This is a genomic window from Pedobacter sp. HDW13 (genome assembly GCF_011303555.1).
GTDB lineage: Bacteria > Bacteroidota > Bacteroidia > Sphingobacteriales > Sphingobacteriaceae > Pedobacter.
Window position 1 is genome coordinate 1,960,833 of sequence record NZ_CP049868.1, and the last position, 57,671, is coordinate 2,018,503.

The following is a 57,671-nucleotide window of genomic DNA, read 5'->3' on the forward strand; positions in this document are numbered from 1 at the left end:
GCTCTTTAACTACCGGATTATTTTCATCCATGCTAAAATAAGCCACATTACAGCGGGCATCTTTCGCTATGCGTACGCAATAACCGTTATCAGCATTTAGCACGGCCCAGCCCTTACGTCTAACCGCCCCGATAACAACTGCTTTTACGCGGGTTAAATCGTCGAGGTTATGGATATCAGAAATCCCCAGGTGGTCTTCCTGAATATTGGTTACCACGCCGATATCGCAGGCATTAAAACCTAATCCGGCTCTTAAAATTCCTCCACGGGCTGTTTCTAGTACTGCAAATTCTACCGTCGGGTCCTTTAAAATAAATTCAGCACTCACCGGCCCAGTGGTATCGCCTTTCATTAACATGGTATTGTGTACGTACACCCCATCACTGGTGGTAAAACCTACACGTTTACCATTACTGCGGATAATATGTGCAATTAAACGCGTAGTAGTGGTTTTTCCGTTTGTTCCGGTTACAGCGATAATTGGAATCTGTGATAGCTTTCCTTGCGGGTAAAGCATATCTATAACCGATGCAGCCACGTTTCGGGGTAAACCTTCGCTAGGCGCCAGGTGCATCCTGAATCCAGGTGCAGCATTTACTTCCAAAACAACACCTCCGTTTTCGGTTAATGGCTGGGTGAGGTTTTGCGCCATAATGTCTATCCCGCAAATATCAAGTCCAATTACCCTCGAAATCCTTTCGCAGATAAAAATATTTTGTGGATGTACAATGTCGGTTACATCGATAGATGTTCCCCCGGTACTCAAATTCGCTGTAGATTTTAAGTAAACAATCTCTCCTTTTTCAGGGATGGTTGCTAAAGTATATTCTTTCTTGGCCAATAAATCCAGTGTGTCACGATCAACCGCAATTTCGGTTAGCACATTCTCATGCCCGTAACCGCGGCGTGGATCTTCATTCTCCTTATCAATCAGTTCCTGAATAGTATGAATTCCGTTCCCCCTCACATGTGCCGGATCGCGTTGCGCAGCGGCGATTACTTTATGGTCGATTACCAATACACGAAAATCGTATCCGGTAACGAATTTTTCAATAATTACCCTTCTGGAATAAGTTTTGGCATATTCGAAAGCTGCTATCGCGGCTTCCATGGTTTTCACATTAATAGTTGCTCCCTTACCATGGTTACCATCCAAAGGTTTAAATACCAGTGGGAAACCCACTTTCTTAACCGAAGCTTCTAAATCATCGATATTTGAGATGGTTACCCCAGCTGCTACTGGAATGGCGGCTTCGGTAAGCAAGCGCTTGGTTTCCTCCTTGTTACTGGCAATATCTACGGCTATACTGCTGGTTTTTTCAGTCATGGTTGCCCTGAAACGTACCTGGTTTTTACCATAACCCAATTGCACCAACGAACTTTTATTCAGCCTAATCCACGGAATGCTTCTACTCACGGCCTCTTCTACAATAGAAGCGGTACTTGGACCCAGCGCCTCAAGCTCCCTGATCTCTTTCATCCGGCGGATATCATGCTCCAAATCGTACTCTTTGTTGTCGATAAGTGCTTCAGCAATCCGTACTGCTGCTTCAGCAGCATACACGCCCACTTTTTCTTCCAAATAGCTGAACACCACATTGTAAATTCCTTCGGTTTTGGTCATACGAGTTCTGCCAAAGCCAGTATCCATCCCCGCAAGGGTTTGAATTTCCAAAGCAATATGTTCAATTACGTGTCCCATCCAGGTGCCCTCTTTCACACGGGTAAAAAAGCCTCCCTCTACACCTTTAGAACAACGGTGGGTAAACATGCTGGGTAGCAATTTCTCAATCCTTTCGCTAAATCCTTCGATCACATTGGTTGGCTTCTGCTCCATATCCTCCAAATCCAAACGCATCTGAATTAGCTTTTTCCGGTTAATCGACCAAATGTTTGGCCCTCTTAATACTTGTATGTTTGATATCTTCATGTAATATTTTGCTCGCTTTTAATGTTAAACCAGGCTTTGGGGTGGCCAAATTTCTTCTCAATTTACAACATAAAATGCTGACTGTAAATTATGCATTTATTCTCAGAATAGCGCCTGCCTTTGGTTAAATCAATTTTAAAGGGTATTTGTTTTATTTTTAGGTACATGACTGTTAATTTTATGTTATATTATTTCAACCATTGTTAATAACTTAAATAATATTGACAAAAAAAGTCGCGTTTTTTATCATAAGCCTATATATTTGGATTTTTTGATATCAAATACACAAAAAATGGTTCCGGAAGGTAAACTCATCATTATTGGCGGTGCAATAAACACAGGCAGCTTTGCCGAAACTCAATTCGGATTGCCCGATAACATGAACTTTTTTGAGCGTGGAATTTTAAAGCGGATTACAACCGAATCTGCAAGAGATACCGAATCACGTTTCGAAATTATCACAACGGCATCATTAATGCCCGAAAAAGTAGGCGAAGAATACATAAAAGCTTACGCACAATTAGATGTACACAATGTTGGGGTATTAAATATCACCAACCGTGAAGAAGCCAACGCCGACGAAAACTACGAACGTATTAAAGCGGCAGAGGTAATTATTTTTACCGGCGGCGATCAGCTTCGCCTTTCATCTATTTTTGGTGGCACTAAAATTCATCAGCTCCTGCTCGAAAAATACAGAACCGAGCCAGTAGTTATTGCAGGTACATCGGCCGGAGCAGCAGCCAGTTCAAAAAACATGATTTACCAGGGCAGCAGTAAAGATGCCTTATTAAAAGGTGAGGTTAAAATTACCGGCGGACTTGGCTTTATTGATGATGTAATTGTAGACACACACTTTGTACAACGGGGCAGAATTGGCCGTTTATTATATGCAGCAGCTAGTAATCCGGGTATTTTAGGCATTGGCCTTGGCGAAGACACCGGTCTTTTCATTTCGGATGGCCACGTGATGGAAGCCATAGGCTCTGGTATGGTAATTTTAGTAGATGGCCGTACCATGGCCGACACCAATTTAACAGATGTTGAAATGGGACAACCGGTATCAATCAAGAACATGGTGGTGCATGTAATGTGCGATGGCGACGTTTACGACCTGAACGATCATAGTTTGGTTATCCAGCATCCAAAAGTAGCCCCGATAGCATAATTCAGTTGGCAATAATTGTTAACTTGATACAAAATCGTACTACTTGATCCTAACAAAATGAAACTAATTATACACGGAGGCTTTTTTAGCGAATCATCCACCAACCAGGAAACCAAAAAAGCGAAGCAAGATGCCCTCGCAGAAATTGTAAGCCTTGGCCATGCTTATTTGCAGCACCATACTGCTTTAGAAACCGTAGTTTACACCGTTGCCTTACTCGAAGATAACGAGCTTTTTAACGCGGGAATCGGTTCGCAAATTCAAAGCGATGGAAAGGTACGGTTAAGTTCGGCCTTAATGGATGGTAAAACTGAAAAATTTAGCGGTGTAATTAATGTTGAAGATATTAAAAATCCGATCAAAATTGCGCAAAACCTACTGACATATGATGACCGTGTTTTAAGCGGACAGGGTGCACAGGATTTTGCACGCAAAAACGGATTCGAATACTTTGATCCTATTACGGCTCAGCGCCAGGCAGAATACGAAGCCAAATTAAACCAAAAAAAAAACAAAGGTACCGTTGGCTGCGTAGCCCTCGATGCAGATGGAAATATAGCCGCAGGTACTTCTACAGGAGGCAAAGGCTTCGAAATTCCCTGCCGTGTAAGCGATTCGGCTACAGTGGCGGGCAATTTTGCCAATGCCCATGCAGGTATTTCATGTACCGGTGTAGGCGAGGATATTGTAAGTGGCGCACTGGCCGCCAAAATTGTAACACGGGTTACTGATGGCTTTTCTTTAAAAAATGCTGCCGATAAATCTTTCGCCGAACTTAAAGCTTTTGATGGCTTTGCAGGCATTGTAGGCATATCTGCAGCCGGAGAAGTGTACCACTGCGATTCTCATCCATACATGGTTTGGGCATCTTTCGATGTTAATTTACAGGTATTTAGCTGAAATTAAATTTAAAGTATTATTTTTGTTGCATGACCAGGATTGTATTGGCTTTAATTGGCCTTTTTGCATCAGTACAACTACGAGCTCAAAATATCGACAAACCGGAAATTCAGGAACCAAACGGAGGTAACGCAATCAATATTGCCGTATCTAAATTTGAACTGGAAGATGGCAACTCTTTTTTTGAGGAAGCAGAAGATTTAGAGCGAAAAGGCGACTACAATGAAGCGCTAACCTTATTTGGCAAAGCAGCCTTCGAATACAATGCGGTAAAAAATTTTAACCGTTATGGCCAGGCTGTGATCAAAATGAGCACCATGCACTACCAGCTGGGCCGCTTTTCTGATGCCGAGCAAATCCTGCTAAATGTTGCCTTAAAGAATTACTCTAAAACCGGCAATAGGGCGGGAGTAATGAATACCTACAGCCTATTGGGCAAAGTTTATCTCGCCAATACCAAATACACCCAATCCATGTGGTTCTATACCCAACAGGGCATATTGGCTAAACAATTAAAAAGCAACAACTCCTACATCGAATCGATGCTGGGTATTGTGCAGGTTAAAATTAAAAAGAAAGATTTTAGCCTGGCCCTCCGCGACTTAAAATCGGCAGAGTGGTTTGCCAACTCTGTTAAAACAACCCAATATAAAGGCCAGATTAAAGACGCCAGGGATGTTATTGCCAGTAAAACTGCTGGAAAAAAAGGTTAACCACAGTTCCCTCAATTCTGATTATTTTAATCATCACAATCAACTTAGCCACTCCATTTTCGGCAAAACCGCCCGGAAACAGGCTAAAAAACGTGCTTCAAAAATAGAATTCGCGTCTAAACTGACCATTTATCGTCTGCAAATGGTCAAATTTCAATACTCAAATAAAACAAAAAATAAGCGTTAACGTTCTCCTATAGTTATTGTTAAATAAAAAGCTTTTAGCTAGATTTGATTAAGTTTTAACAAGAGACGGTAATAATGCTGTCTCTTTTTTGTTTTTTTGCTAAAATGGTATCATATTGGCTATATAGAATTGGAAATGGATTTTAAATCATTTAAAGAGATGTTAAGAAGAATATTTTTTGTAATTTTTACTGCAGCAGTACTTGCTTGTCATGCTGCACCTAAAACTCAGCCAATGGTTGAGGGTGTTACGAATGTGAAACCAGATGAGCAACAACAACTCGTTATTAAAGAAGTTGTTAATTTAATTGAGAGCTACAATTACAAAAAAATTCAGGTCAACGATTCTATATCTTCGCTTATTTTAGATAAGTATATCAAATCTTTAGACCCGGGAAGAAACTATTTCCTGGCTACCGATATCAAAGAATTTGAAAAATACAGATATACGCTTGATGATGACTTTAAAAACGGTGATTTAAGCGGTCCGTTTTACATCTATAACGTTTACGCAAAAAGATTAAATGAATACTTTACTTATTCTTTGGCGCAGATTAAAACCAAATTCGATTTTAACCAAACCGATAGCTACGTTTATGATCGCGAGAAAATGCCTTGGGCTACTACCTCAGCTGCTTTAAACGATACCTGGAAAAAACGTGTTAAATACGAACTGGTTAACTTAAACCTGGCCGGCACAACAGATACTAAAAACGTAGAAACTTTAACCAAACGTTACCAGAATTTACAATCGCAAACCTCGAAAACCAATAATCAGGATGTTTTCCAGATCCTGATGGATGCTTTTACCGAGTCTATAGATCCACATACTAATTATTTTGTGCCGGCAAGGGCTACAGAATTTAATGAGGAAATGTCGCGCTCGTTCGAAGGTATTGGTGCCCGTTTACAATTGGAAAACGAGGTAGTTAAAATTTCAGAAATTATTCCTGGTGGACCAGCCTTTAAAGGCAAACAATTAAGCGCTGGCGACAGGATTATTGCTGTAGCACAAGGCGATGGCGAGTTTGTTGATGTCATTGGCTGGAGACTTGACGTAACTGTAACCAAAATTAAAGGCCCTAAAGGAACCAAAGTACGTTTGAAAGTAATTCCTGTAGGAAAAGAAATGTCGTCTAAGCCAGTAATTATTGAGCTTGTAAGAGAGAAAATAATTCTTGAAGACCAATCGGCTAAGAAAAAAGTTAAAACCATTAACTCAAACGGTAAAGATTATAAAATTGGTATCATCTCATTGCCTGCATTCTATGCAGATTTTAAAGCCGCAAATGCAGGTGATAAAAACTACAAAAGCACCACCCGTGATGTAAGAAAATTGGTTGATTCTTTAAAAAACATCGATAAAGTGAATGCTATTGTATTGGATTTACGTGGAAACGGTGGTGGTTCTTTGGTTGAAGCCATTTCGTTAACCGGTTTATTTATCGATAAAGGCCCTGTTGTTCAGGTGAAAGATTTACGTGGTAAAATAGAAGTAGATGAGGATGAGAATAGCGGTGTAGCCTGGAATGGTCCATTTGGCGTAATGGTAGATCGTTTAAGCGCCTCTGCATCTGAAATTTTTGCCGGAGCGATTCAGGATTATGGTCGCGGTATTGTAATGGGCAGCCAAACCTATGGTAAAGGTACTGTTCAATCATCAATCGACTTAAACAAATTGGTAAACCCAAGCATGTTGCAAAGGGTAGCCGGATTAATAGCTAAAGATAAAACTGTTGGTACTTCTCCAAGTTCAGCCAACCCTGCCGATATTAACTTAGGCCAGATTAATTTAACCATGGCTAAGTTTTACCGAGTTGCGGGCAGCAGTACACAGCATAAAGGAGTAACACCTGATGTGGTTTTCCCTTCTGTGTACCCAATGGATAAAATTGGAGAAGATACTGAGCCATCTGCCCTGCCATGGGATGTGATTGCAAGCTCTAACTTTAAACCAGTAGCCAATTTAGCTGCTGTTAAGGCGCAACTGATTAAAAACAGTGAGCAACGCATTGCCAGTTCGTTAGATTTTAAATACCTGAAACAAGATATTGCCGAGCTGAAAAAACGTGATGCTGAAACTTCAGTAACCTTGAACGAAGCTAAGCTTAAAGCAGAGCGCGATGCACAGGAAGCTAAATCGCTTGCCAGACAAAACGAATTAAGAGCATTGAGAGGCTTGCCAGCAATTAAAAAAGGGGATAAAATTACGAAACAAGATGCTTTCGATTTTATTGAAGATGAATCATTAAAAGTAATGGGCGATTTTATGCAACAATCGGGTAATTATGTAATGAACCTAGGTATCCCTGCTGCAGAAAAAATAAATAAATAAGTAGTAATACTTAATCATAAAAAAGCCTATCAGATGTAAAATTCTGATAGGCTTTTTTTATTGAAATAAAATTGAAAAATCAGGATAAAACCTGGATATCTAAAGTGTTTTCACTTGTTAACTTTGAGTTTTAAGCCTTTTTAGCATTATTTTGCGATTGTTGCATCGCCATCATTTCTTTCATGGTTTTATTCATGCCTTCAGTGCTTCCATCTAAAAAGATCACATTACCTTCGCTATACTCAGCAAATTGTTTAATTGCCTCTGTCCACATGGTGAATAAAATTACCGAGGTATCTAAATTGGCTTGTTGCATTTCGTGTGCTGCATTGGTCATACCCTTTGCTACCTCTTCTCTAAACAAGGCAATACCCTGACCACGTAACTGGGCAGCTTCGCGTTCGGCAGTAGCAGCAATTTTAATGGCGTTACCATCTGCTTCAGCAGCCTTGGTTTTAGTAATCAATAAAGCCTGACCCTCGTTTTCTGCGGCTGCTTTTAAGTTATTAGATGCCACTACGCGGCTCATTGAGCGCATAATTTCTTCATCAAAAGTAATATCATTTAACTGAAGATCCTGGAGGTGATACCCCCAGCCATCTAAAACCTGGTCAATCTGCTCTTTAACATGTAGTACAATTTCATTACGCTGCGCCAATACATTGGCTTGCTTTTGTGTAGCCACGTAAGCCCTTATCGAACCTTCAATGGTTCTAATCAATGCTTGCATTAAGTTTGTAGCATCAACGAATTTAAAAGCCACATTTTTGATGGTCTCTTCGTCCTGGTTAATTACCGAATACAAAAGCATGGCTTTAAAGTATACATTAGCCTGATCTTGCGTAACTGCCTGGAAAGATAATTCTACAGAGCGGTTCTGGATTGAGATACGGGAGTAAATCTGTTCAATTAATGGAATTTTAAAGTTTAGTCCTGGTCTTAGCAGTCTTTGATATTTACCAAAAACGGTTACAACCGCTATTGTTCCCTGTTTAACGGTTACAAATGAGCTTAACAGGATAATTACCCCGAGCGCTATGAGAATGTAAAGTGTGTATTGCATAATTAGATTTTTTTATGAAGTTATAAAAATTCATACAAACTCCATCAGGCATTTTGTAGCTTTAAGTTTTCTAACTAACTTATTAACAATGAAAATTAAACTAATCTTTGCTGCTGCCGGCTCTTTACTGTTTGCTGCGTGCCAAAATAAACAACATCAAGATGCGGATGTTGTGACTAACCGCTCTGAATTTTTTGATAAAGCTGGGATGGACACTACGGTAAAACCCGGGGATAATTTTTTCTTATATGCCAATGGCAAATGGATAAAAAACACCGAAATCCCAAAAACAGAAACCGGTTGGGGCTCATTTTATACGCTATATAACGACAACCTTAAAAATCTGAATAAGATTCTCGAAAATGCTTCGACAGCAGGTGCGACAAAAGGGAGTGTAGAACAAAAAGTGGGCGATTTTTACGCCAGTGGTATGGATACATTGACCATAGAAAAATTAGGTATTGATCCCATAAAACCACTTTTGGCTAAAATAGATGGCATTAAAAATGATAAAGATTTAATCAGTTTTATTGCTGATGGCTATAAAAAAGGGGAAGGAGATTTATTGGGATTTAGTGTAGATCCGGACGATAAATTAAGTACAAAAAACGCATTATCATTTTCACAAGCCGGCTTAACCTTGCCTGATCGGAGTTATTACTTAGAACAAGATGAAAAGGCAAAGAAAATCAGAGCTGAGTACACCAAATACATCACAAAAATTTTTAGCCTGGCAGGCGATTCGGTAAATGCAGCCAAATACGCTGAAAATATTTTAAAACTTGAAACAAGCATTGCCCAATCGCATTCTACCCCGGTTCAATTACGTGATCCACAGAAAAACTATAATAAAATGACAGTGGCTGATTTTCAGAAACAGACCCCAAACATCGAATGGACATCTGTTTTGAGCAAATTGGGCACTAAAACTGATACTGTTATTGTTCGACAGCCAAAATACTATCAGGCTTTATCAGCACTGGTAAAAAGTCAGCCAATAGAAATCTGGAAGGAAAAGCTAAAATTTGATGCTTTAAGCAGATCTGCAAATTCATTTACCAAGAAGTTCAGAGATGCTAAATTCGACTTCTTCTCTAAAACACTTTATGGACAGCAAGCCCCTACCGAAAGGTGGAAAGCCATTGTAAATGCTACAGATCGAAGTCTGGGCGAGCTTTTGGGCCAATTATACGCCGAGAAATATTTCAAGCCTGAAGCCAAAGAACGCATGTTAACTTTGGTAAACAATTTACAAAAAGTGTATGCAGAAAGAATCCAGAAAGTAGACTGGATGACAGTGGAAACCAAAAAGAAGGCATTAGAAAAATTAAACGCATTTATTAAAAAAATCGGCTATCCAGATAAGTGGAAAAAATATGACGATGTTGAAGTTTCGAAAAATACTTATTATGCAAATCTCCAATCGGCAAATAAACATGCTTATAAAGAAATGATCGATAAGCTGGGTAAAAATGTCGATAAAACAGAATGGGGCATGACACCGCCAACTGTTAATGCCTATTACAATCCATCTTTTAATGAAATTGTTTTCCCTGCGGGCATCCTACAGTTTCCTTTCTTTGATTTTGCTGCAGATGACGCCATTAATTACGGTGCAATTGGTGCGGTAATCGGACACGAGATGACACATGGCTTTGATGATCAGGGCCGCCAGTACGATGCTGCAGGTAACTTAAAAGAATGGTGGACCAAAGCCGATGCGGATCAATTTAAAGTTAAAGCAGGTAAAGTAGAAGCCTTTTATAACAATTTCACTTTGCTTGATAACCAACATGTAAACGGATCGCTAACGCTAGGCGAAAACCTGGCTGATATTGGCGGACTAAATATTGCATATGATGCATTTAAACTAACCGAACAAGCAAAAGGCGATAAAAAAATTGATGGCTTTACACCCGATCAACGTTTCTTTTTAAGTTTTGCCCAGGTATGGAGAATTAAAGATCGCGACGAAAGTATGCGCGTACGCTTAAAAACCGATCCGCATAGTCCGGAAATGTTCCGTGTAAATGGCCCTGTTTACAACATGGAGGCCTTCTATAAAGCATTTAATATTCCTGCCACGGCAAAAATGTATGTTGCGCCCGCAAACAGATTAGGTGTGTGGTAAGTAAAGATTTTAGTTAAGAAAGTAAAAAGTCCATTTCAATTCAAGAAATGGACTTTTTTATTGGGTTAAAACAAAAAGGTTTATTTTTTTGTCTTATCTAAAAAAAATCATGAACGTAAAACGAACTTTTGGGACCATATTAACCATTTTGGGTATTATCGGCTTAATTTACGCTGGATATGGCTTTGTTAACCACAGTCAAAACAGCAGAGGCTTGCTGGTTTATGGAATAATCGGATTGATTTTCTTTGTATCCGGAATTGGATTGGTAAAGAATACAAAGGATGAGAGTTAGGTTACCCCTTCCTTCTAAATTTTCTCGATAAAACAAATAAGAGAATTGCCGCACCTACAGCAAGTGCTAAATAAATGCCCTCTTTAAAATTATCGGTTTGGTTTACCTGCAAAATAATAGCAAGCATATTATTGTTTCTTTTTTTGTTTAATGATTTGATATTGACTAAAAGCCACTAAACAACCCGCCAGAATAATAACTCCGGCCGACAACAAGTTCTTCGGGTTTTGGTTAATATAATATGCAGCAGCCAGTACCAGCATCGCAGCTGCAATGCCAATAATGTAATGAAGTATTAGTCCCTTTTTCATACAGCAAATATTCTGAAATAAACTGAGATTGATGTCGGAGAAAATTAATCTTTTAAACTGATTTTATTATTCTCGAATTTTAGCTGATGACCAATAAAATCAATATCTGTTAATTCCTTAATCCGCTTAAAAGCCCTATGGTTATCATCAATGGTTAAGCGGTTAACTTTATCCTGCTGAACAGATACCACATCAGCGTACAGAAAATCGCCCTTTGCGTTAATCTTAAGCTGAAGTAGAGGCGCAATTCCGTTATTACCTTTTAAGCTGAACATGCCATAAGTACAGAAATTACCCAAACTGTAGGCGATAAATTTGTTTTTATACACCTCAACTGCCCGGGTTACATGCGGACCATGTCCCAAAACCACATCGGCACCAGCATCAATTACCGCATGTGCAAAAGCATAAACATTGCCTCTGTTTTCTTTGTAAAAGATTTCATTTTTGCGTGGCACATGTTCAAAACGGGCACCTTCGCCACCACCGTGAAAAGACACAATTACAATATCGGCCATAGTTTTTAAGCGCGATACCAGTGCCTTAGCACTATCAATCTTATTTATAGATACCGTATTTTCGTTCGGGGCAAAAGCACAAAACGCATATTTAACACTGTCTTTTTCAAAAATTTGGAAGGGCTTGTTTACCTGTCCGGCGTAATGAATCTGTAAGGAATCTAAAATCCGTGCAGTATTTTTTCTTCCCCTTGCATCAAAATCGCCTACATGGTTATTGGCAATGCTCAGTACATTAAACCCTGCTTTTTTATAGATCGCGGCATAACGTTCGGGCATCCTGAAAGCGTAACAGCTATTTGGGTTAATGCCATTGCATTTATTAGAGTTCCCCGAATTCAGGAAACAACCTTCCAGGTTTCCAAAAACAATATCGCCTTTAAGCAAACTATCTACAGCCTGAAAGCTATTTACAGCATCATCGGAAGGAAGGTTCATTTTTGAAGGGAAAGCCGACCCCAGCATAATATCGCCAACAGCAGTGATTGAAATCGTATCTTTTAACTTTCTAATCACCGTATCTTGTTTGACTGCAGGCGTAGTAATAACCTGAGCATTGTTGCTGGTACAACTGATTAAAATTATAAGAACAAAGGGAAAAATTAAGATTGTGTTAATGAGCTTCATTAGGTCTTTATTGTAGTCGTCATCTCGACTGGAACCTAGAGATCTAATCTCAACTGGTTTCCCGAATACGTTTCACCCGATAGCTATCGGGTTCGCTCGAAATGACGGCTTGGGTTGTAGTAAACAAAAAATCCTCCAAAATTTCTTCGGGAGGACTGTATATTTTAAGCTTTGAGAATTATAAACTGATAACTGTAAACTGCGATCTGATTATTCTACCGTAAATTCCTTCTTAAACGATTCCAGTACACGCCCGCCCTTGTAAAAATAACGGCTGTAATAAGGCTCGTTCAGGTTACTGATTACTACTCCACGAGAACTTGATGCATGTGCAAACCTGTTATCGCCCAGGTAAATACCAACATGTGAAATACTTCTGCTTTTGATCTTAAAGAAAACCAGATCACCTTCTTTTAAATCTTCTTTAGATAAGGGATCAACCATGCTAAAAATATCGCGAGAATTTCTTCTGATAGTAGTGTTGAAAACTTTATCGTAAATCGCTTTAGTAAAAGCAGAGCAATCAATGCCTCTTTTAGTATTTCCGCCATAACTATATGGCGTTCCGATCCATTCGTATATAAATTTGTATAGCTTTAAATTCGAAGTCGCATCTACTGCAACACCCATTACTTGCGAGAAATACTGCGATGCAAGATTATCAGGGTCATTTAATTCTTTACCAGATTCTTTTGTTTTAGTTTGCGCAAATGCTGCTGAGAACGTGCAAATAGCGATTAGAGTAGAAAACAAAAATTTTTTAATCATGTTATACAGTTATGTTTGGGTATTCACTTACACATTAACGTACACCACATGGGCTTATTGTTGGTTGCCAAAAGTATTAATTATACAAATGTTATCCAAATGTTAGATGTTAAAAAGTAAAAGTTATTAACATTTCTGTTTTAATACGCTCCTTTTTAAGTTAAATAATTGCTAGAAAATCATCTTTTGTCACAAAAATTTTTCTTTTCTAAAGCCTGGCTTAAAAGCAAAAAGTGGCAATATTTTAAATTATGTAAATAATGGCATACGCAAAATTAAATTTTAGAATAATTTAATTACAGATTACGATAAAGGGCGTTGTTTTAATTATAAAAAATCAGCTATAAATCTTTCTAAAAACAGAAAAGGCGATTCCCAATCATATTCAATTGTAAAACAAGTGTTAAATGTAATTTTATGGCCGGGAATATGATGTTTTTACACTCGAAAGTGCCAAAAATTACAATAAAAAAATTAGATTTGCTGTCGCAAAAAAACAAATACCCTAAAATGAGTGCAGTAGAAATAAATAAAGATACCTGGTTAAAGTGGTTTGAGTCGATGTTGCTGATGCGCAAGTTCGAAGAAAAAACTGGCCAGTTATATGGACAACAAAAAATACGTGGCTTTTGTCATTTATACATTGGACAAGAAGCTGTAGTTGCAGGTGCAATATCTGCGATGCAAAAAGGCGATTCGATGATTACAACTTACCGTGATCATGCTCATGCTTTGGCTTTAGGCGTTAGTGCAGATAGCATTATGGCCGAAATGTATGGTAAAGCTACCGGCTGTTCTAAAGGTAAAGGTGGTTCAATGCACATGTTCAGTAAAGAGCATAACTTTTATGGTGGCCACGCCATTGTTGGAGGTCAGATTCCACTAGGTGCTGGTGTTGCTTTTGCAGAAAAATATAAAGGAACAGATAATGTTAACATTTGTTACATGGGCGATGGCGCTGTACGTCAGGGTGCATTAAACGAAACGTTTAACATGGCCATGTTGTGGAAACTACCTGTAGTTTTTGTTTGCGAAAACAATGGTTACGCAATGGGTACTTCGGTACAACGTACTACCAACATGACCGATATTTATAAAATTGGTTTAGGTTTCGATATGCCTTGTGCTCCTGTTGACGGAATGGATCCTGTTGCAGTTCACAATGCAATGGACGAAGCCATTCAACGTGCGCGTAAAGGTGAAGGACCAACTTTCTTAGAAATGAGAACTTACCGTTACCGTGGGCATTCAATGTCAGATCCGGCAAAATACCGTACTAAAGAAGAGTTAGAAGATTATAAAGCAAAAGATCCTGTTGAGTTTGCAAGAGAAACTATTTTGAAAGAAAAGTATGCAGACCAGGCCTGGATTGAAGAAGTAGAAGCTAAAGTTAAAGCTACGGTAGATCAGGCAGTGAAATTTGCTGAAGAATCTCCTTGGCCAGAGGCATCTGAGTTATACAAAGATGTATATGTAACTGAGAACTACCCTTACGTAATGGACTAATATTAATAAGATTTCAATTAATTAGATATAATGGCTGATGTAATTAAAATGCCCAAAATGAGCGACACCATGACCGAAGGGGTTTTGGCGAAGTGGCATAAAAAAGTGGGCGATAAAGTGAAAAGCGGCGATGTTTTGGCAGAAGTAGAAACTGACAAGGCAACAATGGATATGGAATCTTATTGGGATGGCACCCTTTTATACGTCGGTGTAGAAGAAGGTCAGGCTGTTCCTGTTGATGCCATCATGGCCGTTATTGGTAAAGAAGGTGAAGATTATAAAGCAGCTTTAGCTGCTGAGCAAAGTGCCGAAGCCCCTAAAGCAGAAAGCGAAGCTCCAAAAGCTGAAGCACCAAAAGAAGAAGCCGCTCCTGCTCAGGGTGGTGGATTAAGCGAAGAAGAATTAGCAGCAAAAGGTGTAACGGTAATCCGTATGCCTTTGTTAAGCGATACCATGACTGAAGGCGTAATTGCTGAATGGCATAAAAAAGTTGGTGATAAAGTAAAAGATGATGATGTTTTAGCTGATGTAGAAACCGATAAGGCAACTATGGAGGTTATGGGTTATGCAACCGGTACTTTATTACACATCGGTGTTGAAAAAGGTTCGGCAGCAAAAGTTAACGGCATTATTGCTATTGTTGGCCCTGAAGGTACTGATGTTAGCGGTATTTTAGCTGGCGGTACTACTGCGCCAAAAGCTGCCGCTGAAGCTCCGAAAGAAGAAAAACTAGCAACAACTGCTGCTGCTAGTTCATCTGCACCAGTTGCCGAAAGTTCATCATCTGATAGCCGCGTTAAAGCATCTCCGTTAGCGAAGAAAATCGCTAAAGATAAAGGAATCGATTTATCGCAGGTTTCGGGTAGTGCTGAAGGTGGCCGTATCATTAAAAAAGATATCGAAAACTTCAAACCATCGGCTGCTCCTCAGGCAGAAGCTCCGAAGGCAGGAAGTGCACCAGTTGCAGCGCCAGTAATTCCAACTTTTGTTGGTGAAGTTAAATTTACTGAAGCACCTGTTTCGCAAATGCGTAAAGTTATTGCAAAACGTTTAGCTGAAAGCTTATTTACTGCTCCACACTTCTATTTAACAATAAGCATTGACATGGATAACGCAATGGCTGCACGTACGGCAATCAATGCAGTTGCTCCAGTTAAAGTTTCTTTCAACGATATCGTTATTAAAGCGGTAGCTGTTGCATTGAAAAAACACCCAGCTGTTAACTCATCATGGGGTGGCGATAAAATCCGTTTCAACGAGCACACCAACATTGGTGTAGCTATGGCTGTTGAAGATGGTTTATTGGTACCTGTTGTGCGTTTTGCAGATGGTAAATCTTTATCACATATCTCTGCAGAAGTTAAAGATTTTGGTGCTAAAGCTAAAAAATTACAACCGGCGGATTGGGAAGGTTCTACTTTCACCGTTTCGAACTTAGGTATGTTTGGTATTGATGAGTTTACCTCAATTATCAACTCTCCTGATGGTGCAATTTTATCAGTTGGTGCTATCCAAGCCGTTCCTGTTGTTAAAAATGGTGCTGTTGTTCCAGGCAACGTAATGAAGTTAACTTTAGGTTGCGATCACCGTGTGGTTGATGGTGCAACCGGAGCAGCTTTCTTACAAACTTTAAAAGGTTTATTGGAAGAGCCAATCAGATTATTAGCATAATCAGTTTTCAAAACTGAAAAAATAAATTAAAGCCATCCCTAACCGGGGTGGCTTTTTTGCTTTAGGCCTGATCTATAAAATGACGTTTAATTTATTATTTTTGGTTAAACACTAACTTAAACCATATGAAGAGAATACTTCTTTTTACAGCCTGCATTGCTTCCTTATCGGCCTGCAAGCAAGGAACCAAATCTGATGCCAACGCAGAAAACAAGGCATTTGCCAACATGTGCGAACAATATTATCAGGATGGTTTAAAACTTAATCCAATCAGCGCAACTTATATTGGAGACGAACGTTATGATGACCTCCTGCCAAACGATGGCTCGCAAGCTTACATTAAAGCATACAAAGCGTTTAACGAACGTTATCTGGATAGCCTGGGTAAATACGACAGGGCAAACCTTAATGCCAATGATAAACTCTCCTTCGATTATCTGAAAGACCAGCTAAGTATCAGTTTAGAAGGTTTAAAATACCATTCAGAATATCTTCCGTTTAACCAAATGTTTGCTTTGCCTTTAACCATTGGTCAACTGGGTTCGGGTACAGGTGCACAACCTTTTAAAACGGTAAAAAATTACGAAAACTGGCTAAAACGTGCCTCAGCCTTCTCGGTTTGGGCAGATACAGCTATTGCCAACTTTAAAAAAGGCGAGGCTGAAGGAATTGTTTTGCCTAAGGCCCTGGTGGTTAAAATGATTCCGCAGATGCAGAGCATGGTAGTAAACAGTCCTGAGAAAAGTTTATTTTATGGCCCCATCAATTCATTGCCTGCTGATTTTTCTGCTGCTGATAAGCAAAAATTAACCGAAGCATATCGTAATGCTATAACCACCGTTATTGTCCCTACGTATAAAAAATTAGCCGATTTTCTTCAAAATGAATACCTGCCAAAAGCGAGGACAAGTTCTGGATGGTCTGCCATGCCAGGCGGTTTAGAGTGGTACACCTATTTGGTAAAACAACAAACCACCACCAATAAAACACCCGAAGAGATCTATCAGACCGGCTTAAAAGAGGTAGCCCGGATAAAAGGACAAATGGATAGCATCAAGAATCTGGTTGGCTTTAAGGGCGATTTAAAGGCCTTTTTCGAATACATGAAAACAGATAAAAAATTCATGCCCTACAAAACGCCAAAAGAGGTATTGGCAGCTTTTGAAGACATTCATCAGCGCATGAAACCCAATTTGAAAAAGATGTTTGATGTGGAGCCTAAAACACCGTTCGAAATCCGTCAAACAGAGGCTTTCAGGGCAGCGTCGGCCAGTGCTGAGTACAATCAGGGCTCGGCAGATGGAAAACGTCCGGGAATCTTTTATGTTCCGATTTTAGATGCCAAAACATTCAATACTACTTCAGGTATGGAATCACTGTTTCTGCACGAAGCCATTCCTGGTCACCATTATCAGATCTCTTTAACTCAGGAAAATAAATCCTTACCTAATTTCCGCCGTTTTGGAGGCCACAATGCTTATGTAGAAGGCTGGGCACTCTATTGCGAATCGTTAGGAAAAGAATTGGGCTTATATCAGGATCCTTATCAACATATGGGAGCGTTAGGTGACGAAATGCACCGCGCCATTCGCTTAGTGGTTGATGTGGCTATTCACACCAAAAACATGACCCGTGAGCAAGCCATTAAATATATGACCGACAATGAAGCCATTAGTACCGAAGGGGCAACTGCAGAAATTGAACGCTATATGGGTATCCCGGCACAGGCATTGGGTTACAAAACCGGAGCAATGAAAATAAGGGAATTAAGAACCAAATATGAAAAGGAGCTTGGGTCAAAATTCAAATTATCAGCTTTTCATACTGCAGTTTTAAAAGATGGCTCTTTCCCACTTTCCGTTTTCGAAGCTAAGATGGATGCCTGGGCAGAAAGCCAGAAATAAATTATTAGCCTAGGGTTTAAACCCTAGGCTAAATATTGCGATGGGTTTAAAGCCATCGCAATAAAACAAAATTCTAAACCCTTTCGTACTTACTTTGTTAATTAGTAAAACACCCTAGCCATGGATAAAGAAAAATTAATACAGGAAGCCTATTTAGTTGCACATAAAATAGAAGAAAACGGAAACTTCCCTAATAATCCGGTTCTTCCTTTAATGGTTTACAAAGGAACCTTGAGGCTCCATCCGGATGACAATGAAGAAGTAATTAAAAAAGTTTTTGCGCAGAACGGATACACCAATGCCTGGGTTGATGGTATTTTTGATTATCACCATTACCATAGCAATACACACGAAGTAATGGGCGTATTTTGTGGTAAGGCCGATGTACAGTTTGGTGGAGACCACGGCGTTTGTATTGAACTCGATAAAAGCGATGTGGTGATTATTCCGGCAGGTGTTGCACATAAAAAACTCAACTCAACCGACGATTTTACTGTTGTGGGTGCCTATCCAAATGGAGCCGATTATAACATGAAATATGGCAGGGCCGATGAGCGCCCAGAGGCTGATGAAGATATTGCGAAAGTAAAAAATCCGGATAGCGACCCGATTAACGGCAGCAAAGGGCATTTATTTGAGTGCTGGTACAATCAAAATTGCGAAAATGTGTAAAACTCTTTCGTTTTAACCGTCTAAAATTCTTTAATTTTCGGGTTTTAAATACACTATCCCTGATATAAATGAATTTTCGATATATATGTTCCGCATTAGCCCTCTCCGTAACTTTACTAACTGCCTGCTCAAGCAAAAAATCTGAAGAGAAGAAGGCCGCCGAAAAAAAAATACGCACAAAAGACGACGACAAAGCCGATAGCCTGTTATTAGTTTACAATCCACAAAAAGGGGACAAGTGGATTGCTGATTTTGTAGATAACCTGCACAGAAAATTCGGTTTCAACGGCAATATGCTGGTGGCTAAAGATGGTAAAATCCTTTACGAAAAAGCCGTTGGCTGGGCCGATTACCTGCACCGCGATAGCTTAACCATTAACTCAGAATTTGAGCTGGCTTCTATTACTAAAACGTTTACAGGTACCGCAATCATGCAATTGGTAGAGGCCGGTAAACTTTCGTTAAACGATGATGTTAAAAAATTCTACCCCAACTTTCCTTATGATGGCATCACAGTAAAACTCCTGCTTTCGCATCGCAGCGGCATGATGAACTATGTGTATTTCATTGATGATATCTGGCGCAAAGAAAAACGTAACATGAAAAAAGGTGTAACCAACCAGGAAGTAATGAATGTAATTGCCGAAAGGAAACCTAATCCATACACCAAACCCGATAACCGTTTCCACTATAACAACTCCAACTTTATGGTACTGGGTGCCATTATTGAAAAAGTTACCGGTCAGCGCTATTCGCAATACATGATGGAACATGTATTTAAACCTGCAGGCTTAAAACATACCCATGTCTATAGCACTACTGAATACGAAAAAATACCAGTTGATGTGGTTGGCCATGACCGCAATAGCTTTAGATATTCTGTGGCGCAAAACTTTTTGGACGGTCCGGTTGGAGATAAAGGCATTTACAGCACGGTACACGATTTGGTATTATTTGATAAATACCTGAAAAATGGAAGATTACTCACCAAAAAGAGTCTCGATTCGGCCTATGTAGGTCGCAATAAACCTATAAACGGTCACTTTAACTACGGTTATGGCTGGAGAATGTTCGACGGTGAAAATATGGATAAAGTGGTTTATCACACGGGATGGTGGCACGGTTTTCGCCACATTTACGTTAGAGATTTAAATAAGAATATTGTTATTATATTTTTAGGTAATTTAACTAATGGTAGTTTAATGCATTTGGATGAGCTATACAAGCATTTTAATATGCCTGTTATACGTAAAGGAGCTTACCATGGTAATGGAAGTTTACCGGGCTCTGATGAAGATTAAGGGGGATTAATTTCTCTTCGAGGATATACATTTTACACAATTAACGTTTAATACAAAAAACACAAAGCTATGTTCGATAAATTATTCGCGGCGCAACAAAAAGCCGAAGAAATTAAAAAGCGTTTAGATACCATATCGGTATATGGTGAAGTTGAGAACGGTGCCATTAAAATTACCGCAACAGCAAATAAAGCCATCACAGGCATTGCTATCGACGAGGATTTTTTGAAGAACGCAGATAAAGAAGAGTTAGAAGAACTGCTTCTTACGGCCATTAACAAAGCCTTAATCAGTGCGGAACAGGTGAGTGCAGCAGAAATGCAGGCATCGGCACAAGATATGCTGGGCGGCTTAGGTGGCATGTTCGGACAATAAGAAATTAAGCCATTCGTACCAGATACTTGCAACAACAATTATGAAATACACATATTACGGCCAATCGTGTTTTTTGCTCGAAACGGCAAGCAAAAAACTCTTATTCGATCCTTTTATTTCGCACAATCCACTGGCCAAAAACATCGATATTAAGGCTATTGAAGCCGATTACATATTGGTAAGCCATGGTCACGGCGATCATGTAGCCGATCTGGTTGCTTTAGCAAAACAAACCCAGGCAACTGTAATTGCTATGCCTGAAGTAACCGACTGGGCGACCAAACAAGGCGTAGAAAAAGTACACGGAATGAACTTTGGCAAGTTTACTTTTGATTGGGGAACAGTGCGCATGGTACCTGCTACACATTCTTCAGGCCTGCCCGATGGAAGTTATGGCGGTAACCCTGCAGGCTTTGTTTTAGAAGCAGATGGTAAACAAATCTATTTTGCCGGCGATACCGGCCTAACCATTGAAATGAAGGTTTTAGCCGACATTTACAATTTAGATTATGCCATTTTACCAATTGGCGGCAACTATACCATGGATGTAGATGATGCATTGGTTGCTACCAAATATTTCGATTGCGACAAGGTAATTGGGGTACATTACAATACCTTTCCGGTAATTGAGATTGATACAGCTGTAGCTTTGGATAAGTTTAAACGCGAAAATAAAACCTTATTGTTGCCAGAGATTGGTGAAACGATAATATTGTAATTCTCAAAAAAGCATAAATCTATAGATTCAAAATTAAGAGAGGCTAAATGGTCTCTCTTTTTTATTATAAACAGATAGAGAGACCCTGAAATAAATTCAGGGTGACGGTTCTAAAATAGGGTAAGCCTCAACAAAAAAGGGTCCCAATACGCACCGGGACCCTTTCAAATTATAAAACCTAAACCTAGTTCTTTTTAGCAGCTGCTTTGTTTGCTTTATAACGCATATCAGCTGTACCATCTTTTTTAGTTGGGCCAGCAACCTTAGTTACTGCTTTTGCTTTATTTTCTTTAAAACGCATATCAGGCGTACCATCTGCTTTTACTTTAGCAGCTGTAGTAGTGGTTTTAGTTTCTACTTTTTTAGCCTCTTGCTTAACGCCTGCTTTAACAGGAGCTACAGTAGTTTTTACTTCTTTTTTAACTACAGTTTTAGCTTTAGCTGGTGCTGTAGTGGCAGGGGTTTGAGCAAATGCTGTTGTTAAACCAAATGCTGCGATTGCGATTAAACTCAATAACTTTTTCATACTCTTTGATTTTGTTTTTTTAGTGGTTAGAAGCGTCTTCGTTTTATTCCGAGGTTTCGCCCTTTCGATTTTTGTTTTACTCGTTTATTTTGTTGATATAAAGTTCATTATTCGGAATGAAGATTTAATGAAGATAACGAATATTTTTATTTTCTAATACCCGATACCACTTAAAGTAAAATTTATATTGATGTTGTATTTTGTACGCGTAGGCTTATTCAGTAATGTACCCGGAATCCACTTTGGAAAAGTTTTTACAATCCTCAACGCCTCTTCACCTAAGCTTTTATTTAGAGAACGCGTTAGTGTTATATCTTCCAAATCGCCCAACTCATTTACGATAAAAGAGAGAAAAACTCGCTCCTGAGCCCTTTCCTTCAGAGCTAATTCAGGGTATTTTAAGCCCTTTGCAATGAATTGATATAATTTATTCATGCCTCCAGGAAAGCTAGGTTCTTTTTGCAGTTTATTCATCGACGTTGGCTTTCCTTCGATATCAAAATATGAGCTATCTGTTAAATTGCTTTTTTCATTATAAATTTCTTTTATTGCCAGGTTGCCATTACTATAAAAAAACTTCCTTTCGCCAACATATTTATTATCAATATAATTTGTTTCTGAATAAATTGAAGAATTTGGCCAATAAAAAACAGAAGGCCCATTCAATTCATCATTCAAATACATTTCAGAACTTAATGCAACACCCGTAGAATCGTAGCTAAGCCATGCACCAGATTTATTGTTATTAATATAAATTCCTTTTATAAATGGTTTGCCATTTTTATACCCCAGGTAATATCCGTTTAGCACCGTTAATAGCGAATCTGAAAAAGTTTCTCTTTTCGTAATTACGAAATTTTTGTCAGATGTTATTCTTATCCAAGTCGTACTATCTTTTTTAAATATTTTATATGTTGAGGTTGCTTTACTAATCCTTTTTGTGGGGATGCCATTAAAGTTATAAGTAATTAAAGTATCACTTTTTTGAGCCATGCATCCAAACGAAATAAAGCAGGCAAAGAGCGTAATGAGCATTTTCATACTAGTGTGCCGCCAGCCAGTTATCACCTTCGCCAATCTCCACTACAATAGGTACCGTAAGTTTAATGGCATTGGTCATTTTATCCTGGATAATAGCTTTCATGGCTTCCTTTTCCGTTTTCAACACATCAAAAACCAACTCATCATGCACTTGCATGGTCATGGTCGATTTTAAATTTTGTGCCTTCATCTCTTTGTGGATATTGATCATGGCAATCTTGATCATATCGGCTGCAGAACCTTGAATAGGCGCGTTAATGGCATTTCGCTCCGCAAATCCTCTTACAGTTTGGTTAGCAGAGTTAATGTCTCTCAAGTAGCGCCTTCTGCCCATTATCGTTTCAACAAAACCATTTTCGCGCGCAAAGTTCATGGTATCGCTCATATATTGTTTAATACCCGGATATTGCGTAAAATACTGCTCAATAATTTCGGCGGCTTCTTTACGCGGAATGCCCAGGTTTTGCGACAAACCAAATGCCGATTGACCGTAAATGATACCAAAGTTTACCGCCTTCGCATTTCTACGCTGAGTGCCATCTACTTCTTCGATGCTTACGCCATACACTTTTGCAGCGGTAGCGGTATGAATATCGATGCCTTTATTAAATGCATCGAGCATATTTTGTTCCTTGCTGATTTCGGCAATAATGCGCAATTCGATTTGCGAATAATCGGCAGATAGCAGAATATGGTTTTCATCGCGGGCAATAAAAGCCTTGCGCACTTCCCGTCCACGTTCGGTGCGGATCGGAATATTCTGTAAGTTCGGGTTGTTGGAACTTAAGCGTCCGGTTGCTGCTACAGCCTGGTTGTAAGAAGTGTGAACCCTGCCGGTTTTCGGGTTAACCATTAGTGGCAAGGCATCAACATAAGTTGATTTAAGCTTCTGCAACTGGCGGAAATCCAGAATATCCTGTACAATATCGCTTTTACTTGCTAAAGCTGTTAAAACATCTTCTCCGGTTTGATATTGCCCGGTTTTGGTTTTCTTGGCTTTGGGATCAAGCTGAAGTTTATCAAATAAAACCTCGCCCAGCTGTTTTGGCGATGCAAGGTTAAATTTAATCCCTGCTTTATCATAAACATTCTGTTCAAATTTAATAATGTCGGTTTCGAGTTCTTTAGAATAAGCCTTTAAGGTTTCAATATCGATGCGAACACCTTCTTTTTCGATATCGGCCAATACATACACCAAAGGATTTTCAATTTCTTCAGCCAGTTTAGCGGCGTTCAGTTCGGTTAATTTCGGTTCGAATACATGCGCCAGTTGCAAAGTAACATCAGCATCTTCTGCGGCATAATCAACCACATCAATTACGGCCACATCGCGCATATTAAGCTGCCCTTTTCCCTTTGGTCCAATCAGCTTAGTAATGGATATAGGCGAATAGCCCAGGTAATTTTCAGATAATACATCCATCCCATGACGGGTATCCGGATCAATTAAATAGTGCGCCAGCATGGTATCAAAAAGTTTTCCTTTTACCTCCAGGCCATACCATTTCAATACCAAAATATCGTATTTGGTATTTTGGCCAATTTTTTCAATATTTTCATCTTCCAGCACAACCCTAAACTCATCTACTATGGCTTGTGCTTCTTCGCGTACAGCTGAAACCGGAATATAGTAACCTGTACCTGGCTTTACCGAAAAAGAAAGCCCCACAAGCTCGGCCATATTGGCATCGGTACCAGTTGTTTCGGTATCGAATGAAATCCGTTTCTCGGCCAGCAACAGCTTAATTAATTCAGCACGTTGCTCGGCAGTATCAACCAGCTGATAATCGTGCGTTGTATTTTCTATACTCTTAGCGGGCAGTTTTTCTGCAGGTTCTTCTTCAAGGGTATTGGTATATTGAATTACCTCTCCAGACTGGTTGCCAAATAAATCAGTTTGCGTACCTTCCTGAAACTTGGCCGTAGTAACCGAAAACTCATCACCAAAAACCCTTCGACCCAGCGTTCTGAATTCTAACTCCGTAAACAAAGGATCTAATAAATCGCGGCTTGGATCGCAAAGTTCTAAACTGACTTCATCCAACTCAACCGGAACATCCAATAAAATGGTAGCCAGTTTTTTCGAAATCAGACCTTGTTCGGCAAAGTTCTCTACATTTTCGCGTTGTTTGCCTTTTAACTCGTGCGAGTTGGCAATAATATTTTCCATTGTACCATATTGCTTAATTAAAAGCTTGGCGGTTTTTTCTCCAATTCCGGGAATGCCAGGGATGTTATCCACGGCATCGCCCCACAGGCCCAAAATATCAATAACCTGATCTACCCGTTCTATTTCCCATTTAGCCAGAATTTCTTTTACACCCAGTATTTCCATATCGTTGCCCATACGTGCAGGCTTGTAAATGAAAATATTTTCGGATACCAATTGTCCAAAATCCTTATCAGGTGTCATACAGTATACCTGGTAACCTTTTTTCTCCGCTTTTTTGGCCAGTGTACCGATAATATCGTCGGCCTCATAACCATCGGAGGTAATTACAGGGATATTAAAACCAGTAATTAATTTAACTACATAGGGCATTGCAGCGGCCAAATCTTCGGGCATGGCCTGGCGCTGGGCTTTATAAGCTTCGAAAGTGGTATGCCTTTCGGTAGGGGCTTCGGTATCAAAAACCACCGCAATATGTGTTGGTTTCTCTTTCTTTAAAACATCGAGCAAAGTATTGGTAAAGCCCATTACTGCCGAGGTATTGATTCCTGTTGAAGTAAAGCGAGGGTTTTTACTTAATGCAAAATGCGCCCTGTACATAAGCGCCATACCGTCTAGAAGAAAGAGTTTTTTCATATTATGATTACACTGATTTTGTGATTGCACCGATAAACTGATTTACCGGATCGTAAAAGATCAAAGTTAACAATCTATAGAACTAATAATATGAAATTTTATGAACTGTATCTCAAAACCGGTAAAATTGCGTTATTTTTAAAAAACCGAATGGATATGAAAAAAGCCCTAACGCTGATTATACTTATTTTTACTACTACATACGCAATCCATGCCCAGGATTTTATCGTTAAAAACAACGATGACGTAATTCGTGGCACGATTAAAGGCACCGATTATTTTTCGGTTTTTATCAGTGCCAACGATGAAGCCGATGTAATATTACCAGCCAAAGACATCAAGAATTTTTTCTGGAACGGCAATAGTTTCGTAAGCAAAGGTTTTGCAAACGGACGTAATTTCGAATACCGTTTTGTAAAAGTAATTGAAATGGGTACGGTTAACCTCTATTCATTTGGCGGTGGTACGCTTGTTCCGACGGTAAAAGAAAAGAAGGTAAAATTCAGACCCTCAATTGGTATTGGCACTGGTACCGGAGGCTTTGGTGGCATGGGTATGGGCGGTGGAATCAGTATCGGAGGCGGTAACAATTCTGCTCCCGAAAGATCTGCAGGAGCTCCTGCAGTGCGTTACTTCATCGAAAAACCTGGCGCAGGCCCGTTACAAGAAGTACCCATGAAAGCCATTACAGATGATGCTAAAAAAATTGAGGTTAAAAATATCCTGTTACAAAAAATTGGCGACCAGCCTGCCCTAAAAGCTAAAGTAGAAACTAGTGCCGAGTTTAACAGCAGGGATGTAATAGAATGGGTAAAAGAATATAATGCAGTCAAGAAATAACAGCAACCTATTCAGAAATTATCTTTTCATAAATCTCTAAACTGATGGGATTATCATTTTTAATCTCGCAATTCCATAAAGTTTCCTGATAAATAAAGTCAAGCTTTTTCACTAGTTTTTTACTGTTATTATTCTCTGTTTCAACCAACGCTACAATCTTCGCCAGGTTTAACACTTTCGATGCATAACCAAACACTGCAGAGGCTGCTTCCTTTATTATGCCCAGACCCCAATATTCAGGCAATAACCAGAAACCTATTTCGGCCTTTTGATCAGATTTGCTTAAATCATTAAATCCGATGGCGCCCAATAAACTCAGCGTTGTTTTATCACAGATTGCCCACCACATACCCGTTTCATTTTCCTGAATCTCACGAAACCAGATGAGTTGATTGTTGGTTTCCTCAAGGGTAGAATAATTTACACCATAATAACGGATTACTTCGGGGTGCGATAATCCTTCAAAAACAAATGGCAGGTCATCAGCAGAAAATTGCCTCAGTAAAAACCTGTCGGTATGTAATGTAGCCGGTGCAAACATTACCTGGCACAGCAGTTTAACAAATGATCGTTAACCATTCCGGTTGCCTGCATGTGTGCATAACAAATGGTCGTACCGAAAAATTTAAACCCACGCTTTTTCATGTCTTTGCTAATACGGTCAGACAATTCAGTACGCGGAGGTACATCGCTCATTTTTTCGATGGAATTTAAAATCGGTTTTCCATCTGGCACAAAATTCCACATGTATTTAGAAAAACTACCAAATTCTTTCTGGATTTCGATAAACAACCTGGAATTGGTTATGGCCCCGTTCACTTTTAAGCGATTTCGGATAATGCCTTCGTTATTCATCAACCTTTCTACATCTTTTTCAGTAAAAGCAGCAACTTTTTCTACCTCAAAACCGGCAAAAGCCTTGCGGTAATTTTCGCGCCTGCGAAGGATGGTAATCCAGCTTAAACCCGCCTGTGCGCCTTCCAGTATCAGAAACTCAAATAGAGTCTTGTCGTCGTAAACAGGTTTACCCCACTCTTCATCATGGTATTTAATGTACAGTGGATCGGAACCGGCCCAGCTGCAGCGTATTATTGAATCCAGAGTCTTAAGTCCAGAGTCTTGAGTCATATTAGGCGAATTTTGAAGGTTAAATTGTCAATAAATTAATTCTCATTCCTTATCGTCCCCTCTGATCCGATAGCTATCGGATTTGTTTCAGGATCTACTTAATTTGCTTTCAGGAGAGATGCTGAAACGAGTTCAGCATGACGATTTTCTACCTGTTCTTCTATTAAACTCCCAGCTCCGAACTCAGCTCATCCCAATACTCCACAGCTCTTCTATAATGCGGAATTACAATACTTCCTCCTACCAAATTAGCGATCATGAAAATTTCGTTCATTTCGTCGTTGTTAACGCCAGCGTCGAAACATTTTCCGAGATGATATTTGATACAATCATCGCAACGCAGCACCATCGAAGCTACCAGGCCCAGCATTTCTTTGGTTTTCACATCCAGCGCACCATCAGCATAGGAAGTGGTATCGAGTGCAAAGAACCGTTTAATGTTGGTATTTGCGGTTTCCATAATCCTATCGTTCATTTTTTCGCGATAGCCATTAAATTCTTCTACTAACTTTCCCATGTATCCAAATTATTGAATGTTGATTTTTTTAATGAGTGAATGAGCATTAATGTTAAATTCAATCCGTTTAATCCAGATTGATTTCCTCCAGTGGATTCCAGAATACCTTTTTAAAGTTGACCACCTTATCGTTCTTAACTTCAACCCCTTCTTTTTTTAGCAGTTCTTCCATCAATTCGGGCGGTTTAAAATGGAATTTTCCTGTAAGCAGTCCACTGCTGTTTACAACCCGGTGGGCAGGTACTTGTGGATGGGCAGTGCCCGCATAAAGCATTGCGTGCCCAACCATCCGCGACGATTTTGCCGCGCCCAAACTTTTAGCAATGGCTCCATAGGATGTCACCCTTCCTTTCGGAATGAGCCTTACAACCTCATAAACCTGTTCGTAAAAGTTAGTATCCATTATTCAAAAGAAAACTGAATATAATTAATATTCTTATCGTGCAATAAATATTTCTTCTCGTAATACGTTTTAATCGACAATACCTCATCAACCAAATCAGAAGTATAGAGGTGATCGGTGTTTTTGTGCACAACCAAACCCAGTTCTGCTACTTTTTCGCAGGTATAAGCATATAGCTGATCGTTATCCGTTTTTAAGTTTACGCAACCTCCTGGTTTTAACACTTGTTTATAACGGTTTAAAAAAACCGGAAAGGTGAGCCGTTTTTTCTCGCGGCTATCCTGCGGTTGTGGATCGGGAAAAGTAATCCAGATTTCATCTACTTCACCTTCATTAAAATAATCGAGCAGGTTTTCGATCTGTATTCTCAAAAAAGCCACATTATCAATCCCATCTTCAATCGCCGTTTTCGCTCCACGCCAAATACGATTACCTTTATAGTCAACGCCAATAAAATTCTTTTCAGGGAATAATTGAGCCAGGTTTACCGAATACTCCCCTTTCCGCAAGCCAGTTCTAACACAACCGGATTATTGTTTTTAAAATGTGTTGCAGCCCATTTACCTTTTAAGGCTTTTCCTTCATCTAATTGATATACGTTTGCAAATGTTTCTATTTCTGCAAAACGTCTAAGTTTATCTTTACCCAAGTTTTCTTTTTTGAGACAAATTTACAATTAAATCATTTAGCAAATTGTTTTTTCGGATCATAACTCGTCTCTTTCAAATAATCAATCGTATTTTTGCAGGCTATTAAAGAAACAGATTTTGGAAAAAAGTGCTAAAATATACGTTGCAGGACATAGGGGCATGGTAGGTTCAGCTATTCACCGCAAGTTGCAAAAAGAAGGCTATACCAATATTATAACCAGAACTTCTGCTGAATTGGATTTACGTAACCAGCAGGCTGTAACCGATTTTTTTGCCGAAGAAAAACCTGATTATGTATTTCTAGCAGCGGCTAAAGTAGGGGCATTGTAGCCAACAATACTTACCGAGCCGACTTCCTTTACGAAAATCTGGCTATCCAGAATAACGTAATCCACAACGCTTATGTTAATGGTGTTAAAAAATTAATGTTCCTGGGTTCAAGCTGCATTTACCCTAAAATGGCTCCGCAACCTTTAAAAGAAGATTACCTTTTAACCGGTACTTTAGAGCACACCAACGAACCTTACGCCATTGCTAAAATTGCAGGCATTAAAATGTGCGACGCTTACCGCGATCAGTACGGCTGTAATTTTATTTCGGTAATGCCTACCAACCTTTATGGCTATAACGACAACTACCATCCACAAAACTCGCACGTTTTACCGGCATTAATCCGCAAGGTACACGAAGCAAAGGCAAACAACGAAAAAGAAGTGGTAGTGTGGGGCTCGGGCACACCTATGCGCGAATTTTTATTCGCGGATGACCTCGCAGATGCCTGTTATTTCTTAATGCAAAACTACAGCGAACCAAATCTGATCAATATTGGCACCGGTCACGATTTAACTATTAAAGACCTGGCTTTGCTCATAAAAGAAGTATTGGGTTACGAGGGCGAGCTTGTATTTGATGCCAGCAAACCAGATGGCACACCACGCAAATTAATGGACGTAAGTAAACTTCATAATCTGGGGTGGAAACATAAAATCGAACTTAAAGAAGGTATTGCCCTGGCTTATCAGGATTTCGAAAGCAGATATTAAATTAATGATTTGAATGAGAGAAGGGCTAAATGACAGAATGCTTTAATCCACTTCCATTCACTCACTTATTCTCTCACTCATTAATTTCATATAGTTATATTTTATATATTTGATATTATAAATAAATTTTAACTATATGACTTTAGTTCAGCTTGAATATGTTGTTGCAGTAGATACTTACAGAAGTTTTGTTACCGCTGCCGATAAATGCTTTGTAACCCAACCCACACTTAGCATGCAGGTACAAAAGCTTGAGGAATTATTAAATGTTAAAATTTTTGACAGGAGCAAACAGCCCGTAAGTCCGACCGAAATTGGTGTTCAAATTATTGCGCAAGCCAGAATTGTATTACAGGAAAGCGGCAAAATAAAAGAGCTAATCAGCAGTCAGCAGCAGGATGTTTTAGGAGAACTAAAGATCGGCGTTATCCCAACCATTGCACCTTACTTATTGCCCGAGGTTATTTCAGCAATGCTCGAAAAATACCCCGAACTAAAATTACTAATTTGGGAATATACCACCGAAGATATTATCCATCACCTTAAAACGGGTGTATTGGATTGTGGCATTTTGGCTACACCATTAACAGACGCCAACATTACCGAAACACCGTTGTACTACGAAAATTTTGTAAGCTACATTAGTAAAAACAGCAAACTTTATAAAAAGAAAGCTGTAGATGCAGAGGATCTAAACGACGAAAATATCTGGCTGTTAAACGAAGGGCATTGTATGCGCAACCAGGTATTGAACATTTGCCGTTCTACTAAAAATAACAGGCTGCAAGGACTTGAATACAATACGGGTAGTGTAGAAACCCTGGTTAGAATGGTTGATTTAAATGGTGGAGCAACTTTACTCCCCGAATTAGCTATTGCTGAACTTAATGCAAAACAAACAAGTAAAATACGTCACTTCAAATCGCCTGAACCGGTACGTGAAATCAGTTTGGTAACGCATAAAAACTTCATTAAAAAGCGGATGCTGAATGCTTTAAAAGATGAGATTTTGGAAATTATCCCTAAGGCGATGAAGCAAAAAAAGAAAAAGGATATTGTTGGGATTTAAGCCCGTTTGCACCACCATCGTCCATTTGAGTTTTAGTCTTTCGGACTAAGATGCTAATTCCTTGTCCTTATCTACATGTGCAGCCAGCTTATAACCAGTTGTAGCCGGATTTTTATCTTCCAAAAAGATTAAAATAATTAGCGAAATAACGGGAATTAAAAAGGAAATGAAAAACCAGAACCAAAATTTACGCCCTGTTCTTTTGGCCAAAAAACCTGCCAGTAATTGCGGCGACAATAACAGCCCCAGTACAACTGCACCGACGATTATTTCTGGCATCTGTTTTTATTAATAAGATACTGTAGAAAGGCCGCTTAGGCCATTATTGATTTTGCTTCTCTATCGGAGGCGCAGATAGCAATCCTTTAATATCGCTCTCAACTTCTTCCTCTCCTTTTTTCTTTTTCTTATTTTTTTGGCTTTTTCCGCTTAAACGCTCTTCAATAACTTTATCGTATTCAAGCTGTTGCTCTGGTCTTAATACATTCCGAATGTTTTTGCTGGTCTCGTTCTGAAGTTTATAGAATTTATCTACATCTTCCTCTTTCGAGTTGCCCGCCTGCTGCCGTTTAATTAAATCAGCCTGCTCTTTAGCCTGGTTATAGGTAAAGCTATATATCACACTTTTTTGCGTACCATTTAGTTTTAACCTTTTATCCAGTTCATCTACATTCTTTTGGGCAATTTCTGTAGGGGTGGGCATCTTATTCTGTTGCGCACGCACCAAACCGTTTATACCAATCAGAATTACCAATAAAATTACAAGCCTTTTCATGTTAAACATTTAATATGTGCGAAGTTACTCAATTATCTTAAAACAAGAAAGTCCCGATTTACACCGGGACTTTCTAAAATTTTATTGGGTTTTAATTACAATGCTTTTTTGTAAAGCTCAGCAACTGCATCCCAGTTAATCACGTTCCAGATTGCCGCTAAGTAATCAGGACGTTTGTTTTGATATTTTAAGTAGTAGGCGTGTTCCCAAACATCGATACCCAAAATCGGGGTACCTTTTACTTCAGCGATATCCATTAAAGGATTATCCTGGTTTGGAGTAGAAGAAACCTGAAGTTTTTTATCAGCACTTACTGATAACCATGCCCAACCTGAACCAAAACGGGTTGCACCAGCTTCCTGTAATTTAGTTTTAAGCTCAGCAAACGAACCAAAAGTTTCGTTAATAGCTTTAGCTAAATCGCCAGTTGGCTCGCCACCTTTATTTGGACCTAAAATGTTCCAGAATAAAGAGTGGTTATAGTGGCCACCACCATTATTTCTAACAGCAGCAGGGAATTTTGAAATATTTTTTACAACGTCTTCGATTTTAGCAGTTGCCTCAGGTTTACCTTCTAATGCTTTGTTTAGGTTGGTAACATAAGCCTGGTGGTGTTTATCATGGTGGATTTCCATGGTAGTTTTATCAATATGCGGTTCTAATGCATCGGTTGCGTAGTGTAACGCAGGTAATTCAAAAGCCATAATATGTTATGTTTAAAGATTTAAAAATGTTTCTTGTAGCAAATATAACATTAGAACGTTAAGATTTGTTCATGTTATTATCATCAAATGGTTTTCTTTGGAAAGTTGTAATAATGGAAAAGTTGAAAGTTATGACAATCAAGACGATAAGCACTGTTTATTCTGGAGATAAAAAATGGTTCATTATTGATAGTTAGATTTCATCTATTTGATTCGTTTATAAGCCACGTGGCTATTGACCATTAACTACCAACTAATTATTGACCGCAGAACCTATCTCTTTTTGACGAAGAACCCCTTCATCAATGCCGCACATTCCTCTGCCATTACGCCGCCTTTCAATACCGTTTTAGGATGAAGTAAACTTGCGCCTTTTGAAATAAAGCCTCTTTTTTCTTCCCTGGCGCCGTAAACAATGCGGCCAACCTGTGTCCAGTAACTTGCGCCAGCACACATTACACAAGGCTCGATGGTTACATATAAAGTACAGTCTCTTAAATATTTGCCACCAATGGTTTGTGCTGCAGAGGTAAAAGCCTGCATTTCGGCATGGGCAGTTACATCGTTAAAGCGCTCGGTTAAATTATAACCACGACCAATAATCCTGTTTTTACTTACCACTATCGCCCCAATCGGAATCTCATCTTCGGCCAAAGCTTTTTTAGCTTCTTCGAGCGCCAGCTTCATGTAATGAATATCTTCCGCTTCAGGATTGGTATCTTCGAAATTATAAAAACTCATGGCGTAAAGATAGGGTAACACTTCCGAAGTTTCCAAAAGCTAAAGTGCTGGCGCCCTAGAAAGGCGTGAATGTTAAATCAGCTTACTTCCGTTAGGTACTTTACGCTCAACGGCTGTGAGTACAATATCTCCGCTCTCGTCGGCAAAGCCAGTTACCAAAAATTCTGACATAAATTTACCAATCTGTTTTTTAGGAAAATTAGTCACCGCCACAATCTGTTTACCAGGCAATTCAGCTAATGTATAATGTTTGGTTATTTGAGCACTGCTCATTTTTATTCCAAATTCACCAAAATCGACCTTAACTTTATAAGCAGGCCTTCGGGCCTCGGGAAATTCGAAGGCTTCTAAAATAGTACCAACCCTTAATTCAACTTTTTCGAAATCATCCCAGCTAATCTCTTGCATAACTTAATTCTAAATGTGTAAAAAACAAAAATATAAATTCCCGTGTAAATCTGCTTGTGATACAATTAAATGAAAGAAATGTTACTCTAACCATTTATCTCAACACATGCTTCAGGTGCTGATTTTTATAAAAAATTTGCGTTTTATATTTTATCATCTATCTTTATGCAACCGTTTGCATAAACCAAATATAAAATTAATTTAAAACCATGTATTTATTAGGGATTGATTTAGGAACTTCATCTATTAAAGTTGCACTTGTAGAAGTTGCAACGCAAAAAAAAGTGGTTACAGCACAATATCCGGAAGAAGAAACTCCAATCAAATCATTAAAACCGGGCTGGGCAGAACAATCGCCAAACGAGTGGTGGCAAAATGTACAGCAAGCCATTTTAAAATTGAATGCAACCGGCCTGTTTAATCCTAAAGATATCAGTGCTATAGGCATTGCCTACCAGATGCATGGTTTAGTTGTGGTAGATAAAGATCAGCAGGTATTGCGCGATAGCATTATTTGGTGCGATAGCAGGGCAGTTGAACTGGGCAACCAGGCTTTTGAAGCTATTGGCCAGGAGAAATCGTTAAAGCACCTGCTCAATTCACCGGGTAATTTCACAGCTTCTAAGCTGGCCTGGGTAAAAGCAAATGAGCCGGATGTTTACACTAAGATCGACAAAATTATGCTCCCTGGCGATTATATTGCCATGAAATTAACCGGAGTCATTACCACCAGTATCTCGGCACTTTCTGAAGGTATTTTCTGGGATTTTGAACAGCATGAAATCTCGAAAGACGTAATGAACTATTACGGCCTCAGCAATAACCTGATTCCTGAAGTAAAACCATTGTTCTCCAGCCACGGACTTTTAAAAGAAGATATTGCTAAGCACCTTGGTTTAACAACAGGCATTCCGGTGGCTTACAAATCGGGCGACCAGCCCAATAACGCACTTTCTTTAAATGTGTTAAAGCCTGGTGAAGTAGCTGCTACCGCCGGAACATCTGGTGTTATTTACGGCGTAAGCAACGACCTGACCTGCGATCAACAATCGAGAGTAAACACTTTTGCGCATGTAACTTACACCGAAGCACAAAAGCACACTGGCGTTTTGCTTTGCATTAACGGCACCGGCAGCATGTACAGGTGGGCAAAACATACTTTCGCTCCAAATTCAACCTATGCGGCATTAAACAACTTAGCAGCAAGCGCACCAATTGGCAGCAACGGCTTAAAAGTACTTGCCTTTGGCAACGGCGCCGAACGCATGTTAAACAATCAGTATACTGGCGCACAACTATTGTGTATCGATTTAAACACCCATACACAAGCCGATATTTTCAGAGCTGTGCAGGAAGGCATTGCCTTTTCATTCCGATATGGATTAGATATTATGAGGGAAAACGGCATGAGGCCGCAGGTAATAAGGGCAGGTAAGGCCAACCTATTTTTAAGTGATGTTTTTGCCCAAACCTTTGTCGATGTAACAGGCATCCCGGTAGAACTTTATGAAAACGATGGCAGTGTTGGTGCAGCCTTAGGGGCAGGCATTGGAGCTGGGATTTTCAGTAGCGCAGAAGAAGCTTTTAAACAACATGAGGCTATTAAAACATTAACACCTCAAAACAGTGAAGTATACGAACCAATTTATCAGGATTGGAAAACCATATTAATAGAACAATTAGTAATGAGTTAATGGTTAATAGCGCATAGCCACAATGGCAATTAACTATCAACCAAAAAACCATCAACAAAAAAAACAAATAAACACCATGACAAGAGTAGTAACAGGAGTGAAAGAATTTTTCAAAGGTATTGATCAGATTCAATTCGAGGGCTTAGAAAGCGACAACCCATTAGCGTTTAGATGGTATGATGCCAATAAAATAGTGGCGGGAAAAACCATGACAGAGCATTTTAAATTTGCCTGTTCATACTGGCATTCATTTAATGGCAACGGTGCCGATCCATTTGGTGGTGCAACACATATTTTTCCCTGGGATGAAAAGAAAGATGCTGTAGAAAGGGCAAAAGACAAAATGGATGCTGCTTTTGAATTTATTACCAAAATGCAGATTCCTTATTATTGTTTCCACGATGTGGATGTAGTAGACTATGGTGATGACATTGCAGAAAACGAACGCAGGCTTGAAGCGCTGGTGGCCTATGCCAAACAAAAACAAGCCGAAAGTGGCGTGAAGTTACTTTGGGGAACCGCCAATTTGTTCAGCCATAAACGCTATATGAACGGTGCCTCTACCAATCCAGATTTCCACGTACTGGCACACGGCGCAGCGCAGGTTAAAGCCGCCCTTGACGCAACAATTGCCCTTGGAGGTGAAAACTATGTATTTTGGGGAGGGAGAGAGGGTTACATGAGCCTGTTAAACACAAATATGAAACGCGAACAGGAGCATTTGGCAAGGTTTTTACATACTGCCAAAGATTATGCCCGTAAACAAGGTTTTAAAGGTACATTCTTTATCGAGCCTAAGCCATGTGAGCCATCTAAACACCAGTATGATTATGATGCGGCTACAGTTAGGGGCTTTTTGCAGCAATACGATTTATTAAACGACTTTAAATTAAACCTGGAGGTTAACCATGCGACTTTGGCAGGCCATACTTTCCAGCACGAACTACAGGTTGCGGTAGATACCGGCTTACTAGGTTCAATCGATGCCAACCGTGGCGATTACCAAAACGGCTGGGATACCGATCAGTTCCCGAACGACATTAATGAACTGACCGAAGCGATGCTGATCATTTTAGAAGGCGGCGGCCTGCAAGGTGGTGGTGTAAACTTCGATGCTAAAATCCGTCGTAACTCTACCGATCCAAAAGATTTATTTTACGCACATGTAGGTGGTATGGATATTTTTGCCCGAGCACTGATAACCGCCGATGCTATTTTACAGAAATCGGACTACAAAAAAACAAGGACCGACCGTTATGCTTCGTTCGATAGTGGCAAAGGAGCAGAGTTTGAGCAGGGTAAACTAAGTTTAGAAGATTTAAGAAATTACGCAGCAGAAAACGGCGAGCCGGAAGTACGCAGCGGTAAACAAGAGTATCTGGAAAATTTAATTAACAGGTACATCTAATTGCAGGCTAAAAGATTAGGTTACAAAATAATAAATGTCAATTTAACATTTTATAACAAAAAAATTTGAAATTTAACTAATGATTTTATTACATTTAGCCCTCTAAACCAAATAACTTATCTTAAATGAAAGTAACAGATTACATTATTTTTCTAGCCTACTTTGCCATTGTAGCAATTTATGGTTTTTGGATTTACCATCGTAAGAAGCAAACGCAGATGAGCAGTAAGGATTATTTCCTTGCAGAAGGTTCACTTACCTGGTGGGCAATTGGTACATCGTTAATTGCTTCGAACATTAGTGCTGAGCAATTTGTAGCAATGAGTGGTGACGGATTTAAAATGGGATTAGCTATTTCTACTTACGAATGGATGGCAGCTGCAACATTGGTAATTGTTGCTACATTTTTTATTCCGGTATATCTTAAAAACAAGATATACACCATGCCACAATTTCTAAGTCAACGTTACAATGGTACTGTTGCAATGATTATGGCAGTGTTTTGGTTGTTATTGTATGTTGTCGTTAACTTAACCTCAATCTTATATTTAGGTGCATTAGCTGTAAGCAGTATTTCGGGTATTGGATTCTGGTATTGTATGATGGGCTTAGCCATTTTTGCTGTAATTATAGCATTAGGTGGTATGAAAGTAATTGGTTATACAGATGTAATCCAGGTAGCATTCTTAATTTTCGGTGGTTTAGCCACAACTTATCTGGCACTTAATTTAGTGAGTGATCACTTTGGCGGAAACGGAGTATTGGATGGTTTAGCCTTCTTAAGAGAAAAAGCGCCCGACCATTTCCACATGATATTTAAGAAAGACAGTGCCAATTATGCTTCCTTGCCGGGTATGACTGTACTACTTGGAGGGATGTGGATTGTAAACTTAAACTATTGGGGCTGTAACCAGTATATCACCCAACGTGCATTAGGTGCTGATTTAAAAACTGCAAGAGCAGGTATTTTATTTGCTGCCTTTTTAAAGCTTTTAATGCCGTTAATCGTGGTTTTACCGGGTATCGCTGTTTACATGTTGTATCAGGAAAAAACAGGTATTGATGTAAACTCAATGATGCCGGGTGGCGAGCTTCGTCCGGACAGGGCTTACCCTACTTTATTGAATATCTTACCAACAGGATTAAAAGGTTTATCTTTTGCGGCCTTAACTGCTGCAATTGTGGCCTCGTTAGCGGGTAAAATCAATAGTATCTCTACCATTTTCACTTTAGATATCTTTAAAAAACACATTAATACAGAAGCCAGCGAGCGTAAACTTGTAAGAACCGGCCGCACTGTAGTAATTGTTGCAATGGCTATCGCAATCGCCATTTCACCTTTCTTAGGTATCGATAAAAAAGGTGGTTTCGAATTTATTCAGGAATACACTGGTTTTGTAAGTCCGGGTATTTTCGCCATGTTTATTTTGGGTTTCTTCTGGAAAAAAACAACTTCAAATGCAGCTTTATTTGCTACAATTGGTGGTTTTGGTTTATCAGTATTGTTAAAATTCTTACCAGGAATGATGGATTTATCTTTCCTACACGATTTCGGATTCTCGGTAGCCAACGCAGATGGAATTTACGAAATACCTTTCTTAGATAGAATGGGTTTTGTATTTGTAATTTGTATCGTTGTGATGTATGCCATTAGTATGTTCGAAAACAGCAAAGGCGATAAATCACATGGTTTAGAAGTAGATACAAGTATGTTCAAAGTTCATCCATCATTTGCAGTTGGATCGCTGTTAGTGTGCGGAATTTTAGTTGCACTTTACTCTATTTTCTGGTAAAATTAAAAATCAAGAATATGCAAAAGGCTCGCAATGAAAATTGTGAGCCTTTTTTTATTAACAGGAATTGGTAACTTTATTAAACAGGTTAATTGCTATGTTATGAAAGCACCCGATTATTACCAACCCATAATGCCTTACCTCTGCATTAAGGATGCGAGCCAATTTATTGATTTCATTAAAACTGTTTTTGATGCTGAGATTAAGTTAATTGTACCGCGTGAGGATGGAAGTACCATGCACGCTGAAGCCACGATTGATAAAGGCACAATTATGTTTACGCAGGCCAACGAAATGTATTCGCCCTATGGCTCGGCTTTGTTTATTTTTCGCCCAGGGCAATGGCATTTTACGATAAGGCTATGGCAAACGGAGCAACCTCGGTACAAGAGCCTGATGAAAGGGATTATGGCTTAAGTGCTGGTTTTACCGATGCCTGGCACAACACCTGGTGGTTAGCTGTTCCTGATGAGGAATAATTAATTGGCTGATTACCACTATTTCGGTCGGCGATGATACCTACCGATAACGTAATTATATGGCTCATGGAGACACAGCCAATGGCGCGTAATTACTGTGCACAAGGGCCGTCAGGAATTTCCTTACTGATTTTTAAGACTTTGGTAACTACCAACGTCGAATCAAAATCAGCCGAAACCATAGAAGTATCAGATTTGGCAAAAAAACCTTCCAGTTCTACGTAAACAGGCTCGTACGGTTTTTCGAAACCCAGATTACTGTAAGATAGCTCAAGGGTTCTTACGCTATCTTTAACCCAGTATTCGCGACCATCTTCGCAAAGAGTAAACGATTTCATTTCGGGGCCAAAACTATATAAACCCTTAACCGTTTTCAGGTTACTATTCTCTCCCTCGGCATTATCTTTTCTATTACAAGCGGTAACCGCTACGCCAAGGAGCACAACAAATACAAAAGCTTGCTTAAATAACTTCATTTTATATGGTTTGATTTATTTGATCGATCTTTTTAACACTTAAATTGGATGACAAAGCAGATGCCAAAAATGAGAAGATGCCTACAGTAACAAAAACTAAAACAAAATCTTTCCATTTCAACCCTATTGGATAAGCACTTACCAGGGTTTTATGCTCATCTTCACCCATCTTTATAAAGCCATAAGTATGTTGGAAATAGTAGAAAATAACTCCGATTATTAAGCCAAGCACGCAGCCCGACATGGTAATCATCATCCCTTCGAATAAAAATATACGTTTTATTAACTTTTTTCCGGCACCCAGGCTACTCAAAATTGCCACATCTTTTACCTTATCAATCACCAACATGGTTAACGAGCCTATGATATTAAATATAGCAATAATCAGGATAAAAGTAAGAATAATATATACTGCCCATTTTTCGGTGTTTAGAATGTGGTAGAGCGATTTATTCTGCTCTGCCTGATTCCTCACCTCATAATCCTTTCCGGTCCTTTCAATCACTTCATTTTGAAAGCGGTCTACATCCGTGCCCGGCTGCAGATTGATCTCAATAGCCGACACTTTTTTATCTTCGCCAAGCAACTCACGGGCAAAATCGAGCGGAACAATAATGCCATTATCAAAATCCTGCTGCACTTCAAAAACCCCGCTTACCCGGATACTTTTTGCTACAAAATCGTCGGCTGGATTGATATTGTTCACCGAAATATCCTTTTTGGGCGAATAAATTTCCAGTTCGGTAAAGGGATCAACAGTATTAACGGCCAGATAGCTCTGTAAAGCCGAGCCAATTACTGCGCTGGCTCCACTGCTATTGTGCAAAACAAAACGGCCTTCTTTTATCGTACTATCGAGTTTGTTGTTTTTTAAGTAATCGAAGCTAACTCCCTTAACCATGCCCACAGCCTGCTTATTGTTGTATTTTAACAAGGCATTTTCCTGTAGCACCTCTGTAAAAGTATAAACTGCCTTATTTTGCCTCAACTGGTTAAAATAGGTAGTATTGGGGTCAAACGTCTTTCCTTTAGCCGGTGTAATGGCAATTTGAGGGGTAATGGTATCGAACATACTCAACACTACTGTCTCTAAACCATTAAAAACCGACAAAATGATAATTAACGCGGCACTACCTACCATTACGCCTACCATCGATATACCCGAAATCAGGTTGATGGCATTGGTAGATTTTTTGGCAAAAAGATACCTTTTGGCGATATAGAAAGATGTGTTCACTGCGGTAAAGATAGTTAAAATGTAATATGGATGATGTGAGATGGAAGATGTAAAATGAATAGCCCCATCAACCCTTTTCCATTTTACATCAAAAAAAGTATAGTCCCATCATTCCTTTTCCATCTTCCATTTTACGTCAAAAAAATGGATTATGCTGCTTTTCAAAACCTATGCTGGTTGCCGGTCCGTGGCCGGGGTAAACTTTGGTTTCATCAGGTAAGACAAATAGTTTATCGGTAATGTTTTGAATTAATTGCTGATGGTTACCGCCCGGTAAATCGGTTCGGCCAATACTGCCATAAAAAAGCACATCACCACCTATTAAAATATGGTCTGACGCACTATAAAAGCATAAATGGGCAGGCGAATGGCCTGGTGCGAAAATTAAACTTAGTGTACTGTTTCCAAAACTGATTGTTCCGGTTTCGGGCAGAAACGTATCAGGCTCTGGCGAAAGCTCGTAATGGCTAAAGCCCATTTGCGGCGCATAGCCGGGTACGGCCTGTAATATTGGCAATTCGCCTATGTTAAACTGCGGCCTTAAACCATAGGTATCGAACACAAATTTATTACCAAAAACATGGTCTAAATGGCAATGCGTGTTGAGCAACAAAACAGGTTTAAGGTTATTTTCTTTAATAAATGAAACCAGTTCGTTCTGCTCGTAGCCTTCGTACATTCCCGGATCGATAATTACACATTCTCCGCTCTCATCATATAAAACGTACGTATTTTCACTATACGCATTAAAAGTTAATGTTTTTACTGTAATCATATTGTTGTTAGTTTTTCCATCTAAAGGTGGAAATAAGTTTATCAATATCTTTTTTAATGAAATTGATTACGGGCGCAATCGAGTCGTACTGCGGACGTTCGTTGAAATATAATGCCCCTCTGAAATAATGTTTTGCACTATCGGTTAAAAAAAACTGAACCGATGAGGCGGTATTTCCTTCAATGGCATAATAAATTCCATATACCTTATGATCGGGATAGTTGATGAGCTTCTGGTCTATTGCACTTGCTTTGATGGTGTGTTTAAAGGCGAGCTCACGGGTATATTCTAAAAGCCTGTCGTATTCTGGTTTTCCGGCTACTCCATGATAGGTGAGGTGAATGTATCCGTTAAATTGAGGAAAATGCAAATTATACCAAAAAGGCTGCGCATCTCTCCCGGTGTAGGCTTCAATTTTAGCATAAACCGGGTAGTCAAAGGTAAATGGTGCATCTGATGCAAATTTTTGATATGCCCTTGCAGGATAATAAATTCGAAAATAACTTTTAGGTTTCGGACTATAATCTTGATTTTGGCAGGCTGTTATGCATAAAAGCAGTGCAAAGGGTAAAAAAATCAGCAGTTTTAGTTTCATTCCTCAGAAGATTGCTTAATGGTTAACAGCATAAAGATAAACCAAATTATTTATTCCAGATGGCCCAGGCTTTTTCTGCCTGCTGATGCAACATTTCCAGTCCGTTTTTAACTTTTGCCCCACCGGCCGCAGCCTTAATCAGAAATGCCGTTTCTAGCGGATTGTAAACCAGATCGTAAGCCAAATGCTTAGACCCCAACAAACTGTAATCGATATCAGGAAAGGTATCTACATTTGGCGACATGCCCAACGGCGTTGTGTTGATTAATAATTTATGTGAAGTTAAAATTTCAGGTGTGATATCCGAATATAAAATGGCCCCTTCAACTGCTTTACGCACCACTATCTGATATTCGATATTTAACTTTTCTAAAACATACTTTACAGCCTTAGCTGCGCCTCCATCACCAAAAACCAGTGCTTTGGTATGCTGAGGTTCTAATAAAGGTGTTAACGACGCTTCAAAACCATAAGCATCGGTGTTATAACCCTTTAAATAGTTTTTCCCTTCAAAACTTTTAATGGAAATACAGTTAACCGCACCAATTTTATCGGCAGCTTCCTCTACCTCGTTTAAATAGCAAAGAACATTTACCTTATGCGGGATAGTTACATTTAAGCCACAAAGTGCAGGATTTTCACTTAATAAATCAGGTAGCGATTTGATATCTTCGATAGGAAAAAGCTCATATTGATGATCGGCAACCCCCTCATTTAAAAACTTTTCGGTAAAATATTTTTTAGAGAAAGAGTGAGAGAGTGGATATCCGATTAAGCCGTAAGTTTTCATAAGCACATATACATTCATTGCGAGACAGTACTTCCCCAAGAGGGTAAGCAGTGCCTCGCAATGCAGAAATTTTATATTATTTACCTAAGTTTAAGAAATGATCAAAAGTATCCCCCCTTAATCCCAAACGAATGGTTTCCAACGGAATAACTTCGGCTGGCGCAATATTACCCAGGTTTACGTTTGCTCCAATGAGTTTAATAAACCAAACCTGTTGCTCTTTTTGGGGCGCTTCCCAGATAATGGTTTCTTCGGGTATCTGTGTCAGGATTTCATCAACTAATCCTTCGCGTACCTCGCCGCTTCCGCGGTAAATACCTACATTACCACCTTCGCGTGCTTCGGCAATAACTTTCCATGAGCCAGCTTCGATTTCTGCCTGCATCAATTTAATCCACTTGTATGGGGCAAATATTTTGGCAGCATCTTTACTACCCACTTCCGAAATTACGGTTACCTGTTTGGCCAGTTCGCTAATATAAGCGCACTTTTTATCGTGCTCAATTTCAATAGAACCATCCGAAACCTCGGCATACTCCATTCCGTACTGATCGAGCACACGCTGGTAATCTGAAAACTGATTACGAATAATGAATGCTTCAAATAGTGTTCCGCCAAAATAGGTCGGAATACCTGCACTTTTATATAAAGCTAACTTTTCTTTAAGGTTTGGTGTTACATGTGAGGTAGCCCAACCCAATTTTACGATATCTGTATGTACGCCTGCAACGTCAATAAAATCTTCAACCTGGCGCAGGCTTAATCCCTTATCCATAACCATTGTTAAGCCTTTTTGGCGTGGTTTAGCTGGACGTTCGGGAACGTTTAATAATGGATAATTCATATGCCTACAAAAGTGAAAAAAATTTTGAGATTTATTTGTTAAATTTTTCTCACAAGGTCGTTACCTAATATATCTGTTTATTACGTTCAAAATGGCACTATTATCTTGTAATTGTGGCAAATATTCGAATAAAATATAGTGTTTTTCAGGGTCAGTTGTTAAAGCCGTTTCTAAATAACCTAATGCATCGGTATAACTACCCAGCGCAAAAAGATAGGCCACCATGCGGTAGTACAACTCTGCTGCTTCGGGTTATTTTTAATGGCCTCGGCCATGGTTTCCGATGCTTCCAGCAATTTACCCTGCTCGTACAATACGGTACTAAAATCTAACCAGGCCTCAATATCAAGGGGATTAAACTCTAAAACTTTCTCATAAGCTTCGATCGATTCATCAATCTGATTCAATTTGTAATAGGCATCGGCCAATGCAAACCAGAAATCGGCATTTTCGGCTTCTAAATCGATTGCTTTTTTATAAAAATGAAGCGATTCGAAATAACGTTCTTCAAAATTAAGTGTAACACCAATCCCAAACCAGGCATCTGCCATTTTAGGATCCATTTTCACCGATTTTTTGTAATAAGAACGGGCTTCGTCCATTTTCTCGAGCTTTTCGTAACATTCGCCAATGGCACAATAAGTATCGGCATTGGGCGGTTCGTACTCAAAAGTCTGTTTGTAAACCTCAATAGCTTCTGTATACTTATCTAACTGAACCAGTGCATTGCCTTTGTTAAAGTAAGCCGAACTGAAATCTTCTTTAATCAGAATGGCATAATCGTAAGCATCAATAGCCTTTTCAAAAAGATTAAGCTTGTGAAAACTATTACCCAGGTTGTACCATGCCGCATAAGAATACGGGTCGGTATCGATATATTGCTGGTAAAACTTAATGCTTTCTTCCTGCTTATCCAATACATCATAACAGAAAGCCAGCTCGTATAATCCATCCTGGTTTTCCATGTTTTGCTCTAAGCTGAGCTTGATGTAGGTAATGGCATTTTCGTAATCAGACATGCTCTGGTAAACGTAAGCCATTTGCAGTAAAATTTCGTCGGTACTTTCGGCAAGGCCCAAAGCTTTTTCGTAATTTTCTAAAGCTTCGTCAAAGCGCTCGGTATTCTGAAAAATATTGCCACGGAGCAAATAAATATCCGGTTCTGATGGTTCCAGTAGTTCGGCTTTTTGCAAAGCGATAAAAGCCTGTTCGTGGTTGTTGGTTAAAATGTACAGATGAGCCTGCTTGATTAAAAAAACAGTTGCGTAAGGGTGTTGACTAATTGCAAAATCAACTACCTGCAAAGCTTTGACCGGATCATTTTTCTCAATGTAGAAATCTACAATGTATTCAAAAGCGCCTGCATCGAAAAAATATTGGTCCTGATTGCGGAGCATTTCTTCGTAACGTTCTACTGAGCGTTGTGCGTCTTCGTTGGATTCAAAAAAGAATTCTTCTTCCATATATTATACTATTAAAGAACCGTGCCAATTAGCATAAAAACACATTATAATTTTACTACTTTTAATTATCCGTTTTTAAAATAATTATTAACATCACCTATTTAAAATGATGTAAATAGCTGAATATAAAGCTTATTAACTGTGATTAAGATGTGTGGATAATCAATAGATTTTTGCAACATCGCGGTTCCTTTTCCCTTCTTTCACAAAAATACTATAAATTTATGACACAAACGTAATGAAGAAGTCATGAAAGGATCAGTCATTTTTGCCCTGTTTTGGATCTGCTTTGGCCTACAGGCCTTTGCTCAAAAGGATGAAGAAAGCGCCATTAAAAAAGCGGTAAATAATCTTTTTACTGGCATGAAAACCAACGACAGCACCCTAACACGTAGTGCTTTTGCTACTGATGCAGTAATGCAAACCATTGTTAATAAGGATGGGAAAGTGAATGTACGGACCGAGTCGGTTAACAATTTTATCAAGTTAATTGGCACTCCGCATGAGGATCAGTATGATGAACGGATTGTATTTACCAAAATATTAATTGACGGCCCCCTTGCTTCGGTTTGGACGGATTACAAATTTTATCTGGGCGATAAATTCAGCCACTGTGGCGTAAATTCCTTTCAGTTGGTAAAGGGCGATAAAGGCTGGCAGATTGTTTATATTATTGATACAAGAAGGAAGGATGCCTGCAATTAGGATAACGGCTTTGAAGTAAGTGAAAAAAGGCTGGTCATGTTTTTCATGCCAGCCTTCTTTGTTTTTCAACCTGCTCGTTATTCTTTACCTAAATCTGCTGCACCTTTTTTAAACAATTCAGCCTGCTTGTTTAGGTTTTCTTTAGCTGCACCCGTAGCTGCAGCAGCCTGTTTTTGTTTAGCCTGCACAGTTGCAGTATAAGCGCCTGCCAATTGTTTGTTTAAATAAGCCTGCAGTTTCAATCTTTCAATAACATCGCTAATATTCTTGATTCCCTTTTCGGTAACCTCAGGGTTAGTATTTGCCCTTAAATATTGAAAATACTGGCCAATGGTGGCGAAAATTTTACTTCTGTCGCCAGTAGCCATAATGTTTTCGTAAAAGGCCTGGTGCTCATCTCTTGGATCGCTGATGTATAATGTTGCAACCGAACCGGCAATATGGTCTTTAGTATCTGCATCTAAAGCCGCTAAAGCGGTACTACCTTCTTGCGGTGCCAGTTTAGCTAAACCACCAAGTCCGGCAGCAATTACCTTGTACGAACGGTCTTTTAAACTTTCGTTCATTAAAGCTTTATAGGTTTGGTCGCCAGTTTCGGCAAGTTTACTTATCGCTGCCGATCTTACTTCGGTATCTTTATCACTTTTGGCCAATTGTAGCAGAACTGGTAAGGCCGCAGCTTTTATCTGGGCATCTTCCAAATTCAGCCCATCAATGCTCAAAGCACGTAAATCAGCCGATTTATCTTTTAAACCTGTTAACAATACCTGCTGCCCGCTGTTGGCTTTGCTTTGCATAATAAACTGCAAGGCCTCAATCCGGTTGGCATAACTGGGTGCATTTTTATACTGGAAGTAGTAATTTTCGGCGGTTTTATTGTCGTTGGTTTCGCCTACCACAATTTTATCTACGTCGAAATCGATCAAATCGGGTTTGGTACTTACATCGAAGCTAAAGTTCTGTTCACGGCTGTTAATCAGGATTTCCTTTCTGATTTTTTGTTCACCGGCATAAATATCGATTTTAACAGGCAGGGTAAATGTCTGCACGCTGGCATCTTGCGTTTGTTTAACTTTAATGATTGCTTTACCATTTTCGTAACCATAATCGATGCTTAAAACCGGGTGACCTCCATTGTAATACCACTGGTTAAAATAGGGGCTCCAGTCTTTACCGGTTACCTCTTCCATAGCCAGGCGTAACTGGTGCGTTTCGCCATTTTTAAAAGCATTGCTAGTTAAATAACGGTTAAGTGATTTATAAAAAGCGGCATCGCCCATCTGGTTTTTCAACGCATAAAGAATAATCGATCCTTTGGCATAGCTGATGTTATCGAACATATCTTCCTTATCGTTATAATAAAAGCGGGCCAACACCGGGCTTTCGCCTTTTTTAGTCGAACCAAGGTAAGATTGCAGTTTTTCATAACGCGATTTATCTTCAGCATCCTGACCGGCATCGTGGCCATGCCAGATTACTTCGCCAAAAGTGGCAAAAGATTCGTTCATGGTTAAATTAGACCATGATTCGGCAGTTACATAATCGCCAAACCACTGGTGAAAAAGCTCGTGTGCAATGGTACCTTCTTCATTTCCATCTAACAGCTCGCGATCAGTTTTTTGCACATGCTCGCCATGTAAAGTAGCAGTGGTGTTCTCCATTGCTCCCGAAACGTAATCGCGGCCCACTACCTGCGAGTATTTGTTCCATGGATAATCTACCCCAAGCAAATTGCTGTAAAACTGAATCATATCAGGTGTTTTACCAAAAATCTGCTTCGCGTATGGTGCGTATTTAGGCTCCAGGTAATAGCTCACCTCCTTACCTTTATAGGCATCTTTAGTGATTTTAAACTCTCCTACGGCCATCATAAACAGGTAAGGTGAGTGTGGCAAATCCATTTTCCAGGTATCAGTTCTTGTACCATCGGTATTGGGTTTCTGGCTTACGAGTTTACCGTTTGACAGGGTGGTGTATTTCGATTTTACTGTCATCGAAATTTCCTGTGTAGTTTTCTGGTCGGGTTTATCGATAGTTGGAAACCAGGCCGATGAAGATTCTGTTTCACCCTGCGTCCAGATTTGCGTTGGCTTATTTTTATCGGCACCATCCGGATTGATAAAGTACAAGCCTTTGGCATCGGTAATTGCCGCGCTCCCCTTCACTTTCAACTCATCGGGTTTGGCTGTATAAGCAATGTATACAGTATATTTCTCTGTGTTGGTATACTTTTTATTTAAGTTGATATACAGCTTATTATCATTGTAAGTGTATTTAAGTGGTGTATTGCCTTTTGGCCCAACCAGCGCAATACTTTTAATATCCATCCCTTGCGCATCAAGCGTTAGCGAGTCTGTAGCGTAAAAATGAGGCTTTAAAGTAAGCCATGCTTTACCGTGCAGGTAGCGTTTTGCATAATCGAAAGAAACATCGAGTTTGGTATGTACCAGGTCATTAACTTTGGTTGCGGTTACTCGGTAAACATTAAGGTTATTAGATTTTTCAGCAGTTTGTTCCTGTGCGAAAAGAGGATTGGCCATAAAAGCAGCAGCCAATATTACCCCACAGGCAATAAAATTTTTATTCATTTCTTAAGATTTAATAAGTCAGTAATCTTTGAGGCAAGGTATTAAGAATTGTGGTAATTAAATATTAAAATTTTTGTTAGTAATATTTAAAACTAATTGGTTGCAACAGGTTTTAAAATATAGCCTTTAGCCGCCAGTCCTTTTATCAGGCCTTCATCACTTACCAAGTGACCTGCACCAACGACAATAAACAGCGATTCTTTTTCCATCAAAGCAGGCAGTTGATCTAACCAGCGTCGATTCCGATTTTTGAGCATCTCAGTCATAAACGCTCGATTTTCTTCATCTTGGATTTTAAAGAGATCAGTTAGTTTATCAATATCCTGAGCAAGGTAATAATCCTTAAGTTCCTTTGCCCTAAGTTTGCTTTTATCCGATTCTCTGATCGATTTTAACAAGGCCTTTTTTTGCTTCTGCAAATCGTCATCAAATAATAAAGCGCCCTGGTATTCGGCGGTTTCTAAACCATAAAGGGATTTTGCATTACTTTTGGCATACTTCTGAAAGCTGTCATCTATTCCATCGGCCACTTCCTTTATTTCGGGATTGTCGAGTAGCATAACCATGACGCTAACCAGGGCAGGTTTGAAGGTATTGAGCAATTTTAGATCAATATCTGGATTCTTAGCTTTAATATAATCGTTTACTTCTTTGTACTCCTCTGGCGTAAATAAACTATCGAGTTTATTGTTTTTCATCATTAAAAATGGCGCCATTCTTCCCTGTATAGTGCTATCCATTACGATCTCGCCTACCACACCATCAACCGTTTTTAGTTTCTCCTGCAAAACCCGCATGGTATCGGCAAACTTTCTGCTTGTAAAATGATGGGTACCAAATAAATATGACGGTTTCTTTAATCCATTGCCAGAAATTTCCCACAGCAGCGTGTTGGTTGCTTTTTTGGTTTGTGCTTTAAGGCTAAGCCCAAAGCCCAGGAAAGCAATGAGTAATAATTTAATGTTTTTCATTGAGTAGTCGTTTTAGTAAATGTTAGGGCAAGATATTAAGAATTGTGATAAAGTTAAGCACCAAATGTGTGCTGCTTTCCTTTATTTTTTTGTTGTTTTGTGTAAACCGTTAGAAATATGATTACAGATATTCAATCCATTTTAAACAAATTGGGCGTAAATGCCGATAACGCAGCATTTAGCACAGGAAGCCATTGGGGAGGAGCGGCAAATGTAAAAACTTTGGAAAGTTTTTCGCCTGTAGATGGAAAACTGATTGCTTCGGCGAAAGTGGCAACCAGTGCTGATTACGAAGCTGTTGTGCTTCAAGCACAGACTGCGTTTACCGAATGGCGTACAGTTCCTGCTCCAAAACGAGGCGAAATTGTTCGCCAGTTTGGCGATGCCCTGCGTGAAAACAAAGCTGCTTTGGGCACACTGGTTTCATATGAAATGGGGAAAAGTTTACAGGAAGGTTTTGGCGAGGTACAGGAAATGATCGACATCTGCGATTTTGCCGTGGGTTTATCGCGCCAGCTATATGGCTTAACCATGCACAGCGAGCGCCCAAACCACCGCATGTACGAGCAATGGCATCCGCTGGGTATTGTAGGTATTATTTCGGCCTTTAACTTCCCGGTTGCGGTTTGGAGCTGGAATGTTGCCCTTGCGCTGGTATGCGGCAATGTGTGTATCTGGAAACCATCAGAAAAAACACCATTAACCGCTATTGCCTGTCAGCATATTATTGCAAAAGTTTTTAAAGCAAATGCTGTTGCTGAAGGCGTATGTAGTTTAATTTTAGGCGATAAAGAAGTTGGTGAACAGCTGACAAATGATGACCGGGTTTCTTTGGTTTCTGCAACAGGATCCACACGAATGGGCAAAGCAGTTGCGGCAGCTGTTGGTGCACGCCTGGGCAAGAGTTTACTCGAATTAGGTGGCAACAATGCCATTATTATTTCGGAACATGCTGATTTAGATATGAGTTTAATTGGTGCAGTATTTGGAGCTGTTGGCACCGCTGGACAGCGATGCACTTCTACCCGCAGACTGATTATTCACGAAAGTGTTTACGATGCCTTCACCTCAAAGCTGGTTAATGCCTATGGGCAATTGCGCATTGGCAATCCTTTGGATCAAAACAACCATGTTGGTCCACTGATTGATACGGATGCGGTTACTGCTTACCTTGATTCAATTGAAAAATGCAAGGTAGAAGGCGGTCATTTCGTGGTAGAAGGCGGCGTATTATCGGGCGAAGCTTACCAAAGTGGTTGCTACGTAAAGCCATGTATAGCAGAAGTAAAAAATGATTTTAAAATTGTGCAGCACGAAACCTTTGCGCCAATTTTATACTTAATCAAATACAAAACACTGAATGAAGCCATCGCCTTGCAAAATGGTGTTCCACAAGGACTTTCATCGGCAATTATGACCTTAAACCTGAGAGAAGCTGAACAATTCTTATCGGCCAACGGATCTGATTGCGGCATAGCCAACGTAAATATTGGTACCTCGGGGGCCGAAATTGGTGGTGCTTTTGGAGGCGAAAAGGAAACTGGTGGCGGTCGCGAAAGTGGATCGGATGCCTGGAAAGCTTATATGCGCCGGCAAACCAATACAATTAATTATGCCAATACTTTGCCACTGGCGCAAGGTATTAAATTTGATTTGTAGATAATTCTTCAATCCTGCATTAAAAATGCAGTGTCCGCTGCCCCTCGTTTGTAATGAGGGTAAAATAAAAAAGGCGCTAAATTTAAAATTTAGCGCCTTTTAAGTAAAATATATGATGGAGTTAGAATAGTTTTTCCAATAAAGCTACGTCTATGTCGCTATAGCGTGATGGATTGCTATTGGCTAGTACAACTGGTTTCGCCGTTACTTTAATGAAGCTTTCAGCGGCAGTAAAATCGCCCATTTTAATTTTCGATTCTGCCCCGATTGCAGCGATGTGTGTTTCTGTAGAGCCAGCTAATTTCAACGTTGCTGCATCTTTAATTTCTGTAGATAAATTAACCGTATTGGCCTTAATATCAGCTGATGCCTTATCGTTAAGTACAATATTCAGGTTTAACAGGTTAAAATTTCCGGCAGTACTTACTGTTGCAGTGTTTGAGGCTTCGATAGCTGATAAGTTATTAACATGAGCAATAACCATTAAAGTATTTTTATCAAAAGAACTAATCCGCAGTTCAGCTCCTTGTTGTTGCACCATTGCATTTTTGCCGTAGTATTGATCGTAAATCTCAACACTTTCTTTAGCATCCTGAACCAGGATTAATTTAACATTGCCTGATACCACAATTTTACTGATGTTTTTCACTTTTGTTAAAGCGGTATAGCTTGCTGTGTTTTCTGTAGCATTTGCTATGACTGTTGCACTACTTAAAGTAACCATTACCAATGCAGCTGCAAATAATTTTTTAATAGAATTTTTCATGACCTTAATATTTTATAAATCCTTTATTACCAGTTGTTTTTCTGAAAATAAGACGACTGTTTCCCGAAAACGTTTCAGGCAGAGCGGCTATATTATACCACGCCCATGTATTTATAGACGAACGCCCAAATAACCTATACGAAAATTGCCTGGCCCTTTAGCTCAAAAGTGGCCTTCATGCTGATGTTAAGTACTATATGTTAAAAAAGGTTAAAACTTAACACACAACTAACATATTAGTTTTATATTCGTAAAAACAAAACAGATTCTTTCTATGAAACGTCTATTACTCTCACTGTGCTTTTTTGTCACTATTGCATCGTATACAAGAGCCCAGAGTCACCATACCATTAAAGGCCGAACAATTGACACTGCTTCGACAACCCTTTTATCAGGGACCACTATTGCAGTTTTAAACGCAAAAGACTCTACATTGGTAAAATTTACCCGAGCGGCAGAAAACGGCTCCTTTGAGCTTACCGGCATCAAAAATGGTAAGTTTATCCTATTGGTCTCCTACCCAAAATATGCCGACTTTGTAGATCATTTTACACTCGACTCTACCACACTTGTAAAAGATTATAATAAGATAAACCTGACGGGAATGGCTAAGATATTGGCTGATGTAATTATTAAAGGAAACAGGTCGGCGATAAAAATTAAAGGCGATACCACAGAGTTCGACCCAAAAGCATATAACATAGAGCCCAACTCAAAAGTTGAAGACCTGATAAAACAGTTTCCAGGTTTTCAGGTTGATAAGGATGGTAAAATTACTGCGCAAGGAAAAACAGTTCCGAAAGTACTGGTAGACGGTGAAGAGTTTTTTGGCGATGATCCGACACTGGTTACCAAAAACCTACGTGCGGATATGGTAGAATCTGTTCAGCTTTACGATAAGGCCAGCGATCAGGCCAGTTTTACGGGGATTGATGATGGAGAGAAAACCAAAACCCTTAACATTAAACTAAAAGAGGATAAGAAGAATGGCTATTTTGGCAAAGTGCAGGGAGGTTACGGAACAAAAGATTTTTACCAGGGACAGGGGATGTTTAACAAATTCTGGGGTAAAAAGAAATTTTCAGCCTATGGCATTTTGGGTAACAACGGCACTGTAGGTTTAGGTTGGGATGATCGTGATAAATATGGCGCTTCTGGTGGATATACTATGACTGATGATGGTGGGATGTATTTTAGCAGTGGCGGAGATGATTTCGACAGCTACGATGGGCAATATAATGGCCAGGGCTTGCCAGTAGCCCGTACCGGAGGTTTACATTTCGATAACAAATGGAATAAGGATAAAGAATCGTTAAATACAAATTATAAAATCGGATCGATCAGGGTTTCGGGGGAAAGGAATTCAATCAGTCAAAATAATTTAGCATCGGGCACTCAAAATAGCACTTCAGACGAATCGTTTGATAACGACATGTTCAGACAAAAACTGGATGCCATGTATGAGATCAAGATTGATACAACCTTAACAATGAAAGTTAATGTTGACGGTGCATTGAAAAAAAGCAATACTTCAAACAATTACTTAACTGGTACCACTAATGGCAATGGTGGCTTTCTAAATTCCTCAAACAGAACGTTGAGTAATGAAGTAGATGATCAAAACTTTAACGCTAATGTTTTATTCACAAAAAAACTAAAGAAAACGGGCCGCACACTATCATTAAATATTAATCAATCAATTAATAAAAGTAATAGTGAAGGATATTTAAATTCCCTTAACCGACGCTTAACCTCAGCCGGACAAGTAGATAGTCTTACCAATCAGCTAAAAATCAATGATATTACCAACAGTACTTTCAAATTAAATGCTGCCTATACAGAACCACTCTCAAAAACCTTAACTGTCATCATAAATTATGGCTTAACGCTAATGAATGGAACATCAGATCGCAAATCTTTCAATCAGTCGGGTAGTGGCAGATACGATATTTTAGATACTGTTTACAGTAATAATTTTGAGCTGACCCAAACGATCAATCAAGGCGGTGCCATCTTCAATTATAAAAAGGGCAAAACAATTATCAACTTCGGATCAAAATTTAGTGGTGTAAACTTTAAACAAGACGATATTTATCACAACAAAACTTATGTAAGAAACTTTGTTAACTATATGCCACAAGCATCCTATCAATATCGCTTTTCTCAACAAAAATCGCTCAGACTTAACTACAACGGTAATACTAACCAACCATCACTCGATCAGCTTCAGCCGGTTAGGGTAAATAACGACCCGTTTAATGTTGTTGAAGGAAATCAGGATTTAAGACCATCTTTCAGAAGTAATATCAATGCCAGTTATAATTCTTACAAAGTTTTAACCAATCAATCAGTGTGGCTAAATGCTTCATATAGTTTTACCACAAATCCGATTATTAGTGATGTTACAACGGATGATGTTGGTAAGAGTACTTACAGATACATCAATTTTGATGATAAAATGCAGACCAATTTTTACATGTATGGGCAGATAAGTAGAAAAATAGGCTTTTTAGATATGAATGTTGGTTTAAATGCAAATGCTAACGGGAGCTCTTCTTATAACTTTATAACTACAAAGCTTGGCAGGACCTTAAATAACACCAAAAATTACACATATGGTGGCGGAATAAACATTTCAAAATATAAAGACAAGGAATATAGCTTTTATGTGCGTTTTGGCCCAACCTACAATACATCAAGAGCGAGTATTGGTTCTAACAGCGATGGATGGGGCATGAATGGTTATGCATCAGGAAATGTACAACTGCCTGGAAAATTTGAGATATCTACAGATGGTCAATATCAGTATAATGGAAAAACACAAGTGCTAACCGAAAGTTTTGAACGTTTTATCTGGAATGCATCGATAGGTAAAAAATTCTTCAAGTCAGAAAATTTAAAGTTCTCTTTAACTGTAAATGATATCTTAAACCAAAATATCGGCTTCAACCGTTTTGCATCTAACACGACCATAAGCCAAAGCAGCTATACCACCATAAGGCGGTATTTAATGTTCTCGGTATCATGGGATTTTAACAAAATGGGCGGCGGAATTAAAACACAAAAATAATTATCATGAAAACTACACTAAAATATATCCTCTTATTTGCTGTTATTTTCATCAGCAAAAGCACGTTTGCTCAAAATATACACTTCGTAAAAAGTGGGGTGATCGAATTTGAGAAAAGGTCTAATATGTACGCTTTGATCAAAAAGAAAATCAATAAAGACAATGAAAGTTACATGTCGCCTGCTTTTGATCAGTATAAAAAGAACAATCCACAATTTAAGGTTGCGAAAAGTACCTTAAGCTTTAATAAGGATAAAAGCTTATATAAATGGCCAACTGTAGAGGAAACTGTAAATCCAAACTGGGCAGCAAGAGATCCTCTTGTTGATCTAAAAAATACCGTTGCTACCGATTTTAATGCCAACACAAGTATTTCCCAAAAAGCGGTTTATGAAGACACCTATATTGTTAAGGATAGTCTGCGCAAGATTAACTGGAAAATTACCGATGAAACAAGAGAAATTGCTGGTTACGAATGCCGTAGAGCCAATGCCATTATTATGGATTCGATATATGTGGTGGCTTATTATTCAAATCAGATTGCAGTTTCTGGCGGACCAGAATCGTTTACAGGATTGCCAGGGATGATTTTAGGTTTGGCATTGCCGCATCAAAACATCAGCTGGTTTGCAACCAAAGTAACTGAAGTTACTGTTCCTGAAAAAGACCTAACCCCTCCAACGAAAGGAAAACCAATCGATAATAAAGGCTTAACTGATAAAATAACTTCAGCATTGAAAAATTATGGTCCTGAAGCACTCTCAGCGCTAAAGGCCTTCTCACTTTAACGATGTATATTTCATTCTTATAATTATGCCTATTTTAGCATAATCAAAGGAAAATAATGTACAGCGCGCTTTATAACCATATTAATAAATTTATAGATTTGAGTAACGATGAGCAGGAACTTCTTGCCTCATTACTCGAATCTTTTTCGGTTAAAAAGAAAACTTTTTTATTGGAAGAAGGGCAAACCTGCAGGGCCAATTACTTTGTGGTAAAGGGTTGCCTCAGGCTCTATTTCATCGACATTAAAGGTGCCGAGCAAACCACTCAATTTGCTATCGAAAACTGGTGGATTACGGACTTAACCAGCTTCCTCTTCCAAAAAACTTCAGAATTTTATATCCAGGCAGCAGAAAATACCGAAGTGATTGCCATTGAACATCATCATTACGACGAAATGTTCCATAAACTGCCCAAACTGGAAAGGTATTTCAGGCTAATTTTACAGAAAAACCACCAGGCTTCGCAAATGCGGATTAGATACCTCTACAGCCAAACTGCCGAAGAAAGATACCGCCACTTTAACCAACTCTTCCCCGAATTTGTACAACGGGTACCACAATACATGCTGGCCTCTTACCTGGGCTTTACGCCTGAGTTTTTGAGTAAGATCAGGGCGAAGAGATAATCTAAGCTATTTTTAACCGCAGAGCGCGTAGAGCAAGGAGCAAAATACGCAGAGTTGGGCGCATATCTCTTTGCGCAGCTTAGCGTAAAACTTAGCGGCCTTTGCGGTTAAATCCATTTCTTAAACTACATTAAGTTTTTTTAGGGCCAGGATGCGGAACTTTACATCGTAATCAAAAACAATAAAAAAATGGAAAGCAGAATTGATATCCCAAAAGTAGATCCGGCAGCATACCAGGCCATGTACGCTTTAGAAAAATATTTATCAGCCAGTAAAATCGATCCGATTCTTTCAGAGCTGATTAAAATGAGGGCATCGCAAATTAACGGTTGTGCATTTTGTTTAAACATGCACTCTGCCGATGCACGCAAAATTGGTGAAACCGAACAAAGGTTGTATTTGCTAAGCGCATGGAAAGAAACCACCCTGTTTACCGAAAAAGAAAAAGCGGTTATTGCTTTAACTGAAGAGGTAACCTTAATTAACAACCATGTATCCGATGCTACTTATAACAAAGTGGCCAGTTTCTTTAACGAAACCGAAATCACCAATATCATTATGGCTATTGTTACCATTAATGCCTGGAACAGACTTGCTATCACCGCCAAAGTAATTGTTGGATAAAATTTCCAAACCTATCAGGTTTTTAAAAATCTGATAGGTTTTAAATCTTTTTTAGCTCCCCAAAAACTAACCTTGCTACTTCCTTAGCACCTTCCGGCTGGAAATGGGTATTGTCTTTTTGCCCTTTAGGGTAAGCCTCATACCTGGCCGAATCTAAATTCATAAAATAGTTTTTGCTCACATACTCCTGGCCTTTGGTAGTAAAAAAATCAGCAGAAAGACTGGTTAAATCAATAATCGGCACATGTAATGCTTTGGCCACCTCTTTTACGGCCTGTGGATATTCGCCATGTGCACTGCCCAACTTACCATCCTTCCAGGGATAATTACGTGTAACTGGTGTAATGAGTATAGGTAAAGCACCTTTTGCCCGGGTTTCATTTACATATAGCTTTAAAAAATCTTTATAACCCGGTATATCTACATAACGTTCGGGTTTATCTTTTGCGGCATCATTATGACCGAACTGAATCAATACGAGATCGTTTTTCTGTAAACTGCCTAAAACTTCTTTCCATCTGCCTTCTTCAAAAAAACTGCGCGTGCTCCTGCCTCCTTTTGCCTTATCAACCACCAA

At 39.2% G+C, this 57,671-nt stretch carries 52 protein-coding genes and 3 pseudogenes (2 of these 55 cut by a window edge); 26 read left to right on the forward strand and 29 right to left on the reverse strand.

Annotated features, from left to right (window positions below):
- Positions 1–1,930, reverse strand: partial view of a cyanophycin synthetase gene (gene cphA, locus G7074_RS08215; protein ID WP_124562018.1) — the 5' portion only. It extends 686 nt beyond the left edge of the window; 1,930 of the gene's 2,616 nt are visible here — the first part of the coding sequence; its start codon is at positions 1,928–1,930; the stop codon falls past the left edge of the window.
- 292 nt (positions 1,931–2,222) lie between these two features.
- Here cphA and G7074_RS08220 point away from each other — a divergent pair, with 292 nt between their 5' ends.
- The 4 genes from G7074_RS08220 (at position 2,223) to G7074_RS08235 (ending at position 7,232) form a co-directional block, all read left to right on the forward strand.
- Positions 2,223–3,098 carry a cyanophycinase gene (locus G7074_RS08220; protein ID WP_124562094.1) on the forward strand — a complete coding sequence of 292 codons (876 nt, stop codon included), beginning with the start codon at positions 2,223–2,225 and terminating at the stop codon, positions 3,096–3,098.
- Positions 3,099–3,155: 57 nt separating this feature from the next.
- Positions 3,156–3,998 carry an isoaspartyl peptidase/L-asparaginase gene (locus G7074_RS08225; protein ID WP_166207902.1) on the forward strand — a complete coding sequence of 281 codons (843 nt, stop codon included), beginning with the start codon at positions 3,156–3,158 and terminating at the stop codon, positions 3,996–3,998.
- A 29-nt stretch (positions 3,999–4,027) separates the two neighbouring features.
- Positions 4,028–4,711: a hypothetical protein gene (locus G7074_RS08230; RefSeq protein WP_124562016.1), complete on the forward strand. Its 684-nt coding sequence runs from the start codon at positions 4,028–4,030 to the stop codon at positions 4,709–4,711.
- A 346-nt stretch (positions 4,712–5,057) separates the two neighbouring features.
- Positions 5,058–7,232, forward strand: coding sequence for a carboxy terminal-processing peptidase (locus G7074_RS08235; RefSeq protein WP_233603961.1), 2,175 nt, complete (start codon positions 5,058–5,060; stop codon positions 7,230–7,232).
- A 130-nt stretch (positions 7,233–7,362) separates the two neighbouring features.
- On the opposite strand, the gene G7074_RS08240 is transcribed toward G7074_RS08235, so the two are convergent.
- A complete protein-coding gene (locus tag G7074_RS08240; RefSeq protein ID WP_124562014.1) occupies positions 7,363–8,295 on the reverse strand; it encodes an SPFH domain-containing protein in 933 nt (310 codons plus the stop codon).
- An 88-nt stretch (positions 8,296–8,383) separates the two neighbouring features.
- Here G7074_RS08240 and G7074_RS08245 point away from each other — a divergent pair, with 88 nt between their 5' ends.
- Both G7074_RS08245 and G7074_RS08250 read left to right on the forward strand, forming a co-directional pair.
- Complete coding sequence (locus G7074_RS08245) at positions 8,384–10,426, forward strand: M13 family metallopeptidase (RefSeq protein ID WP_124562013.1); 2,043 nt, start codon at positions 8,384–8,386, stop codon at positions 10,424–10,426.
- 109 nt (positions 10,427–10,535) lie between these two features.
- On the forward strand, positions 10,536–10,721 hold the full coding sequence (locus G7074_RS08250; protein WP_124562012.1) for a hypothetical protein: 186 nt from the start codon (positions 10,536–10,538) through the stop codon (positions 10,719–10,721).
- Positions 10,722–10,849: 128 nt separating this feature from the next.
- Here G7074_RS08250 and G7074_RS08255 read toward each other — a convergent pair whose 3' ends face one another.
- The 3 genes from G7074_RS08255 to G7074_RS08265 form a co-directional block, all read right to left on the reverse strand.
- The gene (locus G7074_RS08255; RefSeq protein WP_124562011.1) at positions 10,850–11,032 is read right to left on the reverse strand and encodes a hypothetical protein; all 183 of its coding nucleotides are present in this window, start codon (positions 11,030–11,032) and stop codon (positions 10,850–10,852) included.
- Between the two features lie 44 nt (positions 11,033–11,076).
- On the reverse strand, positions 11,077–12,066 hold the full coding sequence (locus G7074_RS08260; protein WP_240916503.1) for a CapA family protein: 990 nt from the start codon (positions 12,064–12,066) through the stop codon (positions 11,077–11,079).
- 321 nt (positions 12,067–12,387) lie between these two features.
- Positions 12,388–12,945, reverse strand: a complete 558-nt coding sequence (locus G7074_RS08265; RefSeq protein ID WP_116252145.1) for a C40 family peptidase — start codon at positions 12,943–12,945, stop codon at positions 12,388–12,390.
- 510 nt (positions 12,946–13,455) lie between these two features.
- Between G7074_RS08265 and pdhA the strand changes: the two genes are divergently transcribed.
- The 7 genes from pdhA to G7074_RS08300 all read left to right on the forward strand — a co-directional run bounded on the left by pdhA (position 13,456) and on the right by G7074_RS08300 (position 21,092).
- Positions 13,456–14,451: a pyruvate dehydrogenase (acetyl-transferring) E1 component subunit alpha gene (gene pdhA, locus G7074_RS08270; RefSeq protein WP_124562009.1), complete on the forward strand. Its 996-nt coding sequence runs from the start codon at positions 13,456–13,458 to the stop codon at positions 14,449–14,451.
- Between the two features lie 30 nt (positions 14,452–14,481).
- Positions 14,482–16,122 (forward strand): pyruvate dehydrogenase complex dihydrolipoamide acetyltransferase, encoded by a 1,641-nt coding sequence (locus G7074_RS08275; protein ID WP_166207908.1) that lies wholly within the window; start codon positions 14,482–14,484, stop codon positions 16,120–16,122.
- Between the two features lie 125 nt (positions 16,123–16,247).
- Positions 16,248–18,026 carry a DUF885 family protein gene (locus tag G7074_RS08280; RefSeq protein WP_166207911.1) on the forward strand — a complete coding sequence of 593 codons (1,779 nt, stop codon included), beginning with the start codon at positions 16,248–16,250 and terminating at the stop codon, positions 18,024–18,026.
- A 120-nt stretch (positions 18,027–18,146) separates the two neighbouring features.
- Complete coding sequence (locus G7074_RS08285) at positions 18,147–18,698, forward strand: cupin domain-containing protein (protein ID WP_166207914.1); 552 nt, start codon at positions 18,147–18,149, stop codon at positions 18,696–18,698.
- 68 nt (positions 18,699–18,766) lie between these two features.
- Positions 18,767–19,999, forward strand: a complete 1,233-nt coding sequence (locus tag G7074_RS08290; protein ID WP_124562005.1) for a serine hydrolase — start codon at positions 18,767–18,769, stop codon at positions 19,997–19,999.
- Positions 20,000–20,068: 69 nt separating this feature from the next.
- The gene (locus tag G7074_RS08295; protein ID WP_124562004.1) at positions 20,069–20,374 is read left to right on the forward strand and encodes a YbaB/EbfC family nucleoid-associated protein; all 306 of its coding nucleotides are present in this window, start codon (positions 20,069–20,071) and stop codon (positions 20,372–20,374) included.
- A 40-nt stretch (positions 20,375–20,414) separates the two neighbouring features.
- Positions 20,415–21,092 carry a metal-dependent hydrolase gene (locus G7074_RS08300; RefSeq protein ID WP_124562003.1) on the forward strand — a complete coding sequence of 226 codons (678 nt, stop codon included), beginning with the start codon at positions 20,415–20,417 and terminating at the stop codon, positions 21,090–21,092.
- A 184-nt stretch (positions 21,093–21,276) separates the two neighbouring features.
- Here the strand turns inward: G7074_RS08300 and G7074_RS08305 are convergent, their stop codons facing one another.
- From G7074_RS08305 to polA, 3 genes are all read right to left on the reverse strand, one after another.
- Complete coding sequence (locus tag G7074_RS08305; protein ID WP_124562002.1) at positions 21,277–21,618, reverse strand: hypothetical protein; 342 nt, start codon at positions 21,616–21,618, stop codon at positions 21,277–21,279.
- Between the two features lie 153 nt (positions 21,619–21,771).
- Entirely contained in the window at positions 21,772–22,611 is an 840-nt protein-coding gene (locus G7074_RS08310) for an energy transducer TonB (RefSeq protein ID WP_158674116.1), read from the reverse strand.
- A 49-nt stretch (positions 22,612–22,660) separates the two neighbouring features.
- On the reverse strand, positions 22,661–25,465 hold the full coding sequence (gene polA, locus G7074_RS08315; RefSeq protein ID WP_124562000.1) for a DNA polymerase I: 2,805 nt from the start codon (positions 25,463–25,465) through the stop codon (positions 22,661–22,663).
- Between the two features lie 156 nt (positions 25,466–25,621).
- Here polA and G7074_RS08320 point away from each other — a divergent pair, with 156 nt between their 5' ends.
- Positions 25,622–26,305 carry a hypothetical protein gene (locus tag G7074_RS08320; RefSeq protein WP_124561999.1) on the forward strand — a complete coding sequence of 228 codons (684 nt, stop codon included), beginning with the start codon at positions 25,622–25,624 and terminating at the stop codon, positions 26,303–26,305.
- Between the two features lie 7 nt (positions 26,306–26,312).
- Here G7074_RS08320 and G7074_RS08325 read toward each other — a convergent pair whose 3' ends face one another.
- The 5 genes and pseudogenes from G7074_RS08325 to trmB all read right to left on the reverse strand — a co-directional run bounded on the left by G7074_RS08325 (position 26,313) and on the right by trmB (position 29,002).
- Positions 26,313–26,846 (reverse strand): GNAT family N-acetyltransferase, encoded by a 534-nt coding sequence (locus tag G7074_RS08325; protein ID WP_166207917.1) that lies wholly within the window; start codon positions 26,844–26,846, stop codon positions 26,313–26,315.
- Positions 26,846–27,433 (reverse strand): DNA-3-methyladenine glycosylase I, encoded by a 588-nt coding sequence (locus G7074_RS08330; RefSeq protein WP_166207920.1) that lies wholly within the window; start codon positions 27,431–27,433, stop codon positions 26,846–26,848. Before G7074_RS08330 ends, G7074_RS08325 begins: the two co-directional genes overlap by 1 nt.
- A 163-nt stretch (positions 27,434–27,596) precedes the next feature.
- Positions 27,597–27,950, reverse strand: a complete 354-nt coding sequence (locus G7074_RS08335) for a carboxymuconolactone decarboxylase family protein (RefSeq protein WP_124561996.1) — start codon at positions 27,948–27,950, stop codon at positions 27,597–27,599.
- Positions 27,951–28,017: 67 nt separating this feature from the next.
- Positions 28,018–28,353: an MGMT family protein gene (locus G7074_RS08340; RefSeq protein WP_124561995.1), complete on the reverse strand. Its 336-nt coding sequence runs from the start codon at positions 28,351–28,353 to the stop codon at positions 28,018–28,020.
- A pseudogene (trmB, locus tag G7074_RS08345) lies at positions 28,353–29,002 on the reverse strand (tRNA (guanosine(46)-N7)-methyltransferase TrmB). The gene G7074_RS08340 and the pseudogene trmB overlap by 1 nt, the downstream one beginning before the upstream one ends.
- Positions 29,003–29,120: 118 nt before the next feature.
- Between trmB and G7074_RS08350 the strand changes: the two are divergent.
- Together G7074_RS08350 and G7074_RS08355 are read left to right on the forward strand one after the other, a co-directional pair.
- Positions 29,121–30,046 (forward strand): annotated as a pseudogene (locus tag G7074_RS08350) (GDP-L-fucose synthase family protein).
- Between the two features lie 136 nt (positions 30,047–30,182).
- Positions 30,183–31,115, forward strand: coding sequence for a hydrogen peroxide-inducible genes activator (locus G7074_RS08355; protein ID WP_166207923.1), 933 nt, complete (start codon positions 30,183–30,185; stop codon positions 31,113–31,115).
- Positions 31,116–31,160: 45 nt separating this feature from the next.
- Here the strand turns inward: G7074_RS08355 and G7074_RS08360 are convergent, their stop codons facing one another.
- The 5 genes from G7074_RS08360 to G7074_RS08380 form a co-directional block, all read right to left on the reverse strand.
- Positions 31,161–31,394: a hypothetical protein gene (locus G7074_RS08360; protein WP_124561991.1), complete on the reverse strand. Its 234-nt coding sequence runs from the start codon at positions 31,392–31,394 to the stop codon at positions 31,161–31,163.
- A gap of 43 nt (positions 31,395–31,437) precedes the next feature.
- Positions 31,438–31,890, reverse strand: a complete 453-nt coding sequence (locus G7074_RS08365) for a hypothetical protein (RefSeq protein ID WP_166207926.1) — start codon at positions 31,888–31,890, stop codon at positions 31,438–31,440.
- Between the two features lie 95 nt (positions 31,891–31,985).
- Positions 31,986–32,594, reverse strand: a complete 609-nt coding sequence (locus G7074_RS08370; protein ID WP_124561989.1) for a superoxide dismutase — start codon at positions 32,592–32,594, stop codon at positions 31,986–31,988.
- A gap of 273 nt (positions 32,595–32,867) precedes the next feature.
- Positions 32,868–33,335: a nucleoside deaminase gene (locus G7074_RS08375; RefSeq protein WP_166207929.1), complete on the reverse strand. Its 468-nt coding sequence runs from the start codon at positions 33,333–33,335 to the stop codon at positions 32,868–32,870.
- A gap of 72 nt (positions 33,336–33,407) precedes the next feature.
- On the reverse strand, positions 33,408–33,743 hold the full coding sequence (locus G7074_RS08380) for a tRNA-binding protein (RefSeq protein WP_124561987.1): 336 nt from the start codon (positions 33,741–33,743) through the stop codon (positions 33,408–33,410).
- A gap of 209 nt (positions 33,744–33,952) precedes the next feature.
- Here G7074_RS08380 and G7074_RS08385 point away from each other — a divergent pair, with 209 nt between their 5' ends.
- The 4 genes from G7074_RS08385 (at position 33,953) to G7074_RS08400 (ending at position 39,055) form a co-directional block, all read left to right on the forward strand.
- Positions 33,953–35,437, forward strand: a complete 1,485-nt coding sequence (locus G7074_RS08385) for a xylulokinase (protein WP_124561986.1) — start codon at positions 33,953–33,955, stop codon at positions 35,435–35,437.
- Positions 35,438–35,513: 76 nt separating this feature from the next.
- A complete protein-coding gene (gene xylA / locus G7074_RS08390) occupies positions 35,514–36,845 on the forward strand; it encodes a xylose isomerase (protein WP_166207932.1) in 1,332 nt (443 codons plus the stop codon).
- A gap of 125 nt (positions 36,846–36,970) precedes the next feature.
- On the forward strand, positions 36,971–38,638 hold the full coding sequence (locus G7074_RS08395) for a sodium/sugar symporter (RefSeq protein WP_124561984.1): 1,668 nt from the start codon (positions 36,971–36,973) through the stop codon (positions 38,636–38,638).
- Positions 38,639–38,740: 102 nt separating this feature from the next.
- On the forward strand, positions 38,741–39,055 hold the full coding sequence (locus G7074_RS08400) for a hypothetical protein (protein ID WP_166207937.1): 315 nt from the start codon (positions 38,741–38,743) through the stop codon (positions 39,053–39,055).
- A gap of 154 nt (positions 39,056–39,209) precedes the next feature.
- Here G7074_RS08400 and G7074_RS08405 read toward each other — a convergent pair whose 3' ends face one another.
- The 7 genes and pseudogenes from G7074_RS08405 to G7074_RS08435 all read right to left on the reverse strand — a co-directional run bounded on the left by G7074_RS08405 (position 39,210) and on the right by G7074_RS08435 (position 45,297).
- On the reverse strand, positions 39,210–39,593 hold the full coding sequence (locus tag G7074_RS08405) for a hypothetical protein (protein ID WP_124561982.1): 384 nt from the start codon (positions 39,591–39,593) through the stop codon (positions 39,210–39,212).
- A 1-nt stretch (position 39,594) separates the two neighbouring features.
- Positions 39,595–40,830 (reverse strand): ABC transporter permease, encoded by a 1,236-nt coding sequence (locus G7074_RS08410; RefSeq protein WP_124561981.1) that lies wholly within the window; start codon positions 40,828–40,830, stop codon positions 39,595–39,597.
- A 136-nt stretch (positions 40,831–40,966) separates the two neighbouring features.
- Positions 40,967–41,605 (reverse strand): MBL fold metallo-hydrolase, encoded by a 639-nt coding sequence (locus G7074_RS08415; protein WP_124561980.1) that lies wholly within the window; start codon positions 41,603–41,605, stop codon positions 40,967–40,969.
- 7 nt (positions 41,606–41,612) lie between these two features.
- On the reverse strand, positions 41,613–42,200 hold the full coding sequence (gene gldD / locus G7074_RS08420) for a gliding motility lipoprotein GldD (protein ID WP_124561979.1): 588 nt from the start codon (positions 42,198–42,200) through the stop codon (positions 41,613–41,615).
- A gap of 46 nt (positions 42,201–42,246) precedes the next feature.
- Positions 42,247–42,990: a shikimate dehydrogenase gene (locus G7074_RS08425; protein WP_124561978.1), complete on the reverse strand. Its 744-nt coding sequence runs from the start codon at positions 42,988–42,990 to the stop codon at positions 42,247–42,249.
- A gap of 76 nt (positions 42,991–43,066) precedes the next feature.
- Positions 43,067–43,834, reverse strand: a complete 768-nt coding sequence (locus tag G7074_RS08430) for a phosphosulfolactate synthase (RefSeq protein WP_124561977.1) — start codon at positions 43,832–43,834, stop codon at positions 43,067–43,069.
- Positions 43,835–43,894: 60 nt separating this feature from the next.
- Positions 43,895–45,297: pseudogene (locus tag G7074_RS08435) on the reverse strand (tetratricopeptide repeat protein).
- A gap of 249 nt (positions 45,298–45,546) precedes the next feature.
- Between G7074_RS08435 and G7074_RS08440 the strand changes: the two are divergent.
- Positions 45,547–46,002: a nuclear transport factor 2 family protein gene (locus tag G7074_RS08440; RefSeq protein WP_124561975.1), complete on the forward strand. Its 456-nt coding sequence runs from the start codon at positions 45,547–45,549 to the stop codon at positions 46,000–46,002.
- Between the two features lie 77 nt (positions 46,003–46,079).
- Here the strand turns inward: G7074_RS08440 and G7074_RS08445 are convergent, their stop codons facing one another.
- Both G7074_RS08445 and G7074_RS08450 read right to left on the reverse strand, forming a co-directional pair.
- On the reverse strand, positions 46,080–48,590 hold the full coding sequence (locus tag G7074_RS08445; protein WP_124561974.1) for a M1 family metallopeptidase: 2,511 nt from the start codon (positions 48,588–48,590) through the stop codon (positions 46,080–46,082).
- A 92-nt stretch (positions 48,591–48,682) separates the two neighbouring features.
- Positions 48,683–49,561 carry a TraB/GumN family protein gene (locus tag G7074_RS08450; protein WP_124561973.1) on the reverse strand — a complete coding sequence of 293 codons (879 nt, stop codon included), beginning with the start codon at positions 49,559–49,561 and terminating at the stop codon, positions 48,683–48,685.
- A gap of 117 nt (positions 49,562–49,678) precedes the next feature.
- On the opposite strand from G7074_RS08450, the gene G7074_RS08455 reads away from it, so the two are divergent.
- Positions 49,679–51,220: an aldehyde dehydrogenase family protein gene (locus G7074_RS08455; protein ID WP_124561972.1), complete on the forward strand. Its 1,542-nt coding sequence runs from the start codon at positions 49,679–49,681 to the stop codon at positions 51,218–51,220.
- A gap of 121 nt (positions 51,221–51,341) precedes the next feature.
- Here G7074_RS08455 and G7074_RS08460 read toward each other — a convergent pair whose 3' ends face one another.
- Complete coding sequence (locus tag G7074_RS08460) at positions 51,342–51,986, reverse strand: GIN domain-containing protein (protein WP_124561971.1); 645 nt, start codon at positions 51,984–51,986, stop codon at positions 51,342–51,344.
- Positions 51,987–52,260: 274 nt separating this feature from the next.
- Here G7074_RS08460 and G7074_RS08465 point away from each other — a divergent pair, with 274 nt between their 5' ends.
- The 4 genes from G7074_RS08465 (at position 52,261) to G7074_RS08480 (ending at position 57,094) form a co-directional block, all read left to right on the forward strand.
- Positions 52,261–55,056, forward strand: coding sequence for an outer membrane beta-barrel family protein (locus G7074_RS08465; protein WP_166207940.1), 2,796 nt, complete (start codon positions 52,261–52,263; stop codon positions 55,054–55,056).
- Positions 55,057–55,061: 5 nt separating this feature from the next.
- Positions 55,062–55,844, forward strand: coding sequence for a GLPGLI family protein (locus G7074_RS08470; RefSeq protein ID WP_124561970.1), 783 nt, complete (start codon positions 55,062–55,064; stop codon positions 55,842–55,844).
- Positions 55,845–55,900: 56 nt separating this feature from the next.
- Positions 55,901–56,470, forward strand: coding sequence for a Crp/Fnr family transcriptional regulator (locus G7074_RS08475; RefSeq protein WP_166207943.1), 570 nt, complete (start codon positions 55,901–55,903; stop codon positions 56,468–56,470).
- 189 nt (positions 56,471–56,659) lie between these two features.
- Entirely contained in the window at positions 56,660–57,094 is a 435-nt protein-coding gene (locus tag G7074_RS08480; RefSeq protein ID WP_166207946.1) for a carboxymuconolactone decarboxylase family protein, read from the forward strand.
- A 40-nt stretch (positions 57,095–57,134) separates the two neighbouring features.
- On the opposite strand, the gene G7074_RS08485 is transcribed toward G7074_RS08480, so the two are convergent.
- A protein-coding gene (locus tag G7074_RS08485; protein ID WP_124561967.1) for a rhamnogalacturonan acetylesterase crosses the window boundary here: on the reverse strand, positions 57,135–57,671 show its 3' portion. The gene runs 243 nt beyond the window's last position; 537 of the gene's 780 nt are visible here — the last part of the coding sequence; the start codon falls outside the window, past its right edge; the stop codon is at positions 57,135–57,137.

Coding starts and splice junctions, on each gene's coding strand:
- G7074_RS08220 (WP_124562094.1), top strand. CDS start 2,223: ATGGTTCCGGAAGGTAAACTCATCATTATTGGCGGTGCAATAAACACA.
- G7074_RS08225 (WP_166207902.1), top strand. CDS start 3,156: ATGAAACTAATTATACACGGAGGCTTTTTTAGCGAATCATCCACCAAC.
- G7074_RS08230 (WP_124562016.1), top strand. CDS start 4,028: ATGACCAGGATTGTATTGGCTTTAATTGGCCTTTTTGCATCAGTACAA.
- G7074_RS08235 (WP_233603961.1), top strand. CDS start 5,058: ATGTTAAGAAGAATATTTTTTGTAATTTTTACTGCAGCAGTACTTGCT.
- G7074_RS08240 (WP_124562014.1), bottom strand. CDS start 8,295: ATGCAATACACACTTTACATTCTCATAGCGCTCGGGGTAATTATCCTG.
- G7074_RS08245 (WP_124562013.1), top strand. CDS start 8,384: ATGAAAATTAAACTAATCTTTGCTGCTGCCGGCTCTTTACTGTTTGCT.
- G7074_RS08250 (WP_124562012.1), top strand. CDS start 10,536: ATGAACGTAAAACGAACTTTTGGGACCATATTAACCATTTTGGGTATT.
- G7074_RS08255 (WP_124562011.1), bottom strand. CDS start 11,032: ATGAAAAAGGGACTAATACTTCATTACATTATTGGCATTGCAGCTGCG.
- G7074_RS08265 (WP_116252145.1), bottom strand. CDS start 12,945: ATGATTAAAAAATTTTTGTTTTCTACTCTAATCGCTATTTGCACGTTC.
- pdhA (WP_124562009.1), top strand. CDS start 13,456: ATGAGTGCAGTAGAAATAAATAAAGATACCTGGTTAAAGTGGTTTGAG.
- G7074_RS08275 (WP_166207908.1), top strand. CDS start 14,482: ATGGCTGATGTAATTAAAATGCCCAAAATGAGCGACACCATGACCGAA.
- G7074_RS08280 (WP_166207911.1), top strand. CDS start 16,248: ATGAAGAGAATACTTCTTTTTACAGCCTGCATTGCTTCCTTATCGGCC.
- G7074_RS08285 (WP_166207914.1), top strand. CDS start 18,147: ATGGATAAAGAAAAATTAATACAGGAAGCCTATTTAGTTGCACATAAA.
- G7074_RS08290 (WP_124562005.1), top strand. CDS start 18,767: ATGAATTTTCGATATATATGTTCCGCATTAGCCCTCTCCGTAACTTTA.
- G7074_RS08295 (WP_124562004.1), top strand. CDS start 20,069: ATGTTCGATAAATTATTCGCGGCGCAACAAAAAGCCGAAGAAATTAAA.
- G7074_RS08300 (WP_124562003.1), top strand. CDS start 20,415: ATGAAATACACATATTACGGCCAATCGTGTTTTTTGCTCGAAACGGCA.
- G7074_RS08305 (WP_124562002.1), bottom strand. CDS start 21,618: ATGAAAAAGTTATTGAGTTTAATCGCAATCGCAGCATTTGGTTTAACA.
- G7074_RS08310 (WP_158674116.1), bottom strand. CDS start 22,611: ATGGCTCAAAAAAGTGATACTTTAATTACTTATAACTTTAATGGCATC.
- polA (WP_124562000.1), bottom strand. CDS start 25,465: ATGAAAAAACTCTTTCTTCTAGACGGTATGGCGCTTATGTACAGGGCG.
- G7074_RS08320 (WP_124561999.1), top strand. CDS start 25,622: ATGAAAAAAGCCCTAACGCTGATTATACTTATTTTTACTACTACATAC.
- G7074_RS08325 (WP_166207917.1), bottom strand. CDS start 26,846: ATGTTTGCACCGGCTACATTACATACCGACAGGTTTTTACTGAGGCAA.
- G7074_RS08330 (WP_166207920.1), bottom strand. CDS start 27,433: ATGACTCAAGACTCTGGACTTAAGACTCTGGATTCAATAATACGCTGC.
- G7074_RS08335 (WP_124561996.1), bottom strand. CDS start 27,950: ATGGGAAAGTTAGTAGAAGAATTTAATGGCTATCGCGAAAAAATGAAC.
- G7074_RS08340 (WP_124561995.1), bottom strand. CDS start 28,353: ATGGATACTAACTTTTACGAACAGGTTTATGAGGTTGTAAGGCTCATT.
- G7074_RS08355 (WP_166207923.1), top strand. CDS start 30,183: ATGACTTTAGTTCAGCTTGAATATGTTGTTGCAGTAGATACTTACAGA.
- G7074_RS08360 (WP_124561991.1), bottom strand. CDS start 31,394: ATGCCAGAAATAATCGTCGGTGCAGTTGTACTGGGGCTGTTATTGTCG.
- G7074_RS08365 (WP_166207926.1), bottom strand. CDS start 31,890: ATGAAAAGGCTTGTAATTTTATTGGTAATTCTGATTGGTATAAACGGT.
- G7074_RS08370 (WP_124561989.1), bottom strand. CDS start 32,594: ATGGCTTTTGAATTACCTGCGTTACACTACGCAACCGATGCATTAGAA.
- G7074_RS08375 (WP_166207929.1), bottom strand. CDS start 33,335: ATGAGTTTTTATAATTTCGAAGATACCAATCCTGAAGCGGAAGATATT.
- G7074_RS08380 (WP_124561987.1), bottom strand. CDS start 33,743: ATGCAAGAGATTAGCTGGGATGATTTCGAAAAAGTTGAATTAAGGGTT.
- G7074_RS08385 (WP_124561986.1), top strand. CDS start 33,953: ATGTATTTATTAGGGATTGATTTAGGAACTTCATCTATTAAAGTTGCA.
- xylA (WP_166207932.1), top strand. CDS start 35,514: ATGACAAGAGTAGTAACAGGAGTGAAAGAATTTTTCAAAGGTATTGAT.
- G7074_RS08395 (WP_124561984.1), top strand. CDS start 36,971: ATGAAAGTAACAGATTACATTATTTTTCTAGCCTACTTTGCCATTGTA.
- G7074_RS08400 (WP_166207937.1), top strand. CDS start 38,741: ATGAAAGCACCCGATTATTACCAACCCATAATGCCTTACCTCTGCATT.
- G7074_RS08405 (WP_124561982.1), bottom strand. CDS start 39,593: ATGAAGTTATTTAAGCAAGCTTTTGTATTTGTTGTGCTCCTTGGCGTA.
- G7074_RS08415 (WP_124561980.1), bottom strand. CDS start 41,605: ATGATTACAGTAAAAACATTAACTTTTAATGCGTATAGTGAAAATACG.
- gldD (WP_124561979.1), bottom strand. CDS start 42,200: ATGAAACTAAAACTGCTGATTTTTTTACCCTTTGCACTGCTTTTATGC.
- G7074_RS08425 (WP_124561978.1), bottom strand. CDS start 42,990: ATGAAAACTTACGGCTTAATCGGATATCCACTCTCTCACTCTTTCTCT.
- G7074_RS08430 (WP_124561977.1), bottom strand. CDS start 43,834: ATGAATTATCCATTATTAAACGTTCCCGAACGTCCAGCTAAACCACGC.
- G7074_RS08440 (WP_124561975.1), top strand. CDS start 45,547: ATGAAAGGATCAGTCATTTTTGCCCTGTTTTGGATCTGCTTTGGCCTA.
- G7074_RS08445 (WP_124561974.1), bottom strand. CDS start 48,590: ATGAATAAAAATTTTATTGCCTGTGGGGTAATATTGGCTGCTGCTTTT.
- G7074_RS08450 (WP_124561973.1), bottom strand. CDS start 49,561: ATGAAAAACATTAAATTATTACTCATTGCTTTCCTGGGCTTTGGGCTT.
- G7074_RS08455 (WP_124561972.1), top strand. CDS start 49,679: ATGATTACAGATATTCAATCCATTTTAAACAAATTGGGCGTAAATGCC.
- G7074_RS08460 (WP_124561971.1), bottom strand. CDS start 51,986: ATGAAAAATTCTATTAAAAAATTATTTGCAGCTGCATTGGTAATGGTT.
- G7074_RS08465 (WP_166207940.1), top strand. CDS start 52,261: ATGAAACGTCTATTACTCTCACTGTGCTTTTTTGTCACTATTGCATCG.
- G7074_RS08470 (WP_124561970.1), top strand. CDS start 55,062: ATGAAAACTACACTAAAATATATCCTCTTATTTGCTGTTATTTTCATC.
- G7074_RS08475 (WP_166207943.1), top strand. CDS start 55,901: ATGTACAGCGCGCTTTATAACCATATTAATAAATTTATAGATTTGAGT.
- G7074_RS08480 (WP_166207946.1), top strand. CDS start 56,660: ATGGAAAGCAGAATTGATATCCCAAAAGTAGATCCGGCAGCATACCAG.